Origin of the sequence: Povalibacter sp., from assembly GCF_036735925.1 — a bacterium.
Taxonomy (GTDB): domain Bacteria; phylum Pseudomonadota; class Gammaproteobacteria; order Steroidobacterales; family Steroidobacteraceae; genus Steroidobacter.
In genome coordinates this window covers 9,289-50,735 of sequence record NZ_DAINNK010000036.1, presented here as the reverse complement: position 1 = coordinate 50,735, position 41,447 = coordinate 9,289, and the positions used below count along the sequence as shown (strand labels likewise).

Below are 41,447 nucleotides of genomic sequence, written 5' to 3'. Positions count from 1 at the left end.
TCTGAAGTCGTCTGCTGCCTCTTCTCCTCCTGTGGGGCCGGCTTCAGCCGGCCTTCTAGGGAGTCAGGCTAAAGCCTGACCTACAAGCCTGACCTACAAGCCTGACCTACAGCCGGACCGCCGGATCGATGGCGATCTGTGCTACAACCGCACGCCTCTCCACCACCGATGAAATTCCATGTGGCTCGACGGCGACCGGCAGGAAGGTGATGGCGAGCGCGGCGGATTCGGTCAAGCGCGTCACGCTGGAACTCGGCGGCAACGACGCGGCCATCGTGCTCGACGATGCCGACATCGCCGAGGTGGCGCCGAAGATTTTTCAGGCGGCGATGTACAACACCGGCCAGGTCTGCATCGCGGTGAAACGCCGGCCCTCTTCTGTAGGTCAGGCTTCAGCCTGACTCTGAAAGAGGCCGGCTGAAGCCGGCCCCACAGCAGGATTGCGGATCCGTTCCCACACGCGCTCATGGAAGAAATACCCGACCGAGTTGCACAGCGGCTCGATCAGCGCGACCGCGCCGCCGACCATCACGCTGCCGGTCATCAGGTAGACGACCGTGAAGGCGATGCTGATGTGCATGGTGGTGAATGTCAGTGTCTTGATCATGGCTTTACCCTCGACATCAAATGATAATGATTCTCATTTGAAAATCAACCATTCCATAAGCCTTTGAATCTGAAAGCCTGTGCAAGCATGAACTGCGGGGCCATCGCCATTTCATCCATCGCGCTGCTCGCCGCCGCCGTACACGCGGCCGACGTCGTGCCGCCGCCTTCGGCGCAGGTGACCGTCGTCGCCGAACGGCCCGGTCCGCGACTGTGGCGGGTGTCGAGCGAACACGGCACGTTGTGGATCCTCGGGACGCAGACGCCTCTGCCGCAGCACATGAAGTGGCGCTCGGCCGAAGTCGAAGCGGCCATCGCGGCTTCGGACGAAGTGCTGGGGGCCTACTCGGTATCGCTGCGCACCACGGGCCTGCAGCCGATCGAGCCGCAGTCGCTGCGGCGTGCATTGCCGAAGAAGGTCTATCGACGCTGGATAGCGATGCGCGACCGATACATCGATCCGCGCCTGGATACCGAGCAGCTGCTGCCCGCTGCGGCGGCGCTGTTCCTGCAGGCGGGCGCATACGAGCACGCGGGGCTGACATCGACTGACGATGTCTGGCGCTCGATCCACGGACTCGCGCGTCTGTACGGCGTGCCGGTGCGACGGCAGCAGTTCGAAGTCGAGCGCGAATCGCACGAGAAGATCAGTCAGCGCGAATCGCGCGAAGCCGGAGTGCGTTTTCTGGTGCAGACCATGGATCGCCTCGAAGCCGATCTGGCGATGTCGAGCCGACGGGCGAATGCCTGGGCCGATGGCGATCTGGCAACGCTCATGCAGCTGGCGCCGAGCGATGAGTCCTATGCTGCCGCGTTCGCGCGCAGCTGGCCCTTTCTCTCGGACGAGGAAGTGGCGCGCATCATCCGCAACGAAGACACCCGCCTGGCCGCCAACTTCGAGCGTGCCCTGAATCGCAACCGCACGACGTTCGCGGCGTTGCCGATCTACCTGCTGACCAAGCGCGGCGGCGCGCTGTCGATTCTGGCGGCGGCCGGGTATCGGGTCGAGCGGCCGGAGGATCGAGAGGGGTAGAATCGCAGCCCATGAGAACCCTCGTCGTCTGTCTGCTCGCGCTCGGCCTGTGGCTCAACTGGGACCGCATCGACCGTTTCTTCGACGGCGAACCGGCAGTCACCGGCAGCGGCGATGTCATCCTGTATGCGACGTCCTGGTGCGGCTACTGTCGCAAGACCCGGGAGCTGTTCGATGAGCAGGGCGTGGCGTACGTCGAGTACGACATCGAGAAATCGGACGAAGGCCGCGCCCGCTACGATGAACTCGGCGGCAATGGCGTTCCGGTGATCGACGTGCGCGGCACGATCATCCACGGCTACGACGAAGACGGGATTCTCGCCGCGCTGCATTGAGTCCGTGCTGCACGCTGCGTTCCGCCTGCCCGACAGGGAACGCGCCGCGTCCCGGCGGCATTTCGCATCATGAGATTTCGCAACGTCGTTTCCGTCGTCAGCAGCGCCGCCGTCCTCGCGGTCCTGTGCTTCTTTCTCTGGGCCTGGTTCGGTCCGCAGCCGGCCTGTGCCGATCCCGCCTGCGCGCGACAGCGCTTCGCCCTGGATCTGGAGCTGGACCGCTTCGAGCGCGTCGAACCCATGGAATTGCAGGTAGCCACGCCCGATGGCGAGGTGTCGGTCGCCTCGGTGATCGGGTCGGGTGGCATCGACGTGCGCGTGCGTCCGCAGGCGCGCGATCTGCCGCTGGCGGCCAATGAAAAACTGGATCGCGCCGACCTCTATGCCTACGCGCAGGAGTGGCGCACGCGCACGCCGCAAGCCGGTGCCGACGCGCATCTGTATGCGATGCTGGCGCCCGCGATCGTGTCGGACAGCGGCGAAGCATTGTTCGGCCTCATGTTCGATGCGGCGGATCGAACGGGTTTCGCCGTGGCGCCCGCGGAGATCATGCGACGGTTCAGCGAACACGAGCCCGACGCCGTGTCGCTGCTGCAGCTGCGCACCTTCATCCATGAAATGCTGCACGCTCTGAATCGCCGGCACGGCCAGGCCGTGCAGATGCCGGACGAGCGGCTGACCATCGAGGCACCGACGCGCTGCATCTCCGACCACACCAATCGCCAGCACTGGACCCTGCGCGAGCAGCCGTTGATGTCGCTCAGTCCATCGACGATCGAGTTCTTCCAGAGCGCTCCGGCATCGCGTGTGCTGCCCGGCCCCGGCAATTCACCGTTTCTGGTCGGTTCGCCGTCGACCTGCGGCGATGTGCGCGCCGCCATCGTGGTGCCGCCGCAGACGCCGCGATGGCGTCTGGCGATGCTTCGTTTCCGCGGACTGCTGGGCTTTCCGCAGGCGCAGGCTGCGGAGACCGACGAGGAAGCGGAAGCGGCAGATGAAATTGCGCCGCCCGATGTCAGCGTCACGCTGCAGGCCATGACGGCGCCGTATCCGCTCGGGTATCCGGTCGCGATCCGCGTCATCGCCATCAATCGCGGCGAGCGGACGCTGCCGCTCGTCGGGCGACTGACGCCGGGCTATGGCCTGCTGACGATCGAAGTGCGCCGCGCCGACGGCGGCGACTGGAACACGATCGAACCGATCGCCTGGTTCGATCCGATCGACGATGCGCAGGCGATGCTGGCGCCCGGCGAACGAACGGAACAGACCGTGCCGATCTTCTTCGACAAGGACGCCTGGACGTTCCCGGTCGCCGGCGAGTACGAAGTGCGTGCGCGATTGAATCTCGGCGAGGACGTTGCCGCCGTCGTCGCCGAGCCGGTGATCGTGCGCGTGACGGCGCCGGACACCGACATCGACGTCGAGGCGCTGCGTCTCATCAGCGATGCCGAGGGGCATCTGCGCAACGACATCGGACGACTGCTGCTGATGCAGGGGCGCGTGCCCGATCTCCAGGGCGACGACGTGATCGGAAAACTCACCGAGCACTACGCCGAGACGGCGCTCGGCGTGGCGGTGCAGCTCACGCAGGCTTCCCGACTGCTGCGCCGGCCGATCGATCCGAAGACAGGCCAGCGGCCGCGACCCGATCTGGCGGCGGCTCGCGAACTGCTGGCCGACAGCTGTTCCGACAGCGGCGTCGCGGCGCTGCGCGGCCAGCTGCTCGATTTTCACGAGGACACCACCGGAGCGCAGGCGGCGCCGGCGATGGAAGAGCCGACCGAAGCGGCCTGGGACGGTGCGGTGCCCAGGGGCAGCCCCGCGGTCGCGACGTATTCCGATCCCGCGCTGCGTGCGGCGGCGAGGATCTTCCGTTTCTGCGCCGGTGATACCGAACTGCACGGCCGTGCCGCCGGCGAGGCGACCCAGTTCGCGCGCCGCCTGCGGCAACTGCAACCGGAGCGCGTCGTGGTCGTCGGTCATTCCGATCGCGCCGGCACCTGCCGTTCCAATGACGTCATGGCCATGCGTCGTGCCGAATCGCTGCGGGACGTGCTGGTGCGCGCCGGTTTCGAGCGCCGGCAGATCGAGATCGTGAGTCTCGGCAAGCGTCGGCCCGAGGATTTCTCTTCATCGGCCCAGGCCGATGCGCTCAACCGCCGGGTCGAGATCCTCGTGCCGACCGCACTGGCGGACGAACTGGACGAGGCGATGCCGGCGAACGATCGCCTGCCGGATTGCCCCGCCGGGAATCCGCTCGACCTTCCGGACAAGGCATCTCCTTAAAGCCGGAAATTCGTGATCTGTCGCACGACCCGCGCCCGCCGGCGCAGGCAATCTCGGTCGCGTCGATCGTTCCCGCGCGAATCCTTCCATGCCCATCGAACTGCCATCCCTGATCGCTTTCTGCGGCGGCGCCGTGCTCGCCATGATCCTGTCCGGAAAACTGACCGTCCGCGGACTGCTCACGGCGCAGCAGATCGTCCGGGAAGGGCGGGTGGCCGAAGGGCGCATCGTCCGTGTGTGGCGGCCGCCGGTGGCCGGCGCCTTCCCGCGCATCTATTTCGAATACCAGCCGGAAGGAGCGGCGGCGCTGGTGCGCTGCTGTCACACCGACCGCCGCGTCCTCGACGGCGACATGCCTTCGCTGCCCGCGGTCGGAACGCAGGTCACGGTCCGCTATTTGCCGAAAAATCCACGTCGCGCCGTCATCGCGAAACTGGTTTCACGCTTTACGCATTGACGGGTCAACCGACCCGCACCCAAGCTGCCCCGGTCACTTTTTCCGGTGATCGACTCCATCCATAAAACAGGAGAAGCGGCTCATGGGCATCATCGTCTGGTTGATCGTCGGCGGCGTGGTGGGCTGGCTCGCCAGCATCATCATGCGCACCGACGCGCAGCAGGGCATCCTGCTGAACGTCATCGTGGGGATCGTCGGCGCGCTGCTGGCCGGCTTCATCATTTCGCCCATGCTGGGCATCGGCACCATCAACAAAGGCGTCAGCGTCGGCACGTTCCTGGTGTCGCTCGGCGGCGCGATCATCCTGCTCGCCATCGTCAATCTCTTCCGCAGAGGTTCGGTGCGTTGAGCTGCCGGGGAGGGCGGGCGTGTGCCTGCCCTCCGTTCCAAGACCTGTCTGTGTGGCCGGTTCAGTCGATGTCCTGAAACCTGCTCGGCAGCGCTTCGCCGTTGCGTGTCATGCCGCCGGCCACTGAAAGCACAGTTCATAACCGTCCGGATCGCGGACGTACAGCTGTTTCATGCCGTAGGACGCGACCTGTGGTTCCTTCACGTCTACCGCGTGAGCGCGCAGATGGCGATAAGCCGCGTCAACGTCGGGACAGCCAAAGTACAGGACCGTGTCGCTGTGCGCCTTGGTCCGGGCCGACTCCGGCTGGCCTGGACGATGCTCTTGCTCATAAGCGGTATTGAGCATCACTTCCGCATCGTTGAGTCGCAACAGGCCCCAGTCGAACCGATCTCCGTCACGCTGCGAGGTCTGGACAATCTCGAAGCCAAGCACATCGCGGTAGAAGCGGAGCGATGTCGGCATGTCGAAGACCTGAAGCAGCGGGCAGACTCCTCGAACCTCGATGCTCATGCGTTTTTCTCCTCTGCGGCAGCACGCCGGTGCTTCAAGCGCGCGTTGGGCTGAACGTGCTACCTGCAAGCATTGGTGGGGCGATAAGTGGCTTTTTCATTGCATACCGCCGAAATGCAACGCCGTGTACTTGGACACACTGCTCTTCAGTGACCTGGAAGCCACGGTGCTCAAAGAAGGGACGCGCGACAAGACTCGCTTCTGTGGAGAGCGCCGACGTGCCGTCACGAAGCAGCTTTTCCTCAACCTCGCCGCACAATGCCGAGGCAATCCCACGACGCGAATACACGGAGGACGTATAGAGCAGATCTATGTGTCCGTTCTGCTCATACGAGATGAAGCCTGCGATTTTCCCATCTACTTCAGCGACCAGCGTTTTCAGATGAGCCAGCCGCCGCGTCCAGCTGTTCAGATCGGGTGGGCAAGGTGCCCATGCGGCGCGCTGACTTGCATCGTAGTGGCTGCCAGCGAGACGGTGGACCGAATCCGTGAACAACAGTGCCACGGCTTCGACATCCGATTCACGGTAAGGCCTGATCATCGCGTCCTCTCGCGCCCGGCGCATTGCTCACGCGAGCGCGTTTCGCGCGCCGCGTGCAGCAATTCACTGGGCCGGTTCCTGAACGAGCTGAAGACCATTGCCTGACGGATCTTTGAATGTTGCAAGCCAGCCGCCCCAGTACTGCTGTTCCGGAGCACCGCTGAATTTCACGCCGACAGCGCAAAGTTGGCGATGCGTGGATTGAATGTCCTCCACCGGAAACGAGAGCCCGGTGAAGCGACCTACCAGTTCCTGGCCTTCCTTGTCTTCGTTACCAACCGCCTCGACGATGAGTTTTGCGGCGCCGGTGTCAAACATGCAGAAGCCATGCTCTTCGTCCGCAGCTTCGACCGTCAGGCCCAGGCATTGGGAGTAGAACGCCTTTGCCTCGGCAAAGTCCCGAACGAACACGCGAGCAGCTCCAAGATTCATACGAACGACCTCTGCTTCTCTGATTAGGGCTTAGCCCACTCAAAACGCCGCTCTCCGGATGCCACGATGCCGCAGTCCTGCCATCCTCGCGCGCGATAGAACGCCTCTGCTCGGGTATTCAGATTGGTAGACAGCCAGATTGGTTGCTGCGCATGCTGCTCCAGCCATGCCACCAACACACCGTGTAGAGCCGAGCCGTAACCGCGCCCCTCGTATGACGGATCCACGAAGAGCGCCCAAACGTTACCGGTGCTCAGGCCGAAGGCAAAACCGACGACTCTTGAGTCTGACTCAACCACCCAGCCGCAGCCATTGGCCAAAGCCTTTTCATAGTGGACTGGTGTAATGAGATCAGGTGAGGGCAGCGTGTTCTCGCGCACGGACAGGCGAATGCGGTGCATCGCCGGAATGTCCTCTACGGTCGCTTCTCGAATTTGCATTCCGGGTCCTGACGCCCACGCTGTGCCGCGAGCGTGTTGTTGGACGCTACATTGCGTTGCTAGCTGACCGTTGGTTCGCCGAAAGCGAGCCGGTTGCCGTCTGGGTCGACGACCTCGAAATCCCGCATTCCATACGGCCGATCTTCCGGTTTGCTTACGCCGAGATCTCTTCCCTTCAATTCTGAAAAGTATGCATCGACGCCGCTGAGCTGAACGTACGCCATCGCCGTTCCGTGTCGCCCCTCGGGCGCCGAAATCAAATCGAGGCTAATGGAATCGCGGCATACGTTTCCGTGCGTGACCGGATTGCCCCATTTCCATCCCACCTGAAACCCAAGTTGGTCCACGTAGAATGCCAGGGCCTTTTCTACATTCGCGACCGGCAGACGAGGTGTCACCGCCTCGAACTGGGGTTTGATATCGCTGGTGTTCATGGCAATCAACCTCCTTACTCTCTATCTCCCAACTTATACATCGACCGCGGCGACCTGCGGCCTGTCTCAAGGTAATTGCGCGATGTTGGTCGGTCAACGATGCTATCCGAATATTGACGAGGGAAGGCAATGCGCAATCGCGGCTGGTTTCCAACTGCCTATGGTCTTTGCGTCCTGGCGCTGTGTTCTTGCGCGCGCCAGCAGGAGCCGCCCCGCCCGGACAAGGAATTGCTGGCGTTTTCGAATGCCGGTCAGCAAGGCGGATTCTATCTATATCGCCGAGGACCAATGGGATCTGACTACATCACTCTTGAGATCGGTAGCGGCGGCGAAAGGGCGACGGTATCGTCGATATCGACGTGTGCCTTCGTCGCCGTGCGCCTTGTCGGTGGGCAGCTCGAAGCGAACTTCTACAACTCGTCCTATTTCATTCCCGGCAGCATCGACAGGCTGGCAAGCCTGGCAGCAGTCACTCCGGATATGAGTATTCGGAGCACGGTCAAGGTTCCGACAGCGGAGGAGATTGCCCAGTTGCGCCAGAACGGTTTCACTGTGCTTGACTGCAAGTCGGCGGCGAATCTGGACCGTACTCTTGCGGATTCGTGACGATTTCGCCGCCAGATAAGGCGAAGCGCATCGGTGTAGTCACCAGACGCCCTGTCAGATTCGCAATCGAAGTAATGCGCCCACCGCGATATCCCAAACCATCAGCACTCGTTCCGTCATCGCCTAACGTCGCCCATCAGTCCGTGCGTCTTCGCACGTCGGCTGCATGGGCTTGCTCGGCTCTGAGATTGATTGCGAACCGCGGAAAAGCAAAAGAGCGGAACCAGCCAGCAGGCCGCCGAGAAATCCGAAGCTGTGTCCTGCTTTGACTTTCTGTGCGACATAAACGTCCAGCGCAACCTGGATCGCAATGATTGCAAGGACGAGCAGCTTGGGACTACGGGCGGTCTCAATCAGGAGCGCCGCTCCACAAAGCGCCATCAATGCTTGCGATGCGCCAGAGCTGACGAGATCCGGGTAGGAAACGACGCTTGCAATCTGGCCGATGGAGCCGCCGCAAAAATACACTGCTGCAACGCTCCACCATCCGTACCGCTTCTCGATGAAGGAGCCGATGACTACTACGCATCCGGCATTGAACAGCATGTGCAGGAAATGCACATGCAAGAACTGGGATGTGACGATTCGCCACCATTGTCCATTGGAGAGCAACTCTCCATCCGCGGCCCCCACGGTCATCAACAATTTCGATTTCTGGGCCGCTAGAAGGTGCTGGTCGAGCAGCAGCGCAACGACGCACCACACGAGAATGATCGCGACCGCGAGAATCGTCGCGAACGGCGCGATGGGTGACGAGTACGTGTTCTTCATGCGCTTCCTGCGAGCTGGTCTCAAGATAGTTGCGAGGTGCTGGTCAGCCATGCGCCCTTCCGGCTGATGCTCGAAGAGCACACGGAGGGACTACTTCTTCCGGTACTTCTCGAACCACGCCAATATCGCGCTGGCCTTCGCGGCGGACTGCGAGGGTCTTGCCGTCAGCCCGCCGTGCGAGGCGCCGGGCACTTTCACCAGCGCGGTCGGTACGCCCTTGAGCTGCAGTGCGGCGTAGTACTGCTCCGAGTCGCTGACGGGCGTACGGAAATCCTGATCGCCGACGACGACCAGCGTGGGCGTCGTCACTGAACCGACGAGCGACAGCGGCGAGCGCTCCCAGTAGCTCTCGGGTTCTTCCCACGGCAGCCTGGCGAACCAGTACTTCGGCATGTAAGTGGTGATGTCGGTCGTCAGCACCGTGCTGGCCCAGTTGATGACGGGCTTCTGTGTCGCCGCGGCCGTGAAGCGGTTGGTCTTGCCGACGATCCAGGCCGTGAGTACGCCGCCGCCGGAACCGCCGGTGACGAACAGGTTGTTCGCATCGACATAGCCTTCGGCGATGGCCGCGTCGACGGCACTCATCAGGTCGTCGTAGTCCTGGCTCGGATACGCGTGCTGGATGAGGTTGGCGAATTCCTCGCCGTAGGAAGTCGAGCCGCGCGGGTTGGTGTAGAGCACGACGTAACCGGCGCTTGCGTAGAGTTGGTAGTCGGTCGAGAACAGCGGCGCGTACGCGGCATAGGGTCCGCCGTGGATTTCGAGGATCAGCGGATATTTCTTGGTGCGATCGAAGTCGGGCGGCGTCACGAGCCAGGCGCCGATGGGTCGTTGATCGACGCTCGACTTCACTGCCAGCGGCTTCACGTCGCCGAGTGTCTTGGCGCCGAGGAAGGCGTCGTTCAGATGCGTCAGCTGGCGCACGCGACCGCGACTTTCGATGAACACATCTGACGGACGCTGTGCGGTGCCGCCCGTGAACGCGACGGCGCCGTTGTTCGCGACACTGAACGCGCCGCCGGTGTACGGGCGATCGAGGCCGGCGCCGCTCAGGTTGTCGGCCAGCGGCTCGATGCGGCCGTTCGACGTCAGTCGTGCGAGTCGCGTGCGGCCTTCGTCGTCGTACTGAATCACGAGGCTGCGGCTGTCGCCGCTCCAGGCGAGCGCGTCGATGCTGCGGTCGAGTCCGTCGCTCAGCGACTGCGGCGCACCGCCGTCGACGGCCATGGTGTAGGCGCGCGCATTGCTGTAGCCCATCAGCTTGTCGTCGAAGCCCAGGTAGGCGAGCTTCGAGCCGTCCGGCGATATGCTCGGTGCGGCATCGGGGCCGACGCGGTTGGTGACGGCCTGAATGCGCGCGTCGGCAACGGTGATGCGATAGAGCTCGGTGTTGACCGGTTCGCGCTGCCAGTTGTCGTTGCGATTGCCGGAGCAGTAGAGATGCGCGTCATCGCGCGACCAGGCCAGCGGGCCATTTTCGTTGAATGCGCCGAAGGTGAGCTGGCGCGGCGTGCCGCCGTCCGCGGGCACGACGTACACATGTGTATACCCGGGCTTCAGATAGCCAGCGCCGTCCGCGCGATACGTGATGTCGGTGATCACCTGCAGCGGTGCGGCCCACTGCGCGCCTTCGGGCTTCGGCGGCGCTTCGCCCAGGTCCGGTTTGTCGTCGGGGGCGAACATCGTGAAGGCGATCGCATTGCCGTTGTTCGACCAGGCGAGGTCGCCCGGGGCATCGACGAGTTCGGCGAGGCGGGCCGACTGACCCGTTTCCATCCAGCGTACGAACAGCTGCGGCCGACCCTCGTCCGAGGTCGAGACATACGCGAGGCGCTTGCCGTCGCGCGACCAGCGCGGCGACGAGTGCGAACCGCCGCCTGCGACCACGGGGACCTGCGTGCCGCTGTCGACGTCGATCAGCCAGATCGACTGGCGTGCGCGATCGGTCATCACGTCGTAGGAAATGCGCGTGTACGCGACGAAGCGGCCGTCGGGCCGGATCTGCGGATCGGCAGCGACCTGCAGTCCGAACAGGTCGCGGCCCTCGAATCTGCGCGAGGGGGCCTCGGCCGGTGCGGCGGTGGCGAGGGATGAGAAGAGCACAAGGACGAGTGCAGCCGGAGTGAAGCGCATGGGACCTCGAAGCGGCAGATGAGGGAGCCGGCGCATTCTCCATCGACGCTCAGGGAATGCGAAAGCGCGGCGCGCGGCTGTATGCAAGATGGGTTTTCTTCCCTCCTCCGCGATGGCGGGGGAGGGTCAGGGAGGGGGTCTTCGGAGTGCGCACGATGCCGTGAGCGCCGGTGCCGAGGGGCTTTGCTGGAACGCCGTAATACATCCATGTAGGCTCCGGCGCGCGCATCCATGCGCGCGACGGTCCAGCAAAGCCCCTCGGCACCGACACTCACTGCGGCGGTGGGTCCGGTGATGGATGAAGAAAAAGAGAAGAGGCCGGCTGAAGCCCAATGGTGTTGCATTAAGCGCCAAATGATTGAGATGAGGTCGAATTGAGCGTCCCTTCCTCCGCGCAGCGGGGGAAGGACAGGATGGGGGTGTCAAACCGGGCAGCGCAGTTTGCGTTGAGGCCCCCACCCTAACCCTCCCCCGCTACGCGGAGGAGGGGATCAGACGAGAGGCGATCAACGCAGAAAAATCCTTAATGCAGTGCCATTGGGCTGAAGCCGGCCCCACAGGAAGAGCAGGAAGAGGGAGCGCGAGTCCTTGTTTACCAGAACCGCCAGTACAGGAACGTCAGGATGGCGATCACGATCAGCGCGGCGATGTTGAAGCCGCGGCTCGTCGAATAGTCGATGTCCTTGAGTTCGACGCGCAGCGCGGCCGTGCGCTTCGGCTGCAGCAGCGACAGCACGATGGCGATGGCGAAGCACAGCAGGAACACGTAGCCGACCCGGTTCATGAACGGCACTTCGGGCAGCGCGAGCTTGAATGCCAATGACAATGCTGCCGAGGCGATGGCGGCGACGAGCGCGGCGGCGGCCGTGGTGCGTTCCCAGAACATGCCGAGCAGGAAGATCACGCAGATGCCGGGCGTGAAGAATCCGGTGAACTCCTGGATGTACTGGAAGGCCTGGTCGAAGCTGCCGAGCAGCGGGCGGGCAGAGAAGATCGCCACGATCAGTCCGATCACGGCGGCGATGCGGCCGATGCGCACCAGGTCGCGCTGCGAAGTCTGCGGGCGCACCGAGCGGTACAGATCCATCGTGAAGATGGTCGCGATCGAATTGATCTTCGAGCCGAGCGAGGCGATCACCGCGGCGACGAGCGCGGCGAACACCAGGCCGAGAATGCCGGTCGGCAACAGCGCCATGAGATGCGGATAGGCTTCGTCCGGGCGCGCCAGGTTCGGTGCGAGCACGAGCGCGGCGATGCCTGGCAGCACGATGATCAGTGGCATCAGCAGCTTCAGGAAGGCGGCGAGCACGATGCCTTTCTGCGCCTCGCGCACGCTCTTGGCAGCGAGCGCGCGCTGGATGATGTATTGATTGAAGCCCCAGTAGGACACGTTCATCACCCACAGGCCGCCGAGCAGCACCGACAGGCCGGGCAGGTCCTTGTAGTTCGGATTGTCGGCCGACAGGATCATGTCGAACTTCTCGGGGAACTGCGTGAGCAGCAGGTTGAAGCCGGCGAAGACACCTGCACCATCCGAAATCCTGTCGAGCGCGATGTAGCTGATCAGCAGGCCGCCGAGGACCAGCAGCGTCACCTGGATCACGTCCGTGAGCGCGACGGCCTTGAGTCCGCCGTAGAGTGCATAGGCGCCGGCGAAGATGCCTATCGCGATCAGCGCCGTCTGGATCTCGACGCCCGTCACCGTGTGCACGGCCGTGGCGCCGAGCCACAGGATCGATGTCAGGTTGACGAACACGTACACGCCCAGCCAGAACACGGCCATGACGTTGCGCACGGCGGGGCTGTAACGTTTCTCCAGGAACTCGGGCATCGTGTAGATGCCGTTCTTGAGGAAGATGGGCAGGAAGTACTTGCCGACGATGATCAGCGTCAGCGCCGCCATCCATTCATAGGAGGCGATGCCGAGGCCGATGACGTAGCCGGAGCCCGACATGCCGATGATCTGTTCGGCGGAGATGTTGGCGGCGATCAGCGAAGTGCCGATGGCCCACCAGGGCAGGGCGCGGCTCGCGAGGAAGTAATCCTGCGCATTCTTCTCGTGCTGGCCTTTCTCGCGCGAAACCCATTGCGCGAGGATGAAGATGCCCACGGCATAGATCGCCACGATGGCGATATCGAGAGTAGACAGCGTCACGATGATCCCCCAACGGTTGTCGTGAGCGGATCACCATGACCCGCTCCTGTTGTCGTTCAGTGCGGGCCGGCTGCAGCGCGATACGCTGCGACGACACGTTGCGCGCGCTCTGCGATCTCTTCGCGCGTGTATGCAGGCTTGAACAGTTCCGAGCCGAAGCCGAAGCCCGCGGCGCCGGCCTTCAGCCATTCGGCAATGTCGTCGGCGCCGACGCCGCCGACCGGCATCACGCCGACGTTCGACGGCAGCACATCCTTCAATGCCTTCAGATGGCGACTGCCGTAGGTCGCGGCGGGAAACAGCTTGAGGCGCGTGGCGCCGGCGCCGATCGCTGCGAAGGCTTCCGTCGCCGTGGCGACGCCGGGCAGTGCCGTCATGCCGAGACGCAATGCCGCGGCGATGACCTGCGGATCGCAATTGGGCGAGACGATCAGCCGGCCGCCGGCATCGAAGGTCCTCTGTACGTCGTCGATGCTCAGCACCGTGCCGGCACCGCACAGGCATGTGTCGCCGAAGCGGTTGCTCAGCGCGCGAATGCTGTCGAAAGGCTGCGGCGAATTGAGCGGCACCTCGATGGCGCGCAGCCCTGCGGAAAAAAGCGTCTCGCCGACCTCGATGGCGCGCGTGGGTGCGAGGCCGCGCAGGATGGCGACCAGCGGCAGGGAATTCAGCAGATCAGTCGGCATGGACGCCACCGGTGGAAAAGCGGATCGAGTGCAACAGTGTCAGCCCGCCGAGCGAAGCCTGCGAGCCGTCGACGATGGCGGTGTTCATGCGCAGCGCCTGCAGCGCCCGTCGATACCGTTCCGCAAGGCTCGAATTGGCGATGATCGTCACCGGACTGTCCCCGGTCGCGACGTCCGTGAACAGGCGCAACGCGCCGAGCACGTCGTGCGCGATGAGCAGTCCCGACAGAAAATCGGGCGCCTGCTCGCGCGCGAGATCGCCGGTCACCTGCCGGCTGCGACATTCGAACAGCAGGTGCACCAGGGCCGCCTGCGGATGGCTCAAGGCGCGTTGCACGCCGGCATCGAAAGCCGCTTCGTCGAAGCCCGCGGGGCGATCGCCGGCGCGCACCAGCACGCTGTGCTGATCGATGACCGCGAACAGTTCGCCGGTGACGGCGGTCAGGAACTCCTCGACGGAGCTGTCGCGCAGCACGACCCACTTGGCATGCGTGCCCGGCAGGCACAGAAGATGACGACCGCGAGCCAGTGACGGGTTCTGATGCAGTGCGCCGAGAATCTGGGTTTCTTCGCCGCGCATCACGTCGGGTGCGCCGTACCGGTTGCGGCACGACAGTCCCGGCGCAATGAAGACGGACCGTTCTGCAATGCTTGCCATGGCGCCGGCGATTCGCGCCGGCGGGGCAGGGCAGGGGACATACGGCACGTTCATCCAGCCGATGGTCGAGCCGACCATGCCGCACAGGATGACGGGCAGCGGTCCATGTTCCTGCCGCCAGGAGGACGTGAGTTCAGTCAGCACGGAGTCGAATCGCCCCGGCACCTGCGCCACGCCGGGGCCATCGGCCGCGGCCCGGACGGTCGAGTCATCGTCGACCAGGAACAGACGCAGATTCGTCGTTCCCCAGTCCCCGGCAATGAAGGCGGCCTTGGTCATGCGGCCGCTATGATAAATATGATAATTGGCGGAAGCCAGCCCGCCGGCGGCGGACAGGGCGGAACCGGGGCCTGCCGATCCCGCGGCCCCGGTTCGCGACGTCAGAGCCTCATCTCATCATCACCGCGACGACCAGCAGCACCAGCGTCAATGCCTGGAACCCCACGCGGGTCCACATCAGCGGCGTGCTGAATTCCTTGTCGGCGCTGCCGCCGCCGGACATGGCGAGCAGCCCGATGAACATGGTGGCCACCGTCGCGCCGATGGCCAGAACGATCACGATTGTCAGCAAGTCCATGGTTCAAACCCCCTGAGCCTTGTTGTGTCGTCGCCGGGACTATACCAACAGCAGCGACGAGGTCGAGGCTGGATTTGCCGCGGGCGTTGATTCATCAAAGGTAGTCCCTCCGGTCCGCGTGGCATCATTCCCGTTCAATGCCAAGAACCAGGTCATCCCGCGCCCGCCGCAGTTCCGGACGTCGCAAGCGAACATTCCGCATCCCGCGTTTCTGGCCCGCTCCCGCGACCCGGCGGAAACTGTGGCGGAACTTCCGACACATGCCGGGCGCCATGCAGATCATCGTGGCCCTCGTGGCGCTGGGCCTGTTCTGGCTGACGAGCAACTGGCTGTACCAGGTCGTCCGCAAGCCCTCGGAGCTGTTCTTTCCGGTCAGTGGCACGCTCTACAAATCGCCGCGCGAAACCTGGGCGCAGTACGCGCCGATCTTCCGCAGGCATTCCACCGCGGCGATCTCGCCGCAGTTCCTGGCGGCGTTGGCGCAGGTGGAAGGCTCCGGCAATCCGATCGTGCGGACGTACTGGCGCTGGTCGTGGTCGCACAAGCCCTATGAGGTCTACCGGCCGGCGTCGAGCGCGGTGGGCATGTACCAGATCACGGACGGCACCTTCGACGAAGCGCGGAGGTTGTGCATCCACGATCACCGCGTGGTCGAGGACGGCGCCTGGGACCGGTGGGAAACCTGCTGGTTCAACAGCCTGTACATGCGGGTCATCCCAAGCCATGCCGTCGAAATGACATCGGCCTATCTCGACAGCCGCGTCTCGCTGGCGTTGCGACGGGCGGGCATCCGCAGCGCCAGCGCCGAGCAGAAGCAGGATCTGGCCGCCGTGATTCATCTCTGCGGTGCGGGCGCCGGCAATCGTTACGCGGCGCGCGGTCTGCGCCTGACGCCCGGCCAGCGTTGCGGCGATCACGACGTGCGCGGCTACCTTGCCCGCGTGAACGCCATGAAGCGCACGTTCGCGAGCTTCGGCTAGCGCCGCCATCCGTGCCAGAATCTCCCGGGCCAAAATTGCCAGGCGATGGCGGAACCTACAAAGAATGATCGACACGACCCGCGGCGAGTCACGCCGCAACTAGCCGGGCCAGGTGCTGTTCGCCAGTCTCATCGGCACGACCATCGAGTTCTTCGACTTCTACATCTACGCCACGGCGGCGGTGCTGGTGTTTCCGCACCTGTTCTTTCCGACGGCGGATCCGGCCACGGCGACGCTGCAGTCGTTCGCGACGTTCGCGCTCGCCTTCTTCGCACGGCCGGTCGGCTCGGCGCTGTTCGGGCATTTCGGCGACCGCATCGGTCGCAAGGCGACACTGGTCGCTGCGCTGCTGACCATGGGGCTGTCGACGGTCGCGATCGGGTTGTTGCCGACGTATGAATCCATCGGCATCGCGGCGCCGCTGCTGCTGGCGCTGTGCCGTCTCGGCCAAGGGCTCGGTCTCGGCGGCGAATGGGGCGGCGCCGTGCTGCTCGCCACGGAAAATGCGCCGCCGCACCGACGCGCCTGGTACGGCATGTTTCCGCAACTCGGTGCGCCCATCGGCTTCATCTGTTCGACCGGGATCTTTCTGCTGCTCACGGGCCTGCTCGACGAACGGCAGTTCCTCGCGTGGGGCTGGCGCATTCCGTTCGTCGCCAGCGCGCTGCTGGTTCTCGTCGGGCTGTACGTGCGCCTGCGCCTGACGGAAACGCCCGCCTTCGAGCGCGCCATCGAGAACAACGAGCGGGTGCGCGTGCCGATGTTGACCGTCATTCGCGACTATCCGCGCGAACTCATTCTCGGCGCCTTCGCCGCGACCGCGACGTTCGTGGTCTTCTATCTGATGACCGTCTTCACGCTGAGCTGGGGAACGGCCGAACTCGGCTACAGCCGGCAGGAATTCCTGATCATGCAGATGGTGGGCATCCTGTTCTGCGCGGCGACGATTCCTCTGTCGGCGGTGCTGGCGGATCGCTTCGGACGACGCGCCATCCTGATGGTGTCGGCCGTGTCCGTGATGCTGTTCGGGCTGACGTTCGAGCCGCTGTTCGGCGGCGGTTCCGTCAATGCGACGATCTTCCTGGCGCTGGGACTGGCGGTCATGGGGGTGACCTACGGTCCGCTGGGAACCGCGCTCGGCGAACTCTTTCCCACGGCGATTCGCTACACGGGCGCGTCGGTCACCTTCAATCTCGCCGGCATTCTCGGCGCATCGCTGGCGCCCTACCTGGCCACCTGGCTGGCGACGCATCACGGCCTGTCGGCCGTCGGCTACTACCAGTCCGCCGCCGGCTTGGTCACCCTGATCGCGCTGCTCCTGATGCGGAAAGTCCCTGCGGGCGCAGCTTCGTGATGCGTGCACGCCGCCGCTTCGGGGCTTTCCGTACTCGCGCTTAAGGCGCACTCTGAATCGGGCTCGGCTGACGTGTGCGATGTGCCGGGCCTGCCGATGAAGCGATCAGCAGATCCGTCCGCGCCCGAGAGACGCGGCAATTTCCTGGAGTCGTAGAAATGAGATCAGCGATCAACCTCGCGCACTGGCTCGCTGCCGGCCTGCTGGCCGTCGCATCGTTCGAGTCCGTTGCCGCCAGCGATCCCGATGCCGTTGCCCGCGCGCTGGAACAGATGAACCAGCGCCTCGATCAGCTCGAGCAGCGCAATCGGGAACTCACCGCGCGCGTCGACGACCTGACGCGACAGAACGAAACGCTGCGCGCCGCCGCGCCGACGCCGCCTGCAGCCGCGGCTCCGGCGGCCGCCGCACCCGCCGTGCCGGCCGACGAATGGGCTTCGCGCATCCGTCTCGGCGGCGATTTCCGTTTCCGCCACGAGAACACCGACAACTCGCTGCTTGCGAACGACCGCACGCGCCAGCTCATCCGCGCGCGTCTCAGCGCCGCCATCAAGGTCAACGACCGGATCAAGGGCGAGATCGGCATCGGCACCGGCGGACGCGATCCGCGCGGCGGCAATGCGATCCTCGGCGAGGCCGAGGCGCGCAAGGACATCGGACTCGATCTCGGCTACATGACCTGGCAGGCGCTCGATTCGCTGGCGCTGACGGCCGGCAAGATGCGCGAACCCTATGTGCGCCCGGGCCGCAGCGCCTTCTTCGACAATGAAATCCGCCCCGAAGGCATCGCTGCGAACTACAAAGGCACGCACGGCATCTTCGCCAACGCCTTCAATTTCTGGCTCGAAGAGCGCGCCGTGCTCGGCGACTCGACACTGCGCGGCGGACAGGTCGGCTGGGACGGCACGCTCGGTGTCGCGAAGCTCAAGGCCGGCATCGGCTACTGGGACTACCACGACGTACAGGGCCGCTTCCCCGGCTTCGGCAACAGCATCGTCAACGAATTCGGCAATACCGTCGTCGGCAGTGGCGCGACTGCCCGCTATCTCTACGACTACGACATCGGCCAGGCCTTCGCGGAAACCAGTTTCCCCGTCGCCGGCGTGCCGCTGAGCCTGTTCGTCGACTACGGCCACAACTTCGAGGCCGACAATGGTCTCGACACCGCGTACAGCGTCGGCCTGGTCGTCGGCAAGGCGAACAAGGTCGGACAGTGGGACGTCGGCGTGCTGAAACAGAAAGTGGAAAAGGATGCACTGTTCGCCCACTGGACCGATTCGGAATTCGCCGGCGGCGTGACCGACAACGACGGTTATGCCTGGCGTGTGAGCTGGATGGCGATGAAGAACCTGCTGGTCAACGTCAACTACTACGACACCGAGTTCAACGTCGATGTCGGCAACCGGGCGGATTTCGATCGCTGGCAGCTGGAGTTCAATTTCACGTTCTGAGTTCCTCCGGCTCCCTCCTCCGCGCAGCGGGGGAGGGTTGGGGTGGGGGCGTGCCGGGCGGTTTGTTTTCCCCTGGCTTCGCCCCCTCCCTGTCCCTCCCCCGCTGCGCGGAGGAGGGGACGCAATCGCGCCTGCGTCAGCAACGCCGAGTCCCCGCTTCCGGCATACTTCGCCCCCCCGAAGAATCCCCGGAACCGCCGATGAGTCAGGACAGCGCCCTGCCTGCCGATACCCGCGAAGACCTGCGCCAGGCGGCGCTCGACTATCACGAACTGCCGACGCCGGGGAAACTCTCCGTCACGCCCACCAAGCAGATCACCAACCAGCGCGACCTGGCGCTGGCCTATTCGCCGGGCGTTGCGGCGCCCTGCGAGGAAATCGTCGCCGATCCGCTCAATGCGTTCCGCTACACCGCGCGCGGCAATCTCGTCGGCGTGATCACCAACGGCACGGCCGTGCTCGGTCTCGGCGCCATCGGCGCGCTCGCCGCCAAGCCGGTGATGGAAGGCAAGGCAGTGCTGTTCAAGAAGTTCGCCGGCATCGATGTTTTCGACATCGAGATCAACGAGCGCGATCCGGACCGGCTCGTCGACATCATCGCGGCGCTGGAGCCGACCTTCGGCGGCATCAATCTCGAAGACATCAAGGCGCCCGAATGCTTCACCGTCGAACGCAAGCTGCGCGAGCGGATGAAGATCCCCGTGTTCCATGACGACCAGCACGGCACGGCGATCATCGTCTCGGCGGCGGTGCTCAACGGACTCGCGGTGGTCGGCAAGCCCATCGACCAGGTGAAGCTCGTGGTCAGCGGCGCCGGCGCCGCGGCGCTAGCCTGCGTCGATCTGCTCGTCGACGTCGGCTTGCCGATCCGCAACATCTGGCTGACCGATCTCGCCGGCGTCGTCTATGAAGGTCGCACCGAACTGATGGATCCCGACAAGGCGCGCTTCGCGCAGCCGACGTCGCTGCGCACGCTCGCCGACGTCATCAAGGATGCGGACGTGTTCCTCGGCCTCTCCGCGGGTGGCGTGCTGAAGCCGCACATGCTGGCGGACATGAAGCCGCGACCGCTGATCCTCGCGCTCGCCAATCCGACGCCGGAGATCCTGCCGGAGGAAGCCAAGGCCGCGCGTCCCGACGCGATCATTGCAACGGGTCGCAGCGATTACCCGAACCAGGTCAACAACGTCCTGTGCTTCCCGTACATCTTCCGCGGCGCGCTGGACGTCGGCGCCACGACCATCACGCGTTCGATGGAAATCGCCACGGTGCATGCGATCGCCGATCTGGCGCGCCAGGAACAGAGCGACATCGTCGCGAGCGCCTACGATTCGGACGAACTGTCGTTCGGGCCCGAGTACCTGATTCCGAAGCCGCTCGATCCGCGGCTCATCGTCAAGATCGCGCCGGCCGTGGCGCGTGCCGCGATGGACGGCGGCGTGGCGACGCGCCCGATCACCGACATGGATGCGTATGTGCAGCGCCTGCAGCAGTTCGTCTATCACAGCGGCACGTTCATGAAGCCGGTGTTCACCGCCGCCCGCAAGGCGCCGCCGGAACGTTCGCGCATCATCTTTGCCGAGGGCGAGGAAGAACGCATCCTGCGCGCTGCGCAGATCCTGGTGGATGAAGGCATCGCCTGCCCGACGCTGGTCGGTCGTCCCGCGATCATCGAAGAGCGCCTGCGGCGCTATGGTCTGCGCCTCACGCCGGGCAAGGATCTGACCATCGTCAATCCGGAACACGACGAGCGCTATCGCGAATACTGGGAAGAGTATCGCCGCATCATGGCGCGCCGCGGCATGACTGCCCAGTACGCCAAGCTCGAAATGCGCCGCCGCACGACGCTCATCGCCTCGATGCTGCTGCGCATGGGCGAGGGCGACGGCATGCTCTGCGGCACGATCAGCACGACGGCGCGCCACCTGCGCTACGTCGACGACGTCATCGGTCTCGCGCCGGGCGCGACCTGCTATGCGGCGATGAATGCGGTGCTGCTGCCCGGACGCCAGGTGTTCCTGACCGACACGCACGTGAATCTCGATCCGACGGCGGAACAGATCGCCGAGATCACGTTCCGTGCGGCGGCGGAGGTGCGTCGTTTCGGCATCGAACCGAAAGTCGCATTGCTGTCGCATTCCAATTTCGGCACCAGCGATGCGCCGTCCGCACTCAAGATGCGTCGCGCGCGCGAACTCATCGAAGCCCAGTCGCCCGATTTCGAATTCGACGGCGAAATGCACGGCGACAGCGCCCTGAGCGAATCCCTGCGCCGCAGCGCGCTGCCCGAATCGACGCTCACCGGCTCGGCGAACCTGCTGGTGCTGCCGAACCTCGATTCGGCCAACATCGCCTACAACCTGCTCAAGACTTCCGCCGGCAACAACGTCGCCATCGGTCCGATCCTGCTCGGCTGCGCCGCGCCCGTGAACATCCTCACCGCCTCTGCCACCGTGCGGCGCATCGTCAACGTGACGGCGCTGACGGTGGCGTCGGCGAACAAGAACTGAGAGTTGGGAATTTCACACGGAGATCACGGAGGGCACGGGGTCCCGGAACAGAAATTTCTTTCTTGCCCCCGTGCTCCCCGTGTCCCCCGTGGAAACTCCTCTTATTCTTTGCTCCGACCTCCGTGTGCTCCGTGATCTCCGTGTGAAATCTTCACGAACTGCAGGACGCCGTCGTTCACGGAGCCGGCGCGCAGGGCGAGCAGATCCAGCACGTAGTTCTGGTGCAGGCGCCACGGCGCCTTCGCGCCCTGGCGGGGGAATTTGTCGAGCGAGCGCTGCACGTAGCCTGAAGAAAAATCGATCCAGGGCTGTTCCGCCATCGAGGGATCGGGCCGGCGCGGTGTGCACTGGCGGAAGCCGTGGCGATCCATGTAGTTCAGCAGGCGACAGACGTACTCGCAGGTGAGGTCGCACTTCAGCGTCCAGGAGGCGTTGGTGTAGCCGATCGCCGAGGCGAGATTGGGAATGCCGCTGTACATCATTCCCTTGTAACCAACGGTCTTCGACAGATCGACCGGTGTGCCGTCGACGGATACCTGCGCGCCGCCGAGCGGGACGAGGTTCAGTCCCGTCGCGGTCACGATGAGATCGGCCGGCAGTTCCTTGCCCGACTTCAGCCGGATGCCTTGGTCGGTGAACGTGTCGATGTGATCGGTGACGACGGATGCGCTGCCCTTGCGGAGCGCGGCGAACAGATCGCTGTCGGGGACGAGACACAGGCGCTGGTCCCACGGGTTGTAGCGCGGACTGAAGTGCGTGGCGATGTCGTAGTCCGCGCCCAGTTCCTTTTCCAGGCCTTTGTGGATCATCTTCTTCATCGCCTCGGGCCGGCGGCGCGCGAGCTGATAGAAGAGCATGCCGAGCAGGACGTTTTTCCAGCGGACCATGCCGTAGGCGAGTTTCGCGGGCAGGCGGCGGCGCAGCCAGTTCGCCACGCCGTCCTGCGCCGGTCGCGACACGATGTAGGTGGGCGAGCGCTGCAGCATCGTCACGTGCGCGGCCGTGCGCGCCATTTCGGGCACGAGCGTGACTGCCGTCGCGCCGCTGCCGATGACGATCACGCGCTTGCCGGCGTAGTCGATGTCGCGGGTCCATTGCTGCGGGTGGACGATGCGGCCCTTGAACTGTTCGGCCCCCGCGAACTGCGGGGTGTAGCCGCTTTCGTAGCTGTAGTAGCCGCTGCACATGAACACGAAGCTGCAGGTGAATCGTACGGTCTCGCCGCCCGATCCGCGTTGCGCCTCCACCGTCCAGCGGGCATTGGTGCTCGACCAGGAAAGCTGCGTCACGCGGTGGCCGAAGCGGATGTGGCGGTCGACGTCGTGCTCGCGCGCCGTCTCGCGGATGTAGTCGAGGATCGAATGACCGTCGGCGATCGCCTTCGGCTGCGTCCATGGCTTGAACGAATAACCGAGCGTGTACATGTCGGAATCGGAACGGATGCCGGGATAGCGGAACAGATCCCAGGTGCCTCCGATGCCGTCGCGGCCTTCGAGGATGACGTAGCGCTTGCCGGGACACTCGGCCTGCAAATGACACGCGGCCCCGATGCCGGAGAGGCCGGCGCCGACGATCAGTACATCGAAATGCTCAGGCGACATGCAGGCTCCTTGTCTTTCCCTCCTCCGCGCAGCGGGGGAGGGCAGGGAGGGGGCGGTGGCCGGACGGAACGAAATCCGGCAGTCTCGCCGAATGAAGACCAAGGTTACGATGCTGCTCGCGCTGTTGTCTGCGCTGGCCGGTGCCGCTGCGACGCTCGCTCATCCCGGCGGCGTCGATGCCGACGGCTGTCATCGCGACCGCGGCACGCAGCAGCGGCATTGTCATCCGGAGCGGGCGAGCAGGCCTGCACGCGATGCAACGAAGCCGCCGCATCCCGGCGACGAAGGGGTGTTCTACGGCCCCGTCACCGATGCCATCGACGGCGATTCGCTGAAAGCGAAGATCCAGGGTGTCGTAATGGAATTCCGGCTCGCCGGCATCGACGCGCCGGAAAGCGATCAGCCGTACGGAAAGCAGGCGGCCGCGGAACTGCGGGCGCTGGTGAAGGGCCGGCAGATTACGGTCGTGTTCGAGGACGTCGATCGCTACGGCCGCGTCGTCGGCGATGTCTGGGTCGATTCGCTGTTCATCAATCGCGAACTGGTGGCGCGCGGCGCCGCCTGGTTCTATCCGCAGTTCGCGCGTGACGATGCGCTCTTCCAGGCGGAAGAAGCGGCGCGCGATGCAAAGCGCGGGTTGTGGGCGTTGTCCGCCGATGAGCGCGTCGAGCCCTGGGTCTGGCGCGAGCGCAAGCGCGCGGCCGGCCGGCCCGACGATCGTCGCTGAGCGTCGTCGCCGATGATGCTCAAGCGACCGCAGCGCTACCTGCTGATGATCCTGAGTTCCATCGCCGTGGCGTGGACCGTGCTGCGCCTGCTGCCGCTCAAGGCGGCATTGGGGTTCGCGCTCGTGCCGATCGCGATGGTCCTGGTACTCATCGTGTGGGCGCGCCAGCTGTTCGTCGGTCGCTGGCATACGCGCCGGCGACAGTGGGAGAAGGCTGTGGCGAGCTACCAGCGCTACGAAAAAATGCTGCTGATGAACCGGTTCTCGGGCTGGCTCGCGCCGCTGCACCTCGGTATCCACACGCTCGATGGCGTGGCGCGAACGCGCAACCTCATCGCGCAGGCGCTGATGCAGATGCAGAAGCCCGACGAAGCCGAAGGCTGGCTGCGCGCGTCGCTGCAGCGCGATCCGCTCTATGCCGTGCCGTACACGAATCTCGGCACGATCGCGGCATGGCGCGGACAGGATGCGATGGCACGCAGGCATTTTCAGAAGGCCGTGGATCTGGGGTTCAGTCCCGTGATGGCGGAGCAGTTGTTTCAGCGGGCGCGGCAAAGGGCCCGCGCGGGCCGTCAGTAGCGGAGTTCTTCCCTCTTCCTGTGGGGCCGGCTTCAGCCGGCCTCTTCAGAAGTCAGGCTGAAGCCTGACCTACAGTCAGAGGCCGGCTGAAGCCGGCCCCACAGGAAGAGGAAGAGCCGGCTACGGCTTGCCGGCCTTTTCCGCCGCGACGCGTTCTTCCTCGCGCGCCCCCGCGAGAATGCCCGGCAGCGCATAGTTGCCCTCGTGGCAGGCGTATTCGTAGATCCTGTCGCGGGTCGCGTTGAACGCGAGTTCGCCGGTGACCGGTGCACTGAAGTTCGCCGGATCTTCCAGCGTGTAGCGGTAGAAAATCTGCGTCGGGCTGACGCGCGTCAGGCGCTCGGTGACTTTCAGATTCTCCGACGAGCCGCGATAGCTCTGATCGCGGCGGAAGTTCGTCGTCTCGATCACCAGCGTGTCGCCTTCCCAGCGGCCGATGGAATCGCCCATCCACTGTCGCACGCTGGCCGGCCGATGCTTCGCATCGAGCCGCACCATGCGCACGTCGTGAACCATCTCGACGTGGATCATGACCACGTCCTGGGTCTGCACGATCTGATAGTTGTTGTTGTAGAGCAGCGGCAGCATCGGCGGGCCGGCGCTCGAGTCGAACGACAGGATGCAGCGTTCGCCGAGCGGCCGGATCTCCGGACCGTCGGCGCCGTTCTTGCCGCGATACGCCGCGTACAGCGCCATGAGACGTTGCTGACCCAGCTGCGTCGGCGCCGGCATGCGTCCATTGGGCGGGTCGACGATGATCGACGTGCGGCGCTCGCCGTTGAGCGACAGCAGGTGCGCGCCCGGATCGACCCAGAAATTGTTGTAGCCGCAGTTCACGCCGCTGAAACCGCCGCCGCAATCCTTCGGCAGATCTTCGATGCCGAGCGACGGATCGGTCGGCTTGTTCTGTTCGTCGCGAAACTCGGAGTTCTCCTTCTCCAGCGCGGCTGCTTCGTCCTCGCTGATGACGAGTCGCGTGCCGAACTTCGTATCGCGCTCGACCGGTGTGAGCGTCGCATTGGTCCAGATGCCCTGCAGATCGGGCTGTCCATGCTCCGTGCGCGGCACGTTCCAGCCCGCCTGCACCTTCGGCTCGCTGCCCGCGCCTGAAGCGTCGAGCATGGCGGCTGCCAGCGCGATGGCAGCGATCAATCGACCGGAAAAAGTCATCGGTTACCCCCGTCCAGGCCTGCTTCTGGTGGCTCTACAAATGGATACCAGAAATTCTATATCGCAGTGCAGTTCATGGCTCGAAGCGATCGCTGCAGCAGCGTTGGTGCCGTGGAATATGGCACAGGACGCGGATTCAGTCACGGGAAGGGCGTCGCCGAGGGATGGTAAATCTCCGTGCCGACATTTCTAAACACTCGTCATCGCGGCTGCCGCGGCCGCAAATGCCGCATCCGCGCCCGTTCCGGCCCGCAGTCTGATTGTGGGGGCCAATTGCATTCTCTATGCTCCGCCGCCACGAGGGAGCCGCCGCATCTCCCGCATTCCAAGAACGCATCAACGGGGGGAATCGACCTTGGCCACGACGACGGCATCTCTCGCGGGCAGCACGAGCGGCGCGCAAAGCTACGGATCGCCCGGCTACCGGCTCTATGTGCTGATCATGCTGACGCTGGTCTACACGCTGAATTTCATCGACCGCAACCTGGTGAACGTGATCGCGCAGCCGATCATTCAGGAGTTCCAGCTCTCCGACAGTCAGTACGGTTTCCTCAATGGCCCGCCGTTCGCGATCTTCTATGCGCTGATGGGCATTCCGATCGCGATGGCGGCGGATCGTTACAACCGCGTCGTCATCGTCGCGATCTGCATTTCCATCTGGTCGCTGATGACCGCGCTGTGCGGGTTCGCGACGTCGTTCATGTTCCTGCTGATCGCGCGCATCGGCGTGGCGATCGGCGAAGCCGGCAGCACGCCGCCGTCGAACTCCATCCTCGCCGACTACTACAAGCCGAAGAACCGCGCGGCGGCGCTCGCGGTGTTCGCCATGGGCGTGACCGTCGGCTCGGCGCTCGCCAACTATTTCGGCGGGCCCATCGCCCGCAGCCTGAACGGGCCGGCGCTGCAGCGGCTGTTCGAAGGCTGGGACTGGCAGTGGATGATCGGTCTCACGGACTGGTCGCAGATCGCCGGCTGGCGCGTGGCTTTCGTCGTCATCGGCGCGCCCGGTCTCATCATCGGCCTCATCACGCTGCTGACCGTGAAGGAGCCGCCGCGCGGATTCTCCGATCCTCCGGGAACCGTGAAGGGCCAGCGCGCAAGCATCCGCGAAACGCTGCAGGAACTCGCCGGCAAGTCGACGTTCTGGAACATGGCGATGGGCGCGTCGATCGTCGCGCTCGTGGGCTACGGACTGGTCGGCTTCCAGGCGCCGCTGACGCAGCGTCTGCACGGTGTCGATGCGGGCACGTATGCGATCCAGTTCGGCGGACCGCTGGCCATCGTTGCGGCGTTCGGTACGTTCGCCGGCGGAATGATCGTGCATCGACTGACGTCGCGCGTTTCGTCGGCAGTCGCGCTGGTGCCGGCAGCCGGCATACTCATTTCGATACCGCTCTACATCTTCGCGTTCACGCGCCCGACCGAGGATCTCTACACGGTGCTGCGCCCGGTGTGGTGCGCCGCCGCGTTCTTCCACTACATGTACCTGGGCTCGCAATACACGATCGGGCAGGGCGTCGTCAGCCAGCGCTCGCGCGCCTCGGCCGTCGCGATCCTGCTGCTGTTGATTGCACTGATCGGCAACGGCATCGGCCCGCTGCTGGTCGGCTGGCTCAGCGACACGTTCATGAACATGGAAATGGTCAAGGTGAACGCCGGCAGCGCGCTGACTGCTGAGTTGTGCCGGAACGCGGCCGAAGTGGCGAAGCTCGCAACGGAACAGCAGGTGATCTGTCGTGGCGCCTACGCCGAAGGACTCAAGCTGTCGATGATCGCGACGACGCTGCTGTTCATCCCGGCTGCGTTCTTCTTCTATCTTTCGTCACGTACGCTGCACAAGCACATGCTGGCGAAGGCGGTTTGAGGAGAGAGAATGGCCGCAAAAAGGCGCAAAAAACTCAAATCAGGAAGAAGAGATTCTTACCTTTGAGTCCTTTGCGCCTTTTTGCGGCCATTCTCATTTTCTGAATCTAGGCCCGCCGCAGCCTGCGCCGCCTGAAATCCGCAATCACTTCACGCGCCGCGTTGTGTCCCGGCGCGCCGGTGACGCCGCCGCCCGGATGCGTTCCTGAGCCGCACATGTACAGGCCGGGCAACGGGCCGCGGTAGTTGCCGTAGCCGAGGGTGGGGCGGGCGGAGAACATCTGATCGAGGCTCAATGCGCCGTGGAAGATGTCGCCGCCGATCAGGCCGAAGGTGCGTTCCAGGTCGAGCGGGCTGTTGATCTGGCGGCCCAGTACGGACGCTTTGAAATTCGGTGCGTGGCGGTTGACGGTGTCGATCATGAGATCGGCGACGGTCTCGCGATGTGCATCCCAGGATTCGCCGTTCGGCAACTGCGGCGCGACGTGCTGGCAGAAGAGACTCGCGACATGCTGGCCGCGCGGGGCGAGGCTGTCGTCGAGCGTCGAGGGGATCAGCATCTCCACGATCGGCTCCTTCGACCAGCCGTGCGTGCGCGCGTCGAAGTAGGCCTGCTCCATGTAGCGCAGCGTCGGCGCGAGGATGACGCCGGCGGTGTGATGCGCCGCGCGCTGTTTGCCGGGCAGGCAGGTGAAATCCGGCAGCTCGGACAGCGCGACGTTCATGCGGAACGTGCCGGAGCCGCAGCGATAGTGGTCCATCGCTTCGCGAAACGGTGCCGGCAGTACGGCGCCGTCGATGAGTTGCTGGTACAGCAGCTTCGGATTCAGATTCGACACGACGGCGCTGGCGCGGAACGATTCGCCGCTTTCCGTCACGGCGCCCACGGCGCGACCCTGCTCGACGATGACTTCGCGCACACCGGCATCGAGACGGATATCGACGCCGCGCGAGGCGGCGCATTTCGCCATGGCCTGCGTGATGGCGCCCATGCCGCCGATCGCATGTCCCCATGCGCCTTTCCTGCCGTTCACTTCGCCGAACACGTGATGCAGCAGCACGTACGCGGTGCCTGCAGCATAGGGGCTGGCGAAGTTGCCGACGATGCCGTCGAAGCCGAACAGCGCCTTGATCGGATCGCTTTCGAACCAGCCGTCGAGATAGTCGCCGGCGGAGGCGGTGAAGAGCGTCAGGAACTGCTGCCGCATCGGCAGATCGAGTTTCTTCAATCGCGCGGCCATGTGCCCGGCGTGCATGATTTCCGGCAGCGCCTGGCGCCAGCTGCCGTGCACGACATTCGGCGGCGTCTGCAGCACGAGATCGCGCAGCACGTCGGCGATGACGTCGAGCCGTTCGCCGTACGCATCGAGACGCCCGGCGTCGCGCGGCGAGAACTTCGCCACTTCCTGCTGCGTGCGTCCGCCGCCGCTGCACAGATAGCGGCCGTCGGTCGTCGGCAGGAAGTTGGAGATCTCGCGTTCTACGACACGCAATCCGTGCCGGTGCAGTTCCAGGTCGCGAATGACTTTCGGATTGAGCAGCGACACCGTGTAGGAGGCCACCGAGTTGCGGAAGCCCGGATGAAATTCCTCGGTGACTGCCGCGCCGCCGACGACATGCCGCCGTTCGAGCACCGTGACCTTCAGGCCCGCGGCCGCGAGGTAGGCGGCGCAGACCAGGCCGTTGTGGCCGCCGCCGACGATCAGGACATCGCTGTGGTGGGTCATTGGATTTTCTGTGCTGCTTTCACGCAGCGTTGCAGCAGTTTCCCGTTGCCGATGCGGGTCGTCCAGCCGGCGAACGCCGCCGTCGGGCCGCGCCACTTCAGTTCGTCGACATCCTCGAACAGCTTCGCATCGGTGCGCAACGTGGCCAGCCGTTTGAACAGCAGCGCGAGATCGCGGCGCTCGCCCAGTACGTCAGCCGGAAAGTCTTCGAGGCGCCCGTAGCGATCGATGAGTCGCGCCGCGCCGACGCGGCCGATGCCGGCCAGCCCGGGATAGCCGTCGGCGCTGTCGCCGACCAGCGCGAGCAAGTCGGGAATCATGGCCGGGTCCACGCCGAACTTCTCCCGTACGGCCGCGGCATCGCGAATCGCCTTGGCCTTGCGATCCACCTGCACGACGCGTGTGCCGCTCACGCATTGCGCGAGATCCTTGTCGACGGTCCAGATCGAGATCTTTTCCACGCGCTCATCGGCTGCGGCGAGATGCGCTGCCGAGGCGAGCGCGTCGTCCGCTTCGAGTTCGATCATGGGCCAGCAGGCGATGCCCATCAGGCGGATGGCCTCTTCGAGCGGATGAAACTGCGCCCACAGCGCCGGCTCGATGCCATCGCCGGTCTTGTAGCCGGACCACAGCTGATTGCGGAACGATTCGATGACGTGATCGGTCGCGACGCCGAGGTGCGTGGCGCCGCCTTCGATCATTTCGAGCAGCGTGTTGAGTACGCCGGCCACGGCGCCGAAGGGCGCGTCCTCGCCCTTGTTGAAGCGGCGCAGGCCGTAGAAGTGCCGGAAGAGTTCGTAAGTGCCGTCGACGAGATGAACGATCATGCAGCCTCCACACCTTCTTCCTGTAGGTCAGGCTTCAGCCTGACTCTGAAGAGGCCGGCTAGAGCCGGCCCCACAGTACGAAGCCCCCACCCTAACCCTCCCCCGCTGCGCGGAGGAGGGGATCAGACGAGAGGCGATCAACGCAGAAGAATCATGTAGGTCAGGCTTTAGCCTGACTTCCGAAGAGGCCGGCTGTGACCGAAGGAAATCCCGCGGGAAAGCCGGCCCCACAGGAAGAGTGCCGGGGAATCCGCACGGTCAGCGAGCGATAGCCGCGCACGAACGTCGAATACACGCGGTCCGGCTCGCCGGTGACCTCGATCACGGGAAAGCGCTTGAGGATCTCCTCCCAGATGATCTGCAGCTGCAGTTCGGCCAGCCGGTTGCCGACGCAGCGATGAATGCCGTAGCCGAACGAGATGTGCTGGCGCGGACGTTCGCGATCGATGAGATAGCGCTCGGGATCATCGATCATCCCGGCATCTCGATTGCCCGAGATGTACCACATGATGACCTTGTCGCCCTTGCGGATCTGCTTGCCGCGGAATTCGACGTCCTCGATCGCGGTGCGCCGCATGTGGGCCAGCGGCGTCTGCCAGCGGATGGTTTCCGACACCATGCCCGGAATCAGTTCGGGATGAGCGCGCAGTCTGTCGTACTGATCCGGGTTCTGGTTCAGCGCCAGCACGCTGCCGGTGATCGTATTGCGCGTCGTGTCGTTGCCGCCGACGATCAGCAGGATCACGTTGCCCTGAAATTCGAACGGCGGCATGTTCCGCGTGTCCGGCCCATGCGCCAGCATGGAGACGAGATCGTTGCCGGGCTCGCGCGCCGCGCGTTCGTGCCACAGCTTCTGGAAGGTCGTGAAGCATTCGCCCATTTCCTCGACCCATTGTTCGGGCCGGTCGATCACGCCGCCGCCGGGCACGGCGGTGGCGACATCCGACCAGCGCGTGAGTTTGCGGCGATGCTCCTGCGGAAAGTCGAACAGCGTCGCGAGCGTCATCGCGGTCAGCTCCATCGATACCTTGTCGACCCAGTCGAACTCGACGCCGATGGGCAGTGCATCGAGGATCGCGGCAGCGCGTTCGCGGATCAGCGGTTCGAGGGTCTTGAGATTGCCCGGCGACACCATCGGCTGCACCGTGCGGCGCTGCACGTCGTGCTTGGGCGGATCCATGGCGATGAACATCGGCAGCGGCGCCCGGTCCTGACCGTTGCCGAACAGCGTGATGCCGCCGAGCGAAGCTTCCGAGGAAAACTGTTTGTGATTGGTGTCGACCGCCATGATGTCGGCGTAGCGCGTGATCGACCAGTAACGGCCGTACATCGGGCTGTCGAACAGATGGACGGGATCTTCCCGGCGCAGGCGTTCGAAATAGGGGCCGATGACGTCGTGATGAAACAGCTTGGGATTGGCGACGTCGATGCTCTCGACCGGACGGGCGTACGCATCGCGCCGCGCCTCTTCCAGGGTCTGCGGCACGTCGGGAAAATGATTCAGGTTGAAACTGACCGGAGGGCCGGCAGTGCTTGCGAGTGTCTCGCTCATGATTCCCCCTTCGAATGCCAGGCCTTAGTGCTGGGACTCCGGCAGATGCACGATGAGGCCGTCGAGGTCGGCGCGCATCCGGATCTGGCAGGACAGCCGCGAGTCCGCGGCCGCGCCGTCGGCGAACTGCAGCATGTCCTGTTCGACGTCGGTAGCCGGGCCGACCGCATCCAGCCATGCCGGATCGACGTGGACATGACAGGTGCCGCAGGCGGCACAGCCGCCGCAATCGCCATCGATGCCAGGGATGCCGTTGGCGACGGCCCCTTCCATCAGGGTGGTGCCGTCCGCCAGTTCGATGGCGTGCCGGGTGCCGTCGTGAGCGATGTAGTGGACGCGTCCCATGCCTGTATTGCACCGGTCTGCTGACCGGTCGAAAGTAGCCGACGGCTCCGCGCGATGACAAGTGAACCGCAGGCCCGGTGCGTGCACAGGAACTTCATGCGGTACGGCGCGTTGCATGAAACCCCTGCGCACGGCGCGGTGGCCTATTCATCGATATCAGGCTTCAATACCAGGCTTCGGGAGGCGGGCCCGCAGCCAAGGCGTCAGCGATGAGATTCAGGGCGTTCAGGACTTTCGGACCGGGAACCGGCGCCGGCAGGCGTGCGTGTGGACGCCCATGAGTTCGTCGCGGCCGGGGAATGCCGACCTGCATCGCCTCGAACAAGCGCTGGCCCAGGCGAACGCCGACATCGATCGCCTGCAACGACAGATCCGGGACATGGACGCGACCCTGGAGCGGCGGGTCGCTGAACGGACCCGCGAACTGCAGCGCAGCGAACAGCAGTTGCAGCAGCTCATGGCCGGGATCGCGGACTGCGCCATCTACATGCTGGACGCCGCCGGCAATGTCGTCAGCTGGAATCCGGGCGCGGAACGCATCAAGGGCTACACCGCCAGCGAAATCATCGGGTGCAATTTCGCGGAGTTCTACACGCCGGAAGATCGCGAGAACGGCAAGCCCGCGCAGACGCTCGCCATCGCGACGCGCCTGGGCAAGTACGAAGCGGAAGCCTGGCGCGTGCGCAAGGACGGCACCCGCTTCTGGGCCGGCGTGCTCGTCGATGTCATCCGCAATCCGCAGGGCGAGGTGCTCGGCTTCGCCAAGGTGACCCGCGACATGACCGAGCGGCGGGCGATGCAGGAGCAGCTGCACCAGTCGCAGAAGATGGAAGCGATCGGCCATCTGACGGGCGGCGTGGCGCACGACTTCAACAATCTGCTCACCGTGATCCTCGGCAATCTCGACAGCATCGGTCGTCGCATTCCGCAGGACAACGAACGCCTGGCGCGTGCCGTTCGACATGCGACGGAGAGCGCCGAGCGCGCAGCCACGTTGACGCAGCAACTGCTCGCCTTCGCCCGCCGTCAGCCGCTGAATCCGAAACCGACCGACGTGAACCGGCTCGTCGCCGGCATGGACGATCTGCTGCGACGGACGCTGCGGGAGGACATCGTGATCGAGAACGTGCTGAGCAGGCAGGACTGCCACGTCGAGATCGATCCGCATCAGCTCGAGAGCACGATTCTCAATCTCGCGGTCAATGCCCGCGACGCGATGCCCCAGGGCGGCCGTCTGACCATCGAAACGGCCACCGTGCATGTCGAGCCGGATACGGTCGGGCGCGGCGAATTGAAGCCCGACGACTACGTGCTCATCTGCGTGACCGACACCGGCTGCGGCATGACGAGCGAAGTGCTGTCGCGCGCGTTCGATCCATTCTTCACGACGAAGCCGCTCGGCGAAGGGACCGGTCTCGGGCTGAGTCAGGTGTTCGGTTTCGTCACCCAGTCGGGCGGCTATGTCCGGCTGCACAGCGAAGTGGGGCGCGGTACGACCGTGAAGATCTACCTGCCGGCGCTCGTCGGCGAAATGCCTCCGCAGGAAGCGAAAGCGCCGCCTGCGCCGATGCATGCCCTGTCGGGCGAGACCGTGCTGGTCGTCGAGGACGATGACGATGTCCGCATCTACAGCACGGAAACGCTGCGCGAACTCGGGTTCAAGGTGCTCGAAGCCAATGACGGCGCCTCGGCGCTGCGGGTGCTCGAACATCACCCGGAGGTGAGTCTGCTGTTCACCGACGTCGGTCTGCCGGGCATCAATGGCAGGGAACTGGTCGAAGCGGCGCGCAGCCGCCGGCCGGGCCTGCGCGTGCTGTTCACGAGCGGCTATGAACGCAATGCGCTGATGCACGACGGCCGGCTCGATGCGGGCGTCGTGCTGCTGCCCAAGCCGTTCACGCGTTCGCTGCTCGCGAGCCGCGTGCGTGAGGCGCTGGATGCGTCGCTGGATTAGTTCGACGGCCCCGAGGGGAGAAGGACAGGGGTTTCTGTAGGTCAGGCTTTAGCCTGACTCTGAAAGCGGCCGGCTGAAAGCCGGCCCCACAGTGAGAGCCCCCACCCTAACCCTCCCCCGCTTCGCGGAGGAGGGGATCAGACCAACTCTTTTATGCGGTCTTTGCGGCCTCTTCTCTGTTCCGCGTCTACAGCTTCCCCGCAATGAGCTGATGGAGCTTGCGCAGATCGGCCGCAAACAGCCGGATGCCTTCGGCCAGTTTCTCCGTCGCCATGGCATCCTCATTCAGGTGCCAGCGGAAACTGCGTTCGTCGACGTCCGGGATCGCGGGCGCCGCGCCGGGATTCTCGGGCGAAAGCTTGCGCTCCAGCGTGCCCTGGTCCTTGCTCAGTTCGTCCAGCAGCGCGGGAGAAATCGTCAGCCGATCGCAGCCGGCCAGTGCCTCCACTTCACCGGCCGAGCGGAACGATGCGCCCATGACGATGGTCTTCACGCCGCGCGACTTGTACGCGGCGTAGATGGCGCGCACCGAGCGCACGCCAGGATCTTCTTCCGGCGCGAACGAGCGGCCCTCGTTCTTCACGTGCCAGTCGAGGATGCGGCCCACGAACGGCGAAATCAGGAACGCGTCGGCATCCGCGCAGGCCATGGCCTGCACCAGCGAGAAGAGCAGGGTGAGATTGCAGTCGATGCCTTCCTTCTGCAGCACGCGTGCGGCCTGGATGCCTTCCCAGGTCGAGGCGATCTTGATCAGGATGCGCTGGCGCGGAATGTCGCGCGATTCGTAGGCCGCGATGATGGCGCGCGCCTTCTCGACGGTGGCGGCCGTGTCGAACGACAGGGTCGCGTCGACCTCGGTCGACACGCGTCCCGGCACCAGCTTCGTCAGTTCGGCGCCGACGGCCACGGCCAGGCGGTCCGCGGCCGCGGCAATGACGCTCTCGCGGGCGCCGTTCTGCCTGCGGCCCCAGGCCAGCGTTTCATCGACGACCGGCGCGAGCGCCGGCAGTGCGACCGCCTTGAGCAGGAGCGTGGGATTGGTCGTGCAATCCACCGGTTGCAGCGCGCGGATCGCTTCGATGTCGCCCGTGTCGGCGACCACTACAGTCATCTTGCGCAATTGATCGAGTTTCGAGGCCATGGTCACTCCGAAAGGCGCATCCGCAGATGCGGTCGTCGACAGGGGATGGTGCGACCTTACACCGAACTGCGCTCGGCGGTCTCCGTGCGTCGATGTCGTCGGAATATGTCGCGGACTGCGCGTCTGGTAGCGCGCCAGCGACATGAAAACGAGCGTGAGCGAAATCAGCATGAATTCCGCGACTTTCGTGCGGTCGACGCATGTGTCGCGCAATCCACGTCGCCGAATCGGCACTGCAAACCGTACGTGATGTGAGCGCGATGTCGCACGCTATACGTATGGCTGTGCGCAAAGTGCGGCAGGAGAATCGATCGCTGTCGATGCTGGGGATTCAGGCTTGAGCGGGCAATACAGGGGAGGCTGCCCACGAGCTCGGTGGATCGTGGAGTGATCGGCGATGCGAAGACCGTGGATTGTGTTGTTCGGGTTGCTGCTGTGCCCCTTCGTGGCCGGTGCATGCGAATCGAATGATCGACACCGGTGCAGGCAGCTCATCGGGCAGCTCATCGCCTACCGCAGCGAAGCCATCGAATACGCCTTCGGCAGCGTGTTCGACGTGTTGCCCGACAACGTCGAAATCAAGTTCGTCAGTTCCAGCGACCCGCAGTATGCAAAGTTCTCCGGCCGTGTCGCCTACGATCAGGCGGCACGCATGATGATCGTGCCGCGACGCTATCTGGATGCACAGACGCCGAACCCGCTGCGCTGGGCGGCGGCGTACTGGCCGTACTACCGCAATCCCCAGTACCAGGCCGCCTTTCCCCTCATCGCCGCCATCGACAGTGCGCTGTGGGGGGCGGTGCTGCAGGAAACGGCGCATGGTCGCGGGCTGTCGTGGCCCCACGCCGAATGCAGCTCCGTCGACCTCAGCAAGCGGCTGCCGTGCGAAATGCTGATCGCCGGCGTCGGCGCACTGCTCACCGACAATCGCGTCGAGATGTTCAATGCCAACCGGATCGACCGGATCTGGCCCGATGATTTCTCGTCGTTCCAGCAGCGCGCCTGGCGTACCGATCGGGAATACGTCGACGTGCAGCGATTCGGCGGGGTGCTGCTGCTGCGACCGCTGTTCAGCGAATTCGGCGTGCCGAGCGCATTGGCCTATGTGGCGCAGACGCCCTTCCGGATCGAGGATGGCAACATGCGCGTGTCTGCCTTGCGCTATCAGGAACGCGCGCGCGAAGTACTGCAGGGAAGGCCGGCCATCCTGGTGAGCGGAGAAGCGCACGGCGAAGATCCGCCGCCGGTGTCGAGCCGCAGCCGGCACTTCGTTTCCTTCGGCTCGCGCGACGGCGCCTGAGCGTCGCGCGCAGGTCGAGGGTCAGTTGAAGTCGTGGGTGACGAAGTCGCGATCGACGCTGACGTTGGCGGTGCGCTGGAAGCGAATGGCATCGCTGGTCGACGGTGCATCGTCGTTGCCGTTGCAGGTCAGCGCGAGCGTGTAGTCCCCAGGCGGCAGCGCCCGCAATGCGTAACTGAAGGATGTGCCGAAGTTCGAGACGACGGCCGTCGTCGCGTAGGGTTCCGGATCCGCGCTGTCGATGTCGTCGGGCTGGATGTCTTCGCCTTCGAAGAGATAGACCGCGCCGCCTTCCTGCAGCGATGTGCCGGGCGGACAGGCGGTGGTGACGTTTCCGGCGATCTGCCCGGCGTCGTCCGGGTCGATGGCGCGCAGGGCCGGCGTCAGGGTGTATTCGTCGTTGGCCTCATCGAAGCTGAGCGATCTGCGCAGATCGAGCGTCAGCATCAGGCGGTGGCTGCTCGACTCGTCTTCCTCGATCGTGAAATCGACCGGCGAGTAGCTGCCCTGGGCCAGGATGATGGGAAACTCGCGGCCGTCGAAGGTGACGACGCTCGCATCGTCGTTGTCTTCCAGCAGCAGCCGCACGCCGCTGTAGGTGCCGTCCGGCAGTTCCTCGTTGGTGAACAGGTCGAGCGAGCCGTCTTCCAGCAGCAGGATGAGATCGGTGCGTTCGCTGCGGGTGAATTCCAGTTTTTCCGTACCGCCGTCGGTGCGTTCGAATTCCACGCCGAGCACGTCGACGTTGATGCCCGCGATCCGCGGATCGGCCGGCGCATCGGCCGCGAGATCCATGCTGACGGAACCGCGACAGCCGCCGAGTCCGACGCCCGCGACGATCATCAGTCCCGAAACAAGTGCAGCACGCAGGCCAGCGCCAGTCACTTCGGTTCCTCCATCGGTGTTGCCGTTCGCGCGGGATTCTGAGTGATTACGCCCGGCACTGCCAGCCGTCAGCCGCGGCCGGTGAAGGGCATCCGGGTGGCCGTCACCGTCGTGAACAGGCGGATCGCTTACAGCGTTTGCAGGTGCAGCACTCCTGCTTATGACAGATCGACGCTCCAGTGAGTGCCGCGCCGCTTTGCAATCGGTCCCTGCCGAACCACAATCCGGCCATGTCCTCGCAGCTCTCCGCCACGCAGGTCGCCTTCCTGCTCGTTGCGCTGATCCAGGCGGTGTTCGCCATCGTCTGGGCCATCGGCGCCCACGCGCTGGTCGCGGCGCGCAGTGCGATCCGCTACTGGATCGCCTGGGCCGCGCTCAGTGCAATCACGTGGCTCATTCTGTCGATGAACGTCGACGAACCGCCGTTGCTCGCGATGCTGGCCGGCTGTGTCGCCATCATGTCGCTGCAACGGGGCATCCGCACCTTCATCGGCCGGCCGCACCCGGACCGCGCGCACGCGCTGCTCCTGCTCGCTTCCGTGGCGATTGCCGCCGTCAGTCTTGCGCCCGAACGGCGTCCGCTGCAGGCGGCCGGCAACTACGCCGTGCTCGCGGTGCTCTATGGCGGCATCGCAGTCGATCTCTATCGTCACGCGCGCGACCCATTGCGCTTCGATTGGCCGATCGTGCTGGCGCTGCCGGTGCTGCTGGGAAGCGTTGCGTTCGGTGTCCGGGTCGTGCGTGCCATCGTCCAGCCGGAATCCGTCGCGGCGCAGATGGCCACCGACAGCCTGATGAACGTGCAGGCCGCGATGATCTACGTGACCCTGGTGCTGTCGCTGCACGCCACGCTGATGGTGCTGGTGGTGGCACGGCTCGTCGGCGAACTGCGGCGACTGTCGCGTCACGACGGCCTGACCGGCCTGCTCAATCGCCGCGCCATGGAGGAACTGCTCGAAGCCCAGATTCGACGCAGCCGCTCCGGCGCTGCGTCCTTCGTCCTGATGATGATCGACCTCGATCACTTCAAGCGCATCAACGATCAGCACGGACATCCGGTGGGCGACCGGGCGCTCAAGCACGTGGCGGCGTTGTTGCAGGACGCGATGCCGGCTGCCGCAGCGCTGGCGCGTTACGGCGGCGAGGAATTCATCGTGCTGTTTCCCGGCGTCACTTCGATGCAGGCGGAGCAGCTGGCGGAGCGTCTGCGCAACCTGCTCGCAACGAATGCGCTGCTGCACGGGTCCGTGTCGATTCCGATGTCCATGAGCATCGGTGTCGCGCAGTGGCGCGGCGCGGCGGATGATCTGTCGCAACTGCTGCTGCGCGCGGATGCAGCGTTGTTCCAGGCGAAAGTGCAGGGACGCAACCGCGTCGTGATCGCGCTAGATTCGCGAGGGGTGCAGCCCGTGCCGGCGTGAGGAAGAACGAGAGCCGCAAAGACCGCATAAAAGAAGTGATTCGTCTCGATCTTTTATGCGGTCTTTGCGGCCTCTTGCTCTTGCTCTTGCTCCAGCGCGATCAGTGCGCCGCACTCACCATCAGCCAGCCGATGCCTGCCGTGACGGCCACGCCGACCGCGCGTTGCGCCATCGACCATTGAGCGATGGTGCCGTCCATGATGGCGATGCCGACGACGGTCATCAGGAACCAGAAGATGCTCTGCATGGCGGCGGACTCGATGCCGAGCCGCTGCTGGATGCCGATCGAGCCGATGTAGAGCGTGATGCCGCCGATGAAGTTGATCATCGACAGGCCGATCGTGGCGGGCACGAGCGAGCCGTCGCGCCAGGTCTGCGCCGCATAAACGAAACCGCGGGCATCAAAATACGCCGACAGCGCCGTAACCAGGATCAGTGAGCCGACCAGCAGGACGGATTTCATGAGGCCGCCGATTGCGAACGTGGGGAGGCGATCTTACCGGCGCACCCGCCGGCTTTCGCCGTCCGATCGTCCATGATCTGGCGGACCAAAGAAAAAGGGGCGAGTCCTGCGACTCGCCCCTTCGAGGTCAGCCCTCTTCGGTCCGCTGTCAGGCCGCGGCCGTCTTGGCCTTCGCCGCTTCGGCGATGACCGCATCGGCAACCATCTTCGGCACCGGATCGTAGTGCGAGAACTCCATCGTGTACGAGGCGCGACCCGAGGTCATGCCGCGCAGGTGACCGATGTAGCCGAACATTTCCGACAGCGGCACGGTGGCCACCACGGCAATGTTCGCGCCGCGTTCGAGCTGTTCCTGGATCATGCCGCGACGACGGTTGATGTCGCCGATGACGTCGCCGAGGTAGTCCTGCGGCGTCACGGTTTCGACCTTCATCACCGGCTCCAGCAGGATCGGGCCGGCCTTGCGGATGGCTTCGCGGAAGCAGGCCTTCGCCGCGATTTCGAACGTCAGCGCGTTCGAGTCGACGTCGTGGTAGCTGCCGTCCGTGAGACGCGCGCGGAAGTCGACGGTCGGGTAGTGCGCGAGCACGCCGTCTTCCATCTGCATCTTGAGGCCCTTCTCGACCGACGGCACGTATTCGCGCGGCACCGAGCCGCCGACGGTTTCGTCGACGAACTCGAAGCCTTCACCGCGCTCGCGCGGTTCGAACGTGATCCACACTTCGGCGAACTGGCCCGAACCGCCGGTCTGCTTCTTGTGGATGTACTGCTCGGAGATCGTCTTCGTGAAGGTTTCACGATAGGCGACCTGCGGCTGGCCCATGATGCCTTCGACGTTGAATTCTGTGCGCATGCGGTCGAGCGTCACTTCGAGGTGCAGTTCGCCCATGCCGCGCAGGATCGTCTGGCCCGTTTCGCGATCGGTTTCGAGATACAGCGACGGATCGGCGCGGACCATCTTGCCGAGCGCGGCGCCGAACTTCTCCTGTTCGGCCTTGTTCTTCGGCTTGACCGACACGCTGATGACCGGGTCCGGGAAGCGCATGCGCTCCAGGATCACGGGGTTGTTGGCGTCGCACAGCGTGTCGCCCGTGTCGGTTTCGGCGAGCGAGACCAGCGCGATGATGTCGCCGGCGCGCGCTTCTTCGATCGGGTTGGCGTCCTTGGCGAACATCTCGACCATGCGGCCGATCTTTTCGCGCTTGCCGCGCGTCGAGTTCTGCACCGACATGCCCTTGGTCAGCACGCCCGAGTACACGCGCACGAAGGTGAGCGCGCCGTAGGCGTCGTTGATCACCTTGAATGCCAGCGCGGCGAACGGCTCGTCGTCCGAGCAGATACGCTCGCCGATCGCGTTGCCGTCTTCATCCATGGTCTTGATGGCAGCGACGTCGGTCGGCGCCGGCAGGTAGTCGACGACCGCGTCGAGCACCTGCGTCACGCCCTTGTTCTTGTACGAGGAGCCGCACAGCACGGGGTTGAAGGCGCCGTTGATCGTGCCCTTGCGCAGGCACTTGCGCAGCACGTCGGCCGTCGGCTCGACGCCGTCGTCCAGGTACTTCTCCATGGCCGCGTCGTCCTGCTCCAGGCAGGTGTCGACCAGCTCGGAACGATACTTGGCAATGCTCGCCAGGATGGCGCGATCGCTCGGCACGGTGATGCCGAGCTTGTCGGCGATGTCCGGGGTGATGTCGTGCTGCACCGGCACGGCATCGCGATCGTCCGAATCCCACACCAGCGCCTTCATTTCGACCAGGTCGACCATGCCCTTGAAGTTGTCTTCCGAGCCGATCGGCAGCTGCACGGGCAGGGGACGCGCACCGAGACGCTTCTTGATCATGTCCACGCAGCGCAGGAAGCCGGCGCCGCTGCGGTCCATCTTGTTGACGTAGCACAGGCGCGGCACGCCGTAGTTGTCGGCCAGGCGCCAGTTCGTTTCCGACTGCGGTTCCACGCCGGCCACGCCGTCGAACACGACGACGGCGCCGTCGAGCACGCGCAGCGAGCGGTTCACTTCGATGGTGAAGTCGACGTGTCCCGGGGTGTCGATGACGTTGATCTTCTTCTTGCGCCAGAACGCCGACACGGCGGCGGACTGAATCGTGATGCCGCGCTTCTGTTCCTGCTCCATGTAGTCCGTCGTGGTCGAGGACTTCAGGTCCTTGGTGTCGTGAACGTCGACGATCGTGTGCTTGCGACCCGTGTAATAAAGGATGCGCTCCGTCGTCGTCGTCTTGCCGGCATCGACGTGCGCGATGATGCCGATATTGCGGATGTCAGAAAGGGGTGTGGTACGAGGCATGACAGAAGTTTCCGTGCTGGTTCCTGGGCAAAACGAAGCCATCGCCGTCCGGTTTGCCGGACAAAGGGCGCGAATATTAGGGACGATCCCTGCGGCCACCAATGAGGTCTTTGCTGGATTTCCCGATAGAAGCGACCGGTCGGGAACCCGGGCCGCCTCGCAAAGCGGCGCATTCTAACGAAATTGGGGGAAATTGCCGCAGGAAAGTCCGGGGAATGGACTGCTTCGGGTCTTCCTGTGGGTCAGGCTTCAGCCTGACTCCGGCCGTCCCGGAAGTCAGGCT

General features: G+C 64.7%; 38 protein-coding genes and 1 pseudogene. 17 read left to right on the top strand and 22 right to left on the bottom strand.

From position 1 onward, the window contains the following. Nucleotides 1-182: 182 nt before the first annotated feature. Nucleotides 183-368 (top strand): annotated as a pseudogene (locus V7D81_RS12540) (aldehyde dehydrogenase family protein); the annotation flags it as partial. A gap of 17 nt (nt 369-385) precedes the next feature. Here the strand turns inward: V7D81_RS12540 and V7D81_RS12535 are convergent. After that, the gene (locus V7D81_RS12535) at nt 386-607 is read right to left on the bottom strand and encodes a DUF2061 domain-containing protein (RefSeq protein WP_324316868.1); all 222 of its coding nucleotides are present in this window, start codon (nt 605-607) and stop codon (nt 386-388) included. Nucleotides 608-694: 87 nt separating this feature from the next. Here V7D81_RS12535 and V7D81_RS12530 point away from each other — a divergent pair, with 87 nt between their 5' ends. From V7D81_RS12530 to V7D81_RS12510, 5 genes are all read left to right on the top strand, one after another. Then, on the top strand, nt 695-1,639 hold the full coding sequence (locus V7D81_RS12530; protein ID WP_324316867.1) for a TraB/GumN family protein: 945 nt from the start codon (nt 695-697) through the stop codon (nt 1,637-1,639). An 11-nt stretch (nt 1,640-1,650) separates the two neighbouring features. After that, entirely contained in the window at nt 1,651-1,974 is a 324-nt protein-coding gene (locus V7D81_RS12525; protein WP_324316866.1) for a glutaredoxin family protein, read from the top strand. A 69-nt stretch (nt 1,975-2,043) separates the two neighbouring features. Then, nucleotides 2,044-4,260 (top strand): OmpA family protein, encoded by a 2,217-nt coding sequence (locus V7D81_RS12520; protein WP_324316865.1) that lies wholly within the window; start codon nt 2,044-2,046, stop codon nt 4,258-4,260. An 88-nt stretch (nt 4,261-4,348) separates the two neighbouring features. Beyond that, complete coding sequence (locus V7D81_RS12515; protein WP_324316864.1) at nt 4,349-4,717, top strand: DUF3592 domain-containing protein; 369 nt, start codon at nt 4,349-4,351, stop codon at nt 4,715-4,717. An 82-nt stretch (nt 4,718-4,799) separates the two neighbouring features. After that, the gene (locus V7D81_RS12510) at nt 4,800-5,066 is read left to right on the top strand and encodes a GlsB/YeaQ/YmgE family stress response membrane protein (protein WP_324316863.1); all 267 of its coding nucleotides are present in this window, start codon (nt 4,800-4,802) and stop codon (nt 5,064-5,066) included. 108 nt (nt 5,067-5,174) lie between these two features. On the opposite strand, the gene V7D81_RS12505 is transcribed toward V7D81_RS12510, so the two are convergent. From V7D81_RS12505 to V7D81_RS12485, 5 genes are all read right to left on the bottom strand, one after another. Then, nucleotides 5,175-5,579 carry a VOC family protein gene (locus V7D81_RS12505; RefSeq protein ID WP_324316862.1) on the bottom strand — a complete coding sequence of 135 codons (405 nt, stop codon included), beginning with the start codon at nt 5,577-5,579 and terminating at the stop codon, nt 5,175-5,177. Nucleotides 5,580-5,613: 34 nt separating this feature from the next. Continuing rightward, on the bottom strand, nt 5,614-6,120 hold the full coding sequence (locus tag V7D81_RS12500; RefSeq protein ID WP_324316861.1) for a GNAT family N-acetyltransferase: 507 nt from the start codon (nt 6,118-6,120) through the stop codon (nt 5,614-5,616). Nucleotides 6,121-6,183: 63 nt separating this feature from the next. Next, nucleotides 6,184-6,531 carry a VOC family protein gene (locus V7D81_RS12495; protein ID WP_324316860.1) on the bottom strand — a complete coding sequence of 116 codons (348 nt, stop codon included), beginning with the start codon at nt 6,529-6,531 and terminating at the stop codon, nt 6,184-6,186. Between the two features lie 44 nt (nt 6,532-6,575). After that, entirely contained in the window at nt 6,576-6,992 is a 417-nt protein-coding gene (locus V7D81_RS12490; RefSeq protein ID WP_324316859.1) for a GNAT family N-acetyltransferase, read from the bottom strand. Nucleotides 6,993-7,051: 59 nt separating this feature from the next. After that, nucleotides 7,052-7,426 (bottom strand): bleomycin resistance protein, encoded by a 375-nt coding sequence (locus tag V7D81_RS12485; RefSeq protein WP_324316858.1) that lies wholly within the window; start codon nt 7,424-7,426, stop codon nt 7,052-7,054. 129 nt (nt 7,427-7,555) lie between these two features. On the opposite strand from V7D81_RS12485, the gene V7D81_RS12480 reads away from it, so the two are divergent. After that, nucleotides 7,556-8,032, top strand: a complete 477-nt coding sequence (locus V7D81_RS12480) for a hypothetical protein (RefSeq protein ID WP_324316857.1) — start codon at nt 7,556-7,558, stop codon at nt 8,030-8,032. Nucleotides 8,033-8,155: 123 nt separating this feature from the next. On the opposite strand, the gene V7D81_RS12475 is transcribed toward V7D81_RS12480, so the two are convergent. From V7D81_RS12475 to V7D81_RS12450, 6 genes are all read right to left on the bottom strand, one after another. Continuing rightward, nucleotides 8,156-8,803: a rhomboid family intramembrane serine protease gene (locus tag V7D81_RS12475; protein WP_324316856.1), complete on the bottom strand. Its 648-nt coding sequence runs from the start codon at nt 8,801-8,803 to the stop codon at nt 8,156-8,158. A gap of 90 nt (nt 8,804-8,893) precedes the next feature. Continuing rightward, nucleotides 8,894-10,936 (bottom strand): S9 family peptidase, encoded by a 2,043-nt coding sequence (locus V7D81_RS12470; protein ID WP_324316855.1) that lies wholly within the window; start codon nt 10,934-10,936, stop codon nt 8,894-8,896. Between the two features lie 592 nt (nt 10,937-11,528). Next, a complete protein-coding gene (locus V7D81_RS12465) occupies nt 11,529-13,091 on the bottom strand; it encodes a sodium/sugar symporter (RefSeq protein WP_324316854.1) in 1,563 nt (520 codons plus the stop codon). 56 nt (nt 13,092-13,147) lie between these two features. Further along, the gene (locus V7D81_RS12460) at nt 13,148-13,777 is read right to left on the bottom strand and encodes a 2-dehydro-3-deoxy-6-phosphogalactonate aldolase (RefSeq protein ID WP_324316853.1); all 630 of its coding nucleotides are present in this window, start codon (nt 13,775-13,777) and stop codon (nt 13,148-13,150) included. Then, nucleotides 13,767-14,714, bottom strand: a complete 948-nt coding sequence (locus V7D81_RS12455; RefSeq protein ID WP_324316852.1) for a 2-dehydro-3-deoxygalactonokinase — start codon at nt 14,712-14,714, stop codon at nt 13,767-13,769. Before V7D81_RS12455 ends, V7D81_RS12460 begins: the two co-directional genes overlap by 11 nt. 109 nt (nt 14,715-14,823) lie before the next feature. Then, a complete protein-coding gene (locus tag V7D81_RS12450) occupies nt 14,824-15,012 on the bottom strand; it encodes an HIG1 domain-containing protein (RefSeq protein WP_324316851.1) in 189 nt (62 codons plus the stop codon). Nucleotides 15,013-15,272: 260 nt separating this feature from the next. Between V7D81_RS12450 and V7D81_RS12445 the strand changes: the two genes are divergently transcribed. From V7D81_RS12445 to V7D81_RS12430, 4 genes are all read left to right on the top strand, one after another. Then, a complete protein-coding gene (locus V7D81_RS12445; protein ID WP_324316850.1) occupies nt 15,273-15,992 on the top strand; it encodes a hypothetical protein in 720 nt (239 codons plus the stop codon). 112 nt (nt 15,993-16,104) lie between these two features. Beyond that, a complete protein-coding gene (locus V7D81_RS12440) occupies nt 16,105-17,346 on the top strand; it encodes an MFS transporter (RefSeq protein WP_324316849.1) in 1,242 nt (413 codons plus the stop codon). A 158-nt stretch (nt 17,347-17,504) separates the two neighbouring features. Further along, nucleotides 17,505-18,797: a putative porin gene (locus V7D81_RS12435; RefSeq protein ID WP_324316848.1), complete on the top strand. Its 1,293-nt coding sequence runs from the start codon at nt 17,505-17,507 to the stop codon at nt 18,795-18,797. Nucleotides 18,798-18,997: 200 nt separating this feature from the next. Further along, nucleotides 18,998-21,307 carry an NADP-dependent malic enzyme gene (locus V7D81_RS12430; protein ID WP_324316847.1) on the top strand — a complete coding sequence of 770 codons (2,310 nt, stop codon included), beginning with the start codon at nt 18,998-19,000 and terminating at the stop codon, nt 21,305-21,307. Nucleotides 21,308-21,408: 101 nt separating this feature from the next. Here the strand turns inward: V7D81_RS12430 and V7D81_RS12425 are convergent, their stop codons facing one another. After that, on the bottom strand, nt 21,409-22,908 hold the full coding sequence (locus V7D81_RS12425; protein WP_324316846.1) for a flavin-containing monooxygenase: 1,500 nt from the start codon (nt 22,906-22,908) through the stop codon (nt 21,409-21,411). 91 nt (nt 22,909-22,999) lie between these two features. Between V7D81_RS12425 and V7D81_RS12420 the strand changes: the two genes are divergently transcribed. Both V7D81_RS12420 and V7D81_RS12415 read left to right on the top strand, forming a co-directional pair. Further along, complete coding sequence (locus V7D81_RS12420; protein WP_324316845.1) at nt 23,000-23,635, top strand: thermonuclease family protein; 636 nt, start codon at nt 23,000-23,002, stop codon at nt 23,633-23,635. Nucleotides 23,636-23,650: 15 nt separating this feature from the next. Then, complete coding sequence (locus V7D81_RS12415; RefSeq protein WP_324316844.1) at nt 23,651-24,214, top strand: tetratricopeptide repeat protein; 564 nt, start codon at nt 23,651-23,653, stop codon at nt 24,212-24,214. 120 nt (nt 24,215-24,334) lie between these two features. Here V7D81_RS12415 and V7D81_RS12410 read toward each other — a convergent pair whose 3' ends face one another. Beyond that, nucleotides 24,335-25,384, bottom strand: a complete 1,050-nt coding sequence (locus V7D81_RS12410) for a hypothetical protein (RefSeq protein ID WP_324316843.1) — start codon at nt 25,382-25,384, stop codon at nt 24,335-24,337. A gap of 355 nt (nt 25,385-25,739) precedes the next feature. Here V7D81_RS12410 and V7D81_RS12405 point away from each other — a divergent pair, with 355 nt between their 5' ends. After that, nucleotides 25,740-27,248: a spinster family MFS transporter gene (locus V7D81_RS12405; RefSeq protein WP_324316842.1), complete on the top strand. Its 1,509-nt coding sequence runs from the start codon at nt 25,740-25,742 to the stop codon at nt 27,246-27,248. A gap of 106 nt (nt 27,249-27,354) precedes the next feature. On the opposite strand, the gene V7D81_RS12400 is transcribed toward V7D81_RS12405, so the two are convergent. From V7D81_RS12400 to V7D81_RS12385, 4 genes are all read right to left on the bottom strand, one after another. Beyond that, nucleotides 27,355-28,974 carry a phytoene desaturase family protein gene (locus tag V7D81_RS12400; RefSeq protein ID WP_324316841.1) on the bottom strand — a complete coding sequence of 540 codons (1,620 nt, stop codon included), beginning with the start codon at nt 28,972-28,974 and terminating at the stop codon, nt 27,355-27,357. Next, nucleotides 28,971-29,801: a 5'-3' exonuclease gene (locus V7D81_RS12395; protein ID WP_324316840.1), complete on the bottom strand. Its 831-nt coding sequence runs from the start codon at nt 29,799-29,801 to the stop codon at nt 28,971-28,973. The genes V7D81_RS12400 and V7D81_RS12395 overlap by 4 nt, the downstream gene beginning before the upstream one ends. Nucleotides 29,802-29,961: 160 nt before the next feature. After that, complete coding sequence (locus V7D81_RS12390) at nt 29,962-31,353, bottom strand: cytochrome P450 (protein WP_324316839.1); 1,392 nt, start codon at nt 31,351-31,353, stop codon at nt 29,962-29,964. Nucleotides 31,354-31,377: 24 nt separating this feature from the next. Beyond that, a complete protein-coding gene (locus V7D81_RS12385) occupies nt 31,378-31,698 on the bottom strand; it encodes a 2Fe-2S iron-sulfur cluster-binding protein (RefSeq protein WP_324316838.1) in 321 nt (106 codons plus the stop codon). A 277-nt stretch (nt 31,699-31,975) separates the two neighbouring features. Here V7D81_RS12385 and V7D81_RS12380 point away from each other — a divergent pair, with 277 nt between their 5' ends. Continuing rightward, nucleotides 31,976-33,652 carry a PAS domain-containing sensor histidine kinase gene (locus V7D81_RS12380; RefSeq protein WP_324316837.1) on the top strand — a complete coding sequence of 559 codons (1,677 nt, stop codon included), beginning with the start codon at nt 31,976-31,978 and terminating at the stop codon, nt 33,650-33,652. A 187-nt stretch (nt 33,653-33,839) separates the two neighbouring features. On the opposite strand, the gene tal is transcribed toward V7D81_RS12380, so the two are convergent. Then, nucleotides 33,840-34,793 carry a transaldolase gene (gene tal, locus V7D81_RS12375; protein WP_324316836.1) on the bottom strand — a complete coding sequence of 318 codons (954 nt, stop codon included), beginning with the start codon at nt 34,791-34,793 and terminating at the stop codon, nt 33,840-33,842. Between the two features lie 397 nt (nt 34,794-35,190). On the opposite strand from tal, the gene V7D81_RS12370 reads away from it, so the two are divergent. Next, nucleotides 35,191-36,093: a hypothetical protein gene (locus V7D81_RS12370; RefSeq protein WP_324316835.1), complete on the top strand. Its 903-nt coding sequence runs from the start codon at nt 35,191-35,193 to the stop codon at nt 36,091-36,093. Nucleotides 36,094-36,114: 21 nt separating this feature from the next. On the opposite strand, the gene V7D81_RS12365 is transcribed toward V7D81_RS12370, so the two are convergent. Further along, nucleotides 36,115-36,978, bottom strand: a complete 864-nt coding sequence (locus V7D81_RS12365; protein ID WP_324316834.1) for a DUF4382 domain-containing protein — start codon at nt 36,976-36,978, stop codon at nt 36,115-36,117. Nucleotides 36,979-37,208: 230 nt separating this feature from the next. Between V7D81_RS12365 and V7D81_RS12360 the strand changes: the two genes are divergently transcribed. Continuing rightward, nucleotides 37,209-38,399 (top strand): GGDEF domain-containing protein, encoded by a 1,191-nt coding sequence (locus V7D81_RS12360; RefSeq protein ID WP_324316833.1) that lies wholly within the window; start codon nt 37,209-37,211, stop codon nt 38,397-38,399. A 100-nt stretch (nt 38,400-38,499) separates the two neighbouring features. On the opposite strand, the gene V7D81_RS12355 is transcribed toward V7D81_RS12360, so the two are convergent. Together V7D81_RS12355 and fusA are read right to left on the bottom strand one after the other, a co-directional pair. Further along, complete coding sequence (locus tag V7D81_RS12355; protein WP_324316832.1) at nt 38,500-38,862, bottom strand: hypothetical protein; 363 nt, start codon at nt 38,860-38,862, stop codon at nt 38,500-38,502. A 148-nt stretch (nt 38,863-39,010) separates the two neighbouring features. Beyond that, on the bottom strand, nt 39,011-41,164 hold the full coding sequence (fusA, locus tag V7D81_RS12350; protein ID WP_324316831.1) for an elongation factor G: 2,154 nt from the start codon (nt 41,162-41,164) through the stop codon (nt 39,011-39,013). Between the last annotated feature and the right edge of the window lie 283 nt (nt 41,165-41,447).

Coding starts and splice junctions, on each gene's coding strand:
- V7D81_RS12535 (WP_324316868.1), bottom strand. CDS start 607: ATGATCAAGACACTGACATTCACCACCATGCACATCAGCATCGCCTTC.
- V7D81_RS12530 (WP_324316867.1), top strand. CDS start 695: ATGAACTGCGGGGCCATCGCCATTTCATCCATCGCGCTGCTCGCCGCC.
- V7D81_RS12525 (WP_324316866.1), top strand. CDS start 1,651: ATGAGAACCCTCGTCGTCTGTCTGCTCGCGCTCGGCCTGTGGCTCAAC.
- V7D81_RS12520 (WP_324316865.1), top strand. CDS start 2,044: ATGAGATTTCGCAACGTCGTTTCCGTCGTCAGCAGCGCCGCCGTCCTC.
- V7D81_RS12515 (WP_324316864.1), top strand. CDS start 4,349: ATGCCCATCGAACTGCCATCCCTGATCGCTTTCTGCGGCGGCGCCGTG.
- V7D81_RS12510 (WP_324316863.1), top strand. CDS start 4,800: ATGGGCATCATCGTCTGGTTGATCGTCGGCGGCGTGGTGGGCTGGCTC.
- V7D81_RS12505 (WP_324316862.1), bottom strand. CDS start 5,579: ATGAGCATCGAGGTTCGAGGAGTCTGCCCGCTGCTTCAGGTCTTCGAC.
- V7D81_RS12500 (WP_324316861.1), bottom strand. CDS start 6,120: ATGATCAGGCCTTACCGTGAATCGGATGTCGAAGCCGTGGCACTGTTG.
- V7D81_RS12490 (WP_324316859.1), bottom strand. CDS start 6,992: ATGCAAATTCGAGAAGCGACCGTAGAGGACATTCCGGCGATGCACCGC.
- V7D81_RS12485 (WP_324316858.1), bottom strand. CDS start 7,426: ATGAACACCAGCGATATCAAACCCCAGTTCGAGGCGGTGACACCTCGT.
- V7D81_RS12480 (WP_324316857.1), top strand. CDS start 7,556: ATGCGCAATCGCGGCTGGTTTCCAACTGCCTATGGTCTTTGCGTCCTG.
- V7D81_RS12475 (WP_324316856.1), bottom strand. CDS start 8,803: ATGAAGAACACGTACTCGTCACCCATCGCGCCGTTCGCGACGATTCTC.
- V7D81_RS12470 (WP_324316855.1), bottom strand. CDS start 10,936: ATGCGCTTCACTCCGGCTGCACTCGTCCTTGTGCTCTTCTCATCCCTC.
- V7D81_RS12460 (WP_324316853.1), bottom strand. CDS start 13,777: ATGCCGACTGATCTGCTGAATTCCCTGCCGCTGGTCGCCATCCTGCGC.
- V7D81_RS12455 (WP_324316852.1), bottom strand. CDS start 14,714: ATGACCAAGGCCGCCTTCATTGCCGGGGACTGGGGAACGACGAATCTG.
- V7D81_RS12450 (WP_324316851.1), bottom strand. CDS start 15,012: ATGGACTTGCTGACAATCGTGATCGTTCTGGCCATCGGCGCGACGGTG.
- V7D81_RS12445 (WP_324316850.1), top strand. CDS start 15,273: ATGCCGGGCGCCATGCAGATCATCGTGGCCCTCGTGGCGCTGGGCCTG.
- V7D81_RS12435 (WP_324316848.1), top strand. CDS start 17,505: ATGAGATCAGCGATCAACCTCGCGCACTGGCTCGCTGCCGGCCTGCTG.
- V7D81_RS12430 (WP_324316847.1), top strand. CDS start 18,998: ATGAGTCAGGACAGCGCCCTGCCTGCCGATACCCGCGAAGACCTGCGC.
- V7D81_RS12425 (WP_324316846.1), bottom strand. CDS start 22,908: ATGTCGCCTGAGCATTTCGATGTACTGATCGTCGGCGCCGGCCTCTCC.
- V7D81_RS12420 (WP_324316845.1), top strand. CDS start 23,000: ATGAAGACCAAGGTTACGATGCTGCTCGCGCTGTTGTCTGCGCTGGCC.
- V7D81_RS12415 (WP_324316844.1), top strand. CDS start 23,651: ATGCTCAAGCGACCGCAGCGCTACCTGCTGATGATCCTGAGTTCCATC.
- V7D81_RS12410 (WP_324316843.1), bottom strand. CDS start 25,384: ATGACTTTTTCCGGTCGATTGATCGCTGCCATCGCGCTGGCAGCCGCC.
- V7D81_RS12400 (WP_324316841.1), bottom strand. CDS start 28,974: ATGACCCACCACAGCGATGTCCTGATCGTCGGCGGCGGCCACAACGGC.
- V7D81_RS12395 (WP_324316840.1), bottom strand. CDS start 29,801: ATGATCGTTCATCTCGTCGACGGCACTTACGAACTCTTCCGGCACTTC.
- V7D81_RS12390 (WP_324316839.1), bottom strand. CDS start 31,353: ATGAGCGAGACACTCGCAAGCACTGCCGGCCCTCCGGTCAGTTTCAAC.
- V7D81_RS12385 (WP_324316838.1), bottom strand. CDS start 31,698: ATGGGACGCGTCCACTACATCGCTCACGACGGCACCCGGCACGCCATC.
- V7D81_RS12380 (WP_324316837.1), top strand. CDS start 31,976: ATGAGTTCGTCGCGGCCGGGGAATGCCGACCTGCATCGCCTCGAACAA.
- tal (WP_324316836.1), bottom strand. CDS start 34,793: ATGGCCTCGAAACTCGATCAATTGCGCAAGATGACTGTAGTGGTCGCC.
- V7D81_RS12370 (WP_324316835.1), top strand. CDS start 35,191: ATGCGAAGACCGTGGATTGTGTTGTTCGGGTTGCTGCTGTGCCCCTTC.
- V7D81_RS12360 (WP_324316833.1), top strand. CDS start 37,209: ATGTCCTCGCAGCTCTCCGCCACGCAGGTCGCCTTCCTGCTCGTTGCG.
- V7D81_RS12355 (WP_324316832.1), bottom strand. CDS start 38,862: ATGAAATCCGTCCTGCTGGTCGGCTCACTGATCCTGGTTACGGCGCTG.
- fusA (WP_324316831.1), bottom strand. CDS start 41,164: ATGCCTCGTACCACACCCCTTTCTGACATCCGCAATATCGGCATCATC.